General features: G+C 44.5%; 43 protein-coding genes and 1 riboswitch (2 of these 44 cut by a window edge). Of the genes, 35 read left to right on the top strand and 8 right to left on the bottom strand.

Annotated features, from left to right (window positions below; genetic code table 11):
• Nucleotides 1-208 carry the 5' portion of a PH domain-containing protein gene (locus C8268_RS16460; protein ID WP_106768678.1) on the bottom strand. Its footprint begins 1,547 nt before the window's first position, so the window shows 208 of its 1,755 coding nt (coding positions 1-208); it begins with the start codon at nucleotides 206-208; its stop codon lies off the left edge, out of view.
• Nucleotides 201-686, bottom strand: a complete 486-nt coding sequence (locus C8268_RS16455) for a PH domain-containing protein (RefSeq protein ID WP_106768677.1) — start codon at nucleotides 684-686, stop codon at nucleotides 201-203. The genes C8268_RS16460 and C8268_RS16455 overlap by 8 nt, the downstream gene beginning before the upstream one ends.
• A gap of 208 nt (nucleotides 687-894) precedes the next feature.
• Here C8268_RS16455 and C8268_RS16450 point away from each other — a divergent pair, with 208 nt between their 5' ends.
• From C8268_RS16450 to C8268_RS16440, 3 genes are all read left to right on the top strand, one after another.
• Nucleotides 895-1,866: a helix-turn-helix transcriptional regulator gene (locus tag C8268_RS16450; RefSeq protein WP_106768676.1), complete on the top strand. Its 972-nt coding sequence runs from the start codon at nucleotides 895-897 to the stop codon at nucleotides 1,864-1,866.
• 37 nt (nucleotides 1,867-1,903) lie between these two features.
• Nucleotides 1,904-2,389: a GyrI-like domain-containing protein gene (locus C8268_RS16445; protein WP_106768675.1), complete on the top strand. Its 486-nt coding sequence runs from the start codon at nucleotides 1,904-1,906 to the stop codon at nucleotides 2,387-2,389.
• A 116-nt stretch (nucleotides 2,390-2,505) separates the two neighbouring features.
• On the top strand, nucleotides 2,506-2,712 hold the full coding sequence (locus C8268_RS16440) for a hypothetical protein (RefSeq protein ID WP_158702747.1): 207 nt from the start codon (nucleotides 2,506-2,508) through the stop codon (nucleotides 2,710-2,712).
• Between the two features lie 28 nt (nucleotides 2,713-2,740).
• Here C8268_RS16440 and C8268_RS16435 read toward each other — a convergent pair whose 3' ends face one another.
• Entirely contained in the window at nucleotides 2,741-3,640 is a 900-nt protein-coding gene (locus tag C8268_RS16435) for a TIGR01777 family oxidoreductase (RefSeq protein WP_106768673.1), read from the bottom strand.
• 404 nt (nucleotides 3,641-4,044) lie between these two features.
• Between C8268_RS16435 and C8268_RS16430 the strand changes: the two genes are divergently transcribed.
• Nucleotides 4,045-8,436 carry a phosphodiester glycosidase family protein gene (locus C8268_RS16430; RefSeq protein WP_106768672.1) on the top strand — a complete coding sequence of 1,464 codons (4,392 nt, stop codon included), beginning with the start codon at nucleotides 4,045-4,047 and terminating at the stop codon, nucleotides 8,434-8,436.
• A gap of 117 nt (nucleotides 8,437-8,553) precedes the next feature.
• On the opposite strand, the gene C8268_RS16425 is transcribed toward C8268_RS16430, so the two are convergent.
• Both C8268_RS16425 and C8268_RS16420 read right to left on the bottom strand, forming a co-directional pair.
• Nucleotides 8,554-10,608, bottom strand: coding sequence for a hypothetical protein (locus C8268_RS16425; RefSeq protein WP_106768671.1), 2,055 nt, complete (start codon nucleotides 10,606-10,608; stop codon nucleotides 8,554-8,556).
• Between the two features lie 7 nt (nucleotides 10,609-10,615).
• The gene (locus C8268_RS16420; protein WP_106768670.1) at nucleotides 10,616-12,115 is read right to left on the bottom strand and encodes a copper amine oxidase N-terminal domain-containing protein; all 1,500 of its coding nucleotides are present in this window, start codon (nucleotides 12,113-12,115) and stop codon (nucleotides 10,616-10,618) included.
• A 395-nt stretch (nucleotides 12,116-12,510) separates the two neighbouring features.
• Between C8268_RS16420 and erm the strand changes: the two genes are divergently transcribed.
• The 16 genes from erm (at nucleotide 12,511) to C8268_RS16340 (ending at nucleotide 32,344) form a co-directional block, all read left to right on the top strand.
• The gene (erm, locus tag C8268_RS16415) at nucleotides 12,511-13,350 is read left to right on the top strand and encodes a 23S ribosomal RNA methyltransferase Erm (RefSeq protein ID WP_234032848.1); all 840 of its coding nucleotides are present in this window, start codon (nucleotides 12,511-12,513) and stop codon (nucleotides 13,348-13,350) included.
• Between the two features lie 202 nt (nucleotides 13,351-13,552).
• A complete protein-coding gene (locus C8268_RS16410) occupies nucleotides 13,553-14,182 on the top strand; it encodes a TetR/AcrR family transcriptional regulator (protein WP_106768668.1) in 630 nt (209 codons plus the stop codon).
• A gap of 25 nt (nucleotides 14,183-14,207) precedes the next feature.
• Nucleotides 14,208-14,750 (top strand): GNAT family N-acetyltransferase, encoded by a 543-nt coding sequence (locus C8268_RS16405; protein WP_106768667.1) that lies wholly within the window; start codon nucleotides 14,208-14,210, stop codon nucleotides 14,748-14,750.
• Nucleotides 14,751-14,776: 26 nt separating this feature from the next.
• Nucleotides 14,777-15,577 carry a helix-turn-helix domain-containing protein gene (locus tag C8268_RS16400; protein WP_106768666.1) on the top strand — a complete coding sequence of 267 codons (801 nt, stop codon included), beginning with the start codon at nucleotides 14,777-14,779 and terminating at the stop codon, nucleotides 15,575-15,577.
• 21 nt (nucleotides 15,578-15,598) lie between these two features.
• On the top strand, nucleotides 15,599-16,300 hold the full coding sequence (locus C8268_RS16395) for a transglutaminase-like domain-containing protein (RefSeq protein WP_106768665.1): 702 nt from the start codon (nucleotides 15,599-15,601) through the stop codon (nucleotides 16,298-16,300).
• A 232-nt stretch (nucleotides 16,301-16,532) separates the two neighbouring features.
• A riboswitch (FMN riboswitch) is annotated at nucleotides 16,533-16,685 on the top strand.
• 128 nt (nucleotides 16,686-16,813) lie between these two features.
• Nucleotides 16,814-17,788: a DMT family transporter gene (locus tag C8268_RS16390; RefSeq protein WP_106768664.1), complete on the top strand. Its 975-nt coding sequence runs from the start codon at nucleotides 16,814-16,816 to the stop codon at nucleotides 17,786-17,788.
• Between the two features lie 194 nt (nucleotides 17,789-17,982).
• Complete coding sequence (locus tag C8268_RS16385; RefSeq protein ID WP_106768663.1) at nucleotides 17,983-20,217, top strand: helix-turn-helix domain-containing protein; 2,235 nt, start codon at nucleotides 17,983-17,985, stop codon at nucleotides 20,215-20,217.
• 268 nt (nucleotides 20,218-20,485) lie between these two features.
• On the top strand, nucleotides 20,486-21,409 hold the full coding sequence (locus C8268_RS16380) for an ABC transporter permease (RefSeq protein WP_234032987.1): 924 nt from the start codon (nucleotides 20,486-20,488) through the stop codon (nucleotides 21,407-21,409).
• Between the two features lie 12 nt (nucleotides 21,410-21,421).
• Complete coding sequence (locus tag C8268_RS16375; RefSeq protein WP_106768661.1) at nucleotides 21,422-22,315, top strand: carbohydrate ABC transporter permease; 894 nt, start codon at nucleotides 21,422-21,424, stop codon at nucleotides 22,313-22,315.
• 95 nt (nucleotides 22,316-22,410) lie between these two features.
• Nucleotides 22,411-24,039 carry an ABC transporter substrate-binding protein gene (locus tag C8268_RS16370; protein ID WP_106768660.1) on the top strand — a complete coding sequence of 543 codons (1,629 nt, stop codon included), beginning with the start codon at nucleotides 22,411-22,413 and terminating at the stop codon, nucleotides 24,037-24,039.
• A gap of 33 nt (nucleotides 24,040-24,072) precedes the next feature.
• A complete protein-coding gene (locus C8268_RS16365; RefSeq protein ID WP_106768659.1) occupies nucleotides 24,073-25,503 on the top strand; it encodes an alpha-L-fucosidase in 1,431 nt (476 codons plus the stop codon).
• A 249-nt stretch (nucleotides 25,504-25,752) separates the two neighbouring features.
• Nucleotides 25,753-27,111, top strand: coding sequence for an FAD-dependent oxidoreductase (locus tag C8268_RS16360; RefSeq protein ID WP_106768658.1), 1,359 nt, complete (start codon nucleotides 25,753-25,755; stop codon nucleotides 27,109-27,111).
• Between the two features lie 99 nt (nucleotides 27,112-27,210).
• Entirely contained in the window at nucleotides 27,211-28,503 is a 1,293-nt protein-coding gene (locus C8268_RS16355; RefSeq protein WP_234032846.1) for a citrate transporter, read from the top strand.
• Nucleotides 28,504-28,580: 77 nt separating this feature from the next.
• Nucleotides 28,581-30,728 carry a hydantoinase/oxoprolinase family protein gene (locus C8268_RS16350; protein WP_106768657.1) on the top strand — a complete coding sequence of 716 codons (2,148 nt, stop codon included), beginning with the start codon at nucleotides 28,581-28,583 and terminating at the stop codon, nucleotides 30,726-30,728.
• A gap of 18 nt (nucleotides 30,729-30,746) precedes the next feature.
• On the top strand, nucleotides 30,747-31,409 hold the full coding sequence (locus C8268_RS16345) for a hypothetical protein (protein ID WP_106768656.1): 663 nt from the start codon (nucleotides 30,747-30,749) through the stop codon (nucleotides 31,407-31,409).
• A gap of 74 nt (nucleotides 31,410-31,483) precedes the next feature.
• Nucleotides 31,484-32,344: a MurR/RpiR family transcriptional regulator gene (locus C8268_RS16340; RefSeq protein WP_106768655.1), complete on the top strand. Its 861-nt coding sequence runs from the start codon at nucleotides 31,484-31,486 to the stop codon at nucleotides 32,342-32,344.
• Nucleotides 32,345-32,859: 515 nt separating this feature from the next.
• On the opposite strand, the gene C8268_RS16335 is transcribed toward C8268_RS16340, so the two are convergent.
• Nucleotides 32,860-33,156 carry a hypothetical protein gene (locus C8268_RS16335; RefSeq protein WP_106768654.1) on the bottom strand — a complete coding sequence of 99 codons (297 nt, stop codon included), beginning with the start codon at nucleotides 33,154-33,156 and terminating at the stop codon, nucleotides 32,860-32,862.
• A gap of 315 nt (nucleotides 33,157-33,471) precedes the next feature.
• Between C8268_RS16335 and C8268_RS16325 the strand changes: the two genes are divergently transcribed.
• Entirely contained in the window at nucleotides 33,472-34,173 is a 702-nt protein-coding gene (locus tag C8268_RS16325) for an ABC transporter ATP-binding protein (RefSeq protein WP_106768652.1), read from the top strand.
• A gap of 12 nt (nucleotides 34,174-34,185) precedes the next feature.
• Entirely contained in the window at nucleotides 34,186-37,497 is a 3,312-nt protein-coding gene (locus tag C8268_RS16320; RefSeq protein WP_199794863.1) for an ABC transporter permease, read from the top strand.
• A 98-nt stretch (nucleotides 37,498-37,595) separates the two neighbouring features.
• Here C8268_RS16320 and C8268_RS16315 read toward each other — a convergent pair whose 3' ends face one another.
• A complete protein-coding gene (locus C8268_RS16315; RefSeq protein ID WP_106768651.1) occupies nucleotides 37,596-38,645 on the bottom strand; it encodes a hypothetical protein in 1,050 nt (349 codons plus the stop codon).
• A 248-nt stretch (nucleotides 38,646-38,893) separates the two neighbouring features.
• Here C8268_RS16315 and C8268_RS16310 point away from each other — a divergent pair, with 248 nt between their 5' ends.
• The 7 genes from C8268_RS16310 (at nucleotide 38,894) to C8268_RS16280 (ending at nucleotide 47,953) form a co-directional block, all read left to right on the top strand.
• Nucleotides 38,894-40,660: an ABC transporter ATP-binding protein gene (locus C8268_RS16310; RefSeq protein WP_106768650.1), complete on the top strand. Its 1,767-nt coding sequence runs from the start codon at nucleotides 38,894-38,896 to the stop codon at nucleotides 40,658-40,660.
• A complete protein-coding gene (locus C8268_RS16305) occupies nucleotides 40,641-42,497 on the top strand; it encodes an ABC transporter ATP-binding protein (RefSeq protein ID WP_106768649.1) in 1,857 nt (618 codons plus the stop codon). The genes C8268_RS16310 and C8268_RS16305 overlap by 20 nt, the downstream gene beginning before the upstream one ends.
• A 44-nt stretch (nucleotides 42,498-42,541) precedes the next feature.
• Complete coding sequence (locus C8268_RS16300) at nucleotides 42,542-42,871, top strand: thioredoxin family protein (protein WP_106768648.1); 330 nt, start codon at nucleotides 42,542-42,544, stop codon at nucleotides 42,869-42,871.
• 247 nt (nucleotides 42,872-43,118) lie between these two features.
• Nucleotides 43,119-43,895, top strand: a complete 777-nt coding sequence (locus C8268_RS16295; protein ID WP_106768647.1) for an ABC transporter permease — start codon at nucleotides 43,119-43,121, stop codon at nucleotides 43,893-43,895.
• Between the two features lie 11 nt (nucleotides 43,896-43,906).
• The gene (locus C8268_RS16290; protein WP_420094283.1) at nucleotides 43,907-44,692 is read left to right on the top strand and encodes an ABC transporter permease; all 786 of its coding nucleotides are present in this window, start codon (nucleotides 43,907-43,909) and stop codon (nucleotides 44,690-44,692) included.
• Between the two features lie 14 nt (nucleotides 44,693-44,706).
• Nucleotides 44,707-45,732 carry an ABC transporter ATP-binding protein gene (locus tag C8268_RS16285; protein ID WP_106768645.1) on the top strand — a complete coding sequence of 342 codons (1,026 nt, stop codon included), beginning with the start codon at nucleotides 44,707-44,709 and terminating at the stop codon, nucleotides 45,730-45,732.
• 250 nt (nucleotides 45,733-45,982) lie between these two features.
• Entirely contained in the window at nucleotides 45,983-47,953 is a 1,971-nt protein-coding gene (locus tag C8268_RS16280; RefSeq protein WP_106768644.1) for a tetratricopeptide repeat protein, read from the top strand.
• Nucleotides 47,954-48,019: 66 nt separating this feature from the next.
• On the opposite strand, the gene C8268_RS16275 is transcribed toward C8268_RS16280, so the two are convergent.
• Complete coding sequence (locus C8268_RS16275) at nucleotides 48,020-49,267, bottom strand: sensor histidine kinase (protein WP_106768643.1); 1,248 nt, start codon at nucleotides 49,265-49,267, stop codon at nucleotides 48,020-48,022.
• Nucleotides 49,268-49,529: 262 nt separating this feature from the next.
• Between C8268_RS16275 and C8268_RS16270 the strand changes: the two genes are divergently transcribed.
• The 6 genes from C8268_RS16270 to C8268_RS16245 form a co-directional block, all read left to right on the top strand.
• Nucleotides 49,530-50,966 carry a cache domain-containing protein gene (locus C8268_RS16270; RefSeq protein WP_106768642.1) on the top strand — a complete coding sequence of 479 codons (1,437 nt, stop codon included), beginning with the start codon at nucleotides 49,530-49,532 and terminating at the stop codon, nucleotides 50,964-50,966.
• A gap of 216 nt (nucleotides 50,967-51,182) precedes the next feature.
• On the top strand, nucleotides 51,183-53,735 hold the full coding sequence (locus tag C8268_RS16265) for a PAS domain-containing sensor histidine kinase (RefSeq protein WP_106768641.1): 2,553 nt from the start codon (nucleotides 51,183-51,185) through the stop codon (nucleotides 53,733-53,735).
• A complete protein-coding gene (locus C8268_RS16260; protein ID WP_106768640.1) occupies nucleotides 53,710-54,363 on the top strand; it encodes a response regulator in 654 nt (217 codons plus the stop codon). Before C8268_RS16265 ends, C8268_RS16260 begins: the two co-directional genes overlap by 26 nt.
• A gap of 405 nt (nucleotides 54,364-54,768) precedes the next feature.
• Entirely contained in the window at nucleotides 54,769-56,757 is a 1,989-nt protein-coding gene (locus C8268_RS16255) for a methyl-accepting chemotaxis protein (protein WP_106768639.1), read from the top strand.
• Between the two features lie 16 nt (nucleotides 56,758-56,773).
• Nucleotides 56,774-57,202: a chemotaxis protein CheW gene (locus tag C8268_RS16250; RefSeq protein WP_106768638.1), complete on the top strand. Its 429-nt coding sequence runs from the start codon at nucleotides 56,774-56,776 to the stop codon at nucleotides 57,200-57,202.
• A gap of 12 nt (nucleotides 57,203-57,214) precedes the next feature.
• Nucleotides 57,215-57,671, top strand: partial view of a chemotaxis protein CheA gene (locus tag C8268_RS16245; protein WP_106768637.1) — the 5' portion only. 1,574 nt of this gene lie beyond the right edge of the window; only the first 457 of its 2,031 coding nucleotides appear in the window; it begins with the start codon at nucleotides 57,215-57,217; its stop codon lies off the right edge, out of view.

Raw genomic sequence — 57,671 nt, 5'->3', positions numbered from 1 at the left:
TCCATTGGAAAAATCCATAAATGATCAGGAGTAGAATCAGAGCTGTTATTCCAAGCACAACCCAGAATCTTATATGATCCTGTAGAGACTCGCCGTTTATGATCTTGATTCCAAACAAGATGATAACCGGAATCATAGATTTAATACTGCTCACTAGAGGAAACAGGATGTACAGCTTGTGAAGTCGTTTCTCCACCGGTTCATTCATCGTGATCCACCACTTTCGCAAGCTCACCGATCTGTTTTTTTAATTCCTCCGCTTCATTGGATTCAAGCGCCTTAATCACATGTGTTTTTGCAGCTGTTACCACCTTCACTTCAGCCAAGCCAAACCGCCGCAGCAGCGGGCCTCTCTCCAGCTCTACATGCTGAACCCGCGTCATCGGAACAATGGTGTCTGAGAGCCAGAGCCAGCCGGAGCGAAGCTCAAGCTCCTCCTCGGTTACTTTGAAGCCGAACATCCGATAGGATAGTACAGGTTCGATCCATGTGAACCAGATGAGTGCGAGGATGAATAGCCCGAGGCCGATCCATCCCGGGAGCACCGTCCAACCTTTGATAGGCGCAAAAAAGATATACGCGACAGACAGTGCGATGAGTACGGCCCAAAACAAAGAGCCAGCAATGCGCGAAGCTTTGATAGAATCCGGATGACAGCGGCGCATGGATGCAAGCCGATCATTCATTTTTTCGTTCCCCCTTATGTATCTAGCATTGATGCATTGTGTTACTATACGTTTCTAACCTCAATGACGATGCAATTTATTGTATCATAATTAAATAAATACCGATTGAAGAGGACTTTAACATTGGTTTAACACATTTTACAGTTGTTTAGCTTGAATTAAGATATATAATTGAAAAATTGCAGAAAAATGAAAGGCTGATTCATTTATGAAAATAGATCGTTTGCTGGCGACTACTGTGCTGCTGCTTAATCGTGGTCGGGTCAGCGCCAAGGAGCTGGCTGAGCGCTTTGAGGTGTCCAGCAAAACCATTTATCGGGATATGGATGCATTAAGCCAAGCGGGAGTTCCGATTGTTGCTTACCAAGGGGTATCCGGCGGTTTTGAAATCATGGAACAATTTATGATCGACAGGTACTGGCTATCGATCGAGGAGATGAGCTCGCTCGTGACGGCTGTTAAAGGCATACACTGTGCTTTGGAGGATCAAGAAACGGGACTGCTTTTGGAAAAAGTGAAAAATCTTCTGCAAAAAGCACAGCGGGGTTACACTGAGGAGCAGCGTGAAGACAGACTGATCATGGACATGAATCCTTGGGGACATCGGGCTGGGATTAAAGAAACGATGCAGCTGCTAAGACAAGGCGTTGATGAGAAGCGGAAAACCATGATTGAATATATCTCTTCCAGCGGACAAAGTCAGAAACGAGTGATAAAACCGGTCTCATTAATTTTGAAGGGCTCGGTATGGTACGTCCACGCTTATTGCACGTTGCGGAAAGATTTCAGAATCTTCCGGTTAACTAGGATTCAGCATGTGGCATTAAGGGAGGAAAGGTTTGAGACTCTTGAAGCTCCGGAAGTGGAGAAATTTCAGTGGGCTGCATCCTGGTCGGATACCCCCGATGAAACCTTGGTGCTGACGTTTAAGAAAGAAGCAAGGCAGCGGTTGGCCGATGTGTTCCATCCCAATGAGGTATCCCTTCTCCCGGATGGGGACTTTAGGATCGAGGTTGTCTTGAAACCGGATGATTGGTTTTATGGTATGATTCTAAGCTTTGGTGATCAGGTGAAGGTAGAAAGTCCGGACTTTGTGGCAGAAGAGGTTGTACGGCGGGCGGAACAAATTATAGGGCGGTATGTAAACGGAGACAGACAGATGTCCACTTTTCCAGGTTAGAATAAGGTCATATTCTTAGATGAAAAGAGGATGAACCATGAAAGTAGAGCGTATAAGCAAACCGGCAATACGGCTGATCGGAGTAGCTGCAAGAACGTCTAATCAGGTGGAAGCGGGACCTGAAGGAAAAATATCAGGGCTTTGGGGAAGCTTTTTTCAAAGCGGCTTAATGCAGCAGTCTGGAATCAAGCCAGGTCAAATTTATGGATTATACACGGAATACGCCAGTGATGTGAACGGTGAATATACGGTCGTTCTGGGCTGCGAGGCCACGGAAGATGGGGTTAATGCTGATCATTTGAAAAATTTCAGAAAAGCCGATATTCCGGCTTTAGACTATCTGGTGTTTACGAGCAAGCAGGGACCGGTACAGTCCGTGGTGGTGGAAGCATGGCGAGAAATTTGGGTTTATTTTCAAAATAATATAGAAACAAGAACATATAAGGGAGACTTTGAGCTTTATGATTCGGTACAATTCGATCCTTCAAATGCGGTTGTACAGATTTACATCGCTGTATCCTAATGTGAAAAGGGCTATGTGATCCAGTTTATTTTTAACTAAAAAGGTATAAATTGAAGGATTATATTCTGGCGAAGGAGAACTTTACATACATACTTTATGAAATGGAGTGTATTGTAATGGCCAGGAAAATCAGAAATTCCCAAATGCCCTCTAAATATGACCTTCCTCCGGCAGAGAACAGCAAGCTTAGGCACCGGATTTTGGAAAAAGCGATTGAGCTTGTGTTTATCGGGTTTCTTATTTTCTGGCTGATTTCTTTCGTAAGAGCGATTTGGGGAATAACGATGGCAATACTTAAGTTGAATGGGGTTATTGACGAATAAGGGGACCTGTGAGGCCCCTTATTTATTTTTATTTTTTTCTCAGATCGTACAGTGCATCAATTAGCTTGGGATATTGGAACTGGAAGCCATGTTTTTCTGCTTTAACAGGGATAATGCGTTGACCTTCTAACAGAATCATGGACAGCTCACCAAGTATCGTTTTTAGCAGAAAGGATGGAACAGGGAGCCAGTGCGGACGGCGATAAACTTTGGCAACGGTGCGTCCGAATTCCTTGTTCGTTACAGGATGGGGGGCTGCAGCATTAACGGGCCCTTTAATATCGGGGTTTTGCACACAGAAATCAATCAGGCTTACGATATCGCGGATATGAATCCAGGACATCCATTGATGGCCGCTCCCGATTTTGCCGCCAAAGCCAAGCTTGTAAGGGAGAATCATTTTTGGAAAAGCACCGCCATCATTACCTAGCACTACGCTGATGCGCAGCTTTATAAGCCTGTCCACCGGAATCCGGTCTGCTGCTTCCTCCCATTCAGCAACGACGCTTGAAGGAAAGTCCATGACGCGTGAAGGACTGCTCTCGTCAAAGGTTTTATCTTCAGAAGTGCCGTATATGGCCATGGCGGATGCCTGTATAACGACAGGAGGCTTACGGCTCAGATGGCGCATCAGCTCGGCAACTGCAGCTACGGTCTGGTGACGGGAGGAAAGAATGCGCTCTTTCCCGTTGACGCTCCAGCGCTGGCTCAGCGATGAACCTGCGAGGTTGATGAGTGCATCCAGCCCTTCAAACAGCTGTGGTTTCTGTTTCATATCATCCCAGGTTGCGTAAGTGATTTGATCCGCATTTTCCACTTTCTCCGGCTTTGAACGAGTGACGATGATGATATGGTGTCCTTCCTGAACCCAGTGTCTGCATAAGCTTTGACCGATAAATCCGGTTCCCCCGCATATGGCTATTTTCATAAGTAAACCTCCTTAATGAAATTCCATATATTCTCATCATAGTAAAGCGGAAGCGTTTTATCAAATTTGCAAAATAACTGATAAAGCGCAGTTTTCAGACATTTTTCTAACAATGACCAAGTTCCAAAGTCATGTCATCGGTTCGATTGTCCCGGCAATCTTTTGAAAGATATGGTAAATTAGATGCTTTTAATCCATCGGACAAGTTCTTTATAGTATGTAATAAACAATGTAAACGCTTTAATAATGATCGAGATCACATTTTTTTCATTTAACATCGCGTTAACTCAGGGAAAGGCTGGCGTTTACACGGTATCGGTATACTGACTCCAAGGTGGTGACTTGTTGAAAATTAGCTATGAAAAGAATGACAATTTGATCCAAGGGATGGAGGTTATGATGGAATGACAGGGTTCAAGCGAAATCGTATCCTATCTTTATTACTGAGCGGTGCAATGCTGTTGTCTTTATTTATGCCTGTCCATCAGGCTGACGCCAAGGAAAAATCGTCTCCTGATGGAATGGTGCTGGACCAGCGGCAGATGGAGATCGGACCAGAAGCGACATATACGTGGCAGAATATGAAGCTGAATCGGGGCTTGGAACAAATTCATTATGTGGAATTTAATCCGAAGAACTCTGCTCTTAAGCTGCAACCCGGTAAGAGTGGTGGAAAGGTTTACGGGATGCAGGAGGTGTCCGGGATGGCCACGAATGCAGATCGTGAAGGAAATCGGGTCATTGCTGCGATGAACGGGGATTTTTATGATATGTCGAATGGCTTGCCTTTAGGCTTTTTTATGGGAGAAGGTGAGCTTTTAAACAGTCCACCCGATGGATTATTTGCTTTTGGAATGAAAAAGGACGGAACGACAATGTACGGACCAAGCCCCCAATTGACACGGATTTTGAGCATTTCCGGAAAGAGCACAGCGATCACTGCTATGAATCGCCTGCGGGGTTCGAATGCGCTTGTTCTCTATACGCCTTCGTTTCATTCTTCAACGATGACGAATACATCGGGGGATGAGGTCGTACTGGATGTTGTTTCGGGTGAGGTTAAGAGCGGTCAAACGCTGAGCTTGAAAGTATCAGCCATACATAAGGATGAGGGTAATACACCGATAATGGATGGTACCGTGATTTTATCGGCATCGGGACAATATCGTGAAGTTCTGGATGGATTACAGATTGGCGATGAGGTATCTGTCTTCCTGGATCTGGAGCCAGAATGGAAGGATGTCGAGATGGCGATTGGCGGAAATGCTCTGTTAATTGATGATGGCGTGATTCAGCATAGCAGCGATTCCGGCGTACATCCTCGAACCGCTATTGGAACGAAAGCGGACGGAACCGTCATCATGTTCGTTATAGATGGACGGCAGCCCGGATACAGTGAAGGGGTAACGTTAAATGAGCTGGCCCTGATCATGAAGGATATGGGGGCGGTCAACGCTTTGAATCTTGACGGGGGAGGTTCAACTACGCTTGTTGCCCGTTTGCCGGGAGAGCCATTACGCCAAATGGTTAATTCTCCGTCCGACGGCAGCGAAAGAAAGACCGCAAACGGGATTTTGCTCGTGAACACGGCGCCGGAAGAAGCAGCGGACAAGCTGGTGGTGAAGCCGCAGTTGGAGCGGGTGCTCTCAGGCTCCAAAATCAAATTGAAAGCAGCGGCTGTAGATTCTCATCTGCATCCGGTTCGATCAACTGATACGCCAACATGGAGCGTTGAACCGGCTCTGGGGACGATAGATGAAGCTGGTGTATTTACAGCTGGATCTTTGGCTGGAACGGCTGAAATAAAGGCCAGAACCGGAAACTTAAGCGGAACGAGTACCGTGGAAGTTGTGGATGAACTGACCGAGTTGAGTTTTGGCGAAACCGTAAAAAGCTTTGCTCCCGGCAAGACGGAAACGATGAAAGTAACAGCCCTTCGCAATGGTCAGGTCATTCAAGCCGATAACAGCCAGCTGAAGTGGACAACGGAAGGGGATATCGGATCGATCGATAAGAACGGGACGTTTATGGCAACGGGCGAATCCGAGAAGACAGGCAGGATTATCGTAAGCTATAAAGGAGTTGAAGCTTCTGTTGATGTAAATATCGGACTTCCTCCGGTCGTTCTGGAAGATTTCGAAAATGGACTGGACCCTTATCTGGAAAGTGCCGGGGCGCAGTATAAGTTTGTGAAAGCGAGCATTGAGACGAATAAGGAACTAGTTCGGTTCGGTAATGGCTCTTTAAAGCTGGAATATGATTTTACGGGTACAACCGGAACTTCCGGGGCTTATTTGCAAGCCAAGAGCCCGGACCATCATATCGTCATTCCCGGTTATCCGGAAAAAATAGGCATGTGGGTGTATGGCGACGGCAAAAAACATTGGCTCCGTGCTCAATTGCGGGACAGCAAAGGAATCATTGCGCTTGATTTTGTCGATCAGACAGTCGGTGTTGATTTCGAAGGCTGGAAATATGTTGAGGCAGAAGTACCAAAAGGAAGGCTGCTGCCTTTAACGATGGACATGCCGGTACGTTATATGGAAACCTCGGCCGCCAAAAAAGATGCCGGTGTTATTTATGTAGATCAAATCCGTGCGCTTTACGGACCGAATGAGGATGATATAGACCCTCCAATGCTAAAGGATTTTTCGCCTGCGGATGGAGCAACTGTTAAAAAGAATCAGCCGAACATTTCTGTTACTGCTGAGGATGCCGGGTATGACCCTGATAAACATCCGGGCAGCACCCTGATTGACCCGGAGCAAATTCGGTTTTATCTGGACGGGGAATTAGTAAAACACACCTTGTATCCGCCAAAAGGCGAGATTTACTATACACCGGACAAGCCGCTGGCTGACGGTATTCATCAAGTCAAAGTGTCGGTAAAAGATCTTTCCGGCAATCAAAGTGTTAAAGTATGGACCTTTAACGTGGATACCGGAGCTGCCAAGTTGGTTTACAGCACACCGAAGGACATCTATGCTGGCGGCACTTATACTTTGGATTTATCGGCAGTAAACCCGTCAAACATTCGTAATGGTAAGATCGAATTCGCTTACGATCCTGACAAATTGGAAAACGTAAAGCTTGTTGTAGAAGATAAGATGAAATCCAGGGTTAAGGCTGATATCGACAGCGAAGCGGGGCGTATTGTTCTCAAGCTGGCCAAGGTGGATTCGGCTGGATTGACGGAAAAGGATTTGATTGGACAAATTCAGTATGATGTTAAAAAAGATGCTGTGGGTGCCCATACGTTTGATTTCGTATCCGGCTCGGTTTCTTTTGCCAACACCGAGGACGTTATCCACTCATTCTCTGGACTCCCACAAACTGCTGACATTCATACGCATTTAACACTGGAATGGAATGAACACGGGCATGTTGAAGGTGATGAAACGATCTTTCGGGTTAAGGATGAGAGCGGAGCCCCAGTTAAGGGAGCCCGGATTATAGCAGACGGGAATGTCATCGGCACAACGGATGCGGACGGAACGTTGACGAAGAGTACGTTAACTTCTTCAGTTAAGACATACCAGCTGCAGGCCGTTAAGGGAACCTTCTACAGTCCCGTTACAGCGTTTACGGTGTCGAAGTTGGCCGGGAGCAAGACGCCTTACAATATAAACGTAAATATGGGTGAAGATCCGACACGCGCGCGTGGATTCACATGGCATACTCACCCAAGTATAGATCAGACTGTTGTCGAGATTGTAAAAAAGTCGGAGTTTACAGGCTTTGATGCGCCGAATGTAAAGCAGATTAGCGGAGAGAACGAACTGTTTCATACGTTCGATACCGGCACGATTCGGGTGCACAAAGCAGCAGTTCATGATCTGGAGCCTGGAACTGCCTATGTTTATCGGGTTGGAGACGGCAAAGGAAATGATGGACCGCAAGGGACGTTCCGTACGGCAGAGACAGTGGGGGATGATCTGAAATTTTTATTTTTTGCTGATTCCCAAGCTAGCAGTGAGGCCGATTTCAAGCTATGGGGAAATATCGTAAATAAAGCTGTTCAGGAACATCCTGATGCGCAATTTATCGTTCAGGCCGGAGATATGGTTGAGAAAGGCTTTAACGAGAAGGAGTGGAACCTTTGGTTCAAGGAAGCTCAAGACGTTTTCTTGAATACAACATGGGTTGGGGCGATCGGAAATCATGAGGCGATGGGATCAAGGGGAAATGATGATTTTCTTGCGCATTTCAATCAGCCAGGGAACGGTGTGCCGAGTCTAAAGGGAACCAATTTTTCTTTTGATTACAAGGATGCTCATTTCATTGTGCTGAACAGCGAGTACCAATATGAAGAACAACAACGTTGGTTGGAGCAGGATCTGGCGAACACAACAAAGAAATGGAAAATCGCTGTATTCCATCGAGGTCCTTACGGCAGTATATATGACACGGAGGAAATCAGAGAGTTGTGGGCTCCTGTTCTGGAAAAGCATCAGGTTGATCTTGTGCTTAATGGTCATGACCATATTTATGTACGCACCCATCCGATGAAAAACAAAGAAATTTCTACAGATGGTAACGGTACGACTTATGTCATCGCAGGCTCTACCGGACCTAAGTTCTATTCGTTGACCGAAAGAGATTGGCAGAAAGTGACCGATGAAGAAAAAACACAAATGTATGCTTCGGTTGAAATTTCAGGGAATGAACTGACGATGATAACAAAGACCATGGGCGGACGTGTTGTAGATGAATTCACCTTAACCAAAAATACGGAATCTTCGAAAACTTCTTTTGATATAGAGCAGCAGGATTTGAAGCTTGTCGTAGGCGAGTAAGTTTTTTGGTCGTTGATCAGACCGGATATCATGCGTGTACAAGCAAGAAAAAACAGCCTTCATCCGACCGTGGATGAAGGCTGTTTGATGCTGTTGGACTCCTCATTTAGAAGGAGGTCATTTTGAAATCGTTTGTGTAGCGGGATCAGCAGGTTTCAAAACTACAGCATTTGATGGTTTTGATACGGCTACAACCTCAGTAAGTTTATCCGCCTTGTTTACAACACTTAGGATGCGCGCTTTATATTTTTTGCCTGATTGTATTTGTTGTCCGTATACATCCTTGTTTGGCATTTCTACTGTATACTTAACAAGTTTATCCGTTTCAGTATCTGTCTTATCTTTTACATCTTCTTTGACTTGTGTCAGTTCCATCGAAGTTAAGTTATTAGCTGTTTTAGAAGAAGAAGTTTTTTCTAGAGTGAAGCTATCAGCATCACTTTCCAAAATAAACATGACTTGATACGAAACAATGCTGGAATCCTTGGAAGGTATAAAGCTTACTTCCAAGTTATTAGTCTTTTGAATGTATTCTACTTTTACACTTGATGCTGCCAAAGGATTTGGTTCTGTTTCAGTTGTAGGATCTTTAATTTCAACTATTGCATGATTGGAAAGGGCGTCTCCACCAGCACCCTGGCCATTGTTAACAGCCAAAACGTATACCTTGTATTTTGTGTTTGTGACTATGCTATTTCCCTTAGCATCTTTAGAACCTAATTGGATGTTCACTTTTAGTTCAGCAGCATCGGGTCCTACTCTTTTATAATAATTTGCGGGTACATCGCTTGCATCTTTCACTTCAAAAGGATTTGTGTCATCGGAAGGTACTACCATGACGCGATATTCTTTCACATTTTCCGATTTTTTTGGCTTCTCAAAAGTTATATCAAATCCTGTCTTATTCTCATCAATCTTCGCTTCTACAATCGAAGGAGCCGTGATTTCACTACCTTTGAGCGTGATAGGTGCCGCTTCAGATAATGCATTGTTATTTGGATTTCCATCTTTGCTAACCGAGAGAACATATACATCATAATCTATGGAATTTTTGATTTCTTCATTGTCAATATCTGTTGCGTTGTAAGATAAGCTGATACTGATGTCAGTTCCTTTTTTAGGAACATGTGTATAGTTATCTTTTTTATTTGCAAGCTCGAGATCGAAATTCCTTCCCGATTTCACTACGTATATTTGATAATGACTGATGCTATCCTCATCGTCTAATTTATTAAAAGATATAAGCATATCTCTACCGTCATTTCTGTCTCCGTCATCAATTACCTTTAAGCCTGTAACCGATTTGACCGGAGAATTACTTTCCAGCTTTATGATTTTGGATGAAGGGGATAGATCAGAGCTTCCTGCGTAACTGCTTCCGCCAACAGACATCACATACACACGGTAATCAGTACCATTCTTAACTTTGTCTCCATCGATATCCTTAGCATTGGAATCAAGTGTCAGTGAGATTGTGCTGTCAGATTTGCTGCTTACATAGGTATACTTGTCATTTCTTATTGATTTAGCTCTCGATAAATCAAATGTATAAGGATCGTTTGCTTTAACAACGAAAATTCGGTAATGATCAATATTGTAATAATCCGCAGGTCTTCTGAAAGATACCATCAAATCCCTACCGTCATTAAGATCATTTACATCAGTAACCGTCACTTGGGTTACCGGATCAACTTTATGATTATTGCTAAGTGTAATGATGCTAGAAGATGATGACAGTACGTTGTTGCCAGAATAGTTCCCGTAGCCGACCGACATAATAAATACCCGGTAGCTGACACCATCCCTTATAGGGTCCCCATCTGTATCCCGACTGCTGGATGACAAACTCTGGGTAACTGTATTACCCCCTGTTTTATAAATGTCTGTGGAATAGTAGCTGGACAACTTGTTTGCATCGTATATATCAAAGTTATTCGCTTTGTGCGACTTGACCACGAATGCGCGGTAATGGCTGATGTTGTATTCATTCGATGGACGTTTAAATGAGACTTGCAGATCCCGACCATTCCCGTAATCGCCAACGTCCCTTACATAAAGACTGGAGACAGAGCCGACATACGAGTTGTTGTAATTCGTTAGCATAATATCACTTGAAGCGGAAGAGAGAACATCGCCGTAATTACTGCCCACAATAACAGGCATGACGAACACACGGTAATTAACTCCGTTTTCGTATCAATGCTCCGTCCACGTCTCTTGCTCCGGAGGATAAGTTGTAGCTAATATTATTTCCTGTCTTGCTCACTTGTGTGTAATTATAACTGCTTACTGAATTCGCTCGGTTCAAATTAAAATTATGGTAGTCCGATGACTTTACAACAAAAATCCGATAAGATCCGATACGTGATTCATCAGACATTTTGGTGAAATCTACACGCAGATCGCGTCCGTCCCCATAGTCGCTCACATCTCTCACTTGAGTGATGACCGGAGAATTAGCAGATCCTGTTCCAAGTGTGATCGAAGGTGAAGCAGAAGACAGTTTACTTGCTAACATGTTCTCATTGTTGCTGACAGACATCACGAACAGAGTATAAGGAACACCATTTCTTATATATTCCCCGGAAGTATCACGGGAAGATGAGTTCAGTGTAGTAGCTAGCGTCGAATTGCTGCTACTTGTTTTGTATACTGTCGTGTAATTTTGGCTTGGTAATGATTTGGCTGCCGCCAGATCAAATTTGCCTGCATCTTTCGTCTTAACAACCATAACTCTGTAGTTAGAGATCAGATCTTCTCTTTGTGCACGGGTGAAGCTTACTGAAAGGTCTCGCCCGTCGCGGTAATCGTTAATATCGCTCGCCTTCACATTAGTAGCTGGCTCAACAGCGTTGGTGTTTGCCAATGTAATGTTTGGTGAAGGGGAAGATAGCGCGTATACACCGTTTGTTCTTCCAACAGCCAGTACGTAAGCTTTATACGCCTGGTTTTCACGAATATAATCCCCATCTACGTCTCGGGAGCTGGAGTTTAATGTTATGGATGGATCGGTTCCATTTGGAAAGACAACAGAATAATTGGATGGTTGAACCATGCGCGCTGTTGAAGGGTTAAAAGCATATGCTCTCGATGCCTTCACGATCATCACCCGGTATTGTGCTACACTTGGTTCTGTGTATGACTTGGCGAAACTGATCTGAAGATCGCGTCCGTCCCCGTTGTTGGCCACATCTCTTGCGTTAACATAAGAGACAGGGGAGATCCCGTAGCCAGGTACTGTTCCACGGTCCGAAGTGGTTGTAATCGATACTGTTTTTGTTTTGGAATTCCATCCGACCTTTTCACCCAAGGCTTCACTAACAAAGCGTACCGGTACCATTGTTGTGCCTCTTAGGTTTTTGGCTGGAACATCAAGTTTGACGTTCCTGTTGTTAATTTTAGCGGTTTTGGAATTGGTTTTTAGAACGATTTTTGTGTCATCTCTGACTGCGGTGACTGTTTTCGTCTTCTGATTCCATGTCACTTTCGCATCTAACTCTTCAAAAATAGCCCTCATTGGCAGCATGACACGGTTTTGCACCATAATTGGAGCCTGTTTCGTTTTTAATCTTACCCCGTCAATCAAGATGTTAATTTTTACTGCTGCTTGCGCCTGTGATTGGAATATCATAGGAAAAATAAGTAGAGCTGTTAGCATAGCAGCCCAAAATTTCCTCACGCGCCTTACCCCCTTCATTAAAGAATCGATGTTATAATTTTCCTCACTTATTAAGACGCTTTGGGCGAAGGGAAAGTTTCGGCAATTTAGCAGGGATCGGATAAATTTGTGAAAAAACAATGAAAGTATTGCGTAAACGGCTTGAATTCTGCTTCTTGACAGAAATAGTTCCTTTTACATCAATGGTTTGTTATACTGTTTTTTGTAGTTTTCCAAACTAACCTCACCTTATATGGATGGAGGCTTTGAGTGTATGTATTGCATCGCATTTATTCGATTGAGATAGTGTAAGGTACAGAACATTGATATCCGTTCATTTTTTATGATATGAACCGGGTTTATTTGCTCTGTGCCTTTTTCATTCTCTCATATACGAATGAATGAGGTGTTTTTTTGTGTTTAAAAATAAAAAAAATCGTGGAGTAAAGTTTGCGCAATCGCCGAACTTTTCTTCGCAGCATCTGTTAATCCATAAGCCGCTGGTCCAGGAGATGATCCGGCTTGCCCATATAAACTCGAACGATACCGTTATGGATATTGGTGCTGGTACTGGTGCGATCACCTTGCCTTTAGCTGAGAAATCCAAGAAGGTGCTGGCGGTCGAGAACGATCCTGTTTATGCTGAAAAGCTTGCCCGGAAGACAAAAGACATATCGAATGTACAGGTAAGACAATCAGACTTTTTGCAGATCAATCTTCCAAGAGAGCCGTTTGTGATCGTATCGAACATACCGTTTTCCATTACAACGCCGATCCTTGATAAGCTGCTCAGTTATCCGGGCGTTCCTCTAAAGTGCGCTGTTCTCATCGTTGAGAAAGGGGCAGCCAAGAGGTTTACATCGGTATCGGTCAAAGATCCCCGTATTCTGAAATGGAGAATGTGGTTCGACATGAAGATTGTACGGACTGTTTCGCCGGAACATTTTTCACCTCGTCCGAGCGTGGAATCTGCTGTACTGGTCATCCGCAAAAAGAAAAACCCGGTGCTTCCCCCGCGGGAACATGCTAAATTTATGGCACTCGCAGTTCATGCCTTGCGCGATCCTCGGCTGCCAATTTCGGCAGCATTGGGGAATGTATTCTCATCTCCACAGATTACGAAAATGACGAGAGCCTTAAAGCTGGATAGGAACGCAGCTATATGTACGCTGAATGAGCACCAATGGGGAGAAGTTTTTCTTTCCATGATCCAACATGTGGAGTCACATCGATGGCCAAGATTACGAAGGCGATAACATCCCAGTTAGACAGCATGAAAGGCCTTGAGATAAGAGACGTGTAATATAGCGGATTGCTTGTGTCAAACAGGCAGTCCGTTTTTTTATGGCTTTATCTCACTTTAAAGCTCGTTTAACATTGTAAACCGACACTCATGTCGGTTATAATGATTTTCATAAAACGACATTAATGTCTATTTTATAAAAAGGAGAGAAACAGATGTCTCCAAGAGTAAGCGAGCGATATAAACAACAGAAAAAGAAGGAGCTGCTCCAAGCGGCTAAACGGGTGTTTACCGCTAAAGGGTTTCATGGTGCAACAATGCAGGATGTCATGGATGCGGCAGGCGTGTCCAGAGGGGCGTTGTATGCTTATTTCAACAATATTGAGCATGTATATGAGGAAGTGCTTAGGTTGGAGGATGAAGAAGGTGCTTTGGCTTTTCAATCTGAAGATGATGCACGGTCATATTGGGAGCAGCTGACCGGATGGCTTTTATCTCAGAAGGAGGAGCTGATCGCTGGCAAGCCGACCCTTGCCTGGGCCAATGCGGAGTATTTCTTGTCGCTGAATCATCGCAAGGAATCAGGGAGCGAGAGTTACATGATCATGCGATATGAGAGGCTGGTCGAGGTATTGACGTCATTTTTTCAAAAAGGAGTTTCAGAAGGCGAATTCAACCCCCGTGTACCTGTTGAACATATTGCTCATTATCTTATTTCATCCATGGATGGAATCGTGCTGAATACGGTTCGATTAGGGCATGAATTGACAAAGGCAGATGAACAGATGGAAATGCTGATGTTCTCGTTACAGTCCATGCTGTACCGCGGTGGGAAAGAGGATTAGAATAGGACGGAGGGAGAGCAAGAACATGCTGTTTGCATCTGAAAGAATCAAGTTTCGCAAGATGAATGCAAATGATGTATCCATATACAACCGTTGGAGAAATGATCTTGAAGTTATGAGAACGACCAGCCCTTCCTTGGATTTATATACAGAGGAAGAGAGCAATGATTTTGTAAATCATGTGATTCTAGGCTCTGCTGCTTCCAAAAGCTACATCATTCTGGATAAGCAGGACGGCGATCGGCCTATCGGCATCACTTCGCTTATTCAGCTGGACTACAAAAATCGAAATGCAGAATGCATTATTGATATCGGTGAAAAAGACTGCTGGGGCAAGGGATACGGAAGCGAGGCACTCCGGCTGCTACTGGATTACGCATTTTTGGAGCTGAATTTGCACAGGGTTTCGTTAAGAGTGTTTTCGTTCAATCATCGAGCGATCCATTTATATGAGAAAATAGGGTTCAAACATGAAGGCATTTCCCGTCAGGCAATCTTTCGTGACGGTGGATGGAATGATATTATCCAGATGGCGATTCTTCAGCATGAGTATAGGGCAGCTATGTAACGAGCTTCTAAAGAAGGAGGTTATTTATGATCCAATCTACGCATGATCTCCTTTTATTTTTCTGCAAAGATCATATTTCATTTATGACGAATAAAGTGGATACAGATCATCACAGCCATAATTATATTCAGATTACGATCGGCCTTGAGCATGACTTCCTTATGACCATTGAAGAGCAGCTTCTTGCGGTGAAAGGGATCATTCTCGACTCTAATACATGTCATAAGCTTTATGGTCGGCAACGATGGCAATTTTATGTATTGGTTAACCCCGAATCTGTTTTTGGGGAACGGTTGAAACGAACATATTTACAGGAAAGCTGTTATTCGGTGATTGCGGCTGATCAAGGCGCTCGATTGCAACAATTGATTATTCGAACTTTGCCTGCCATCCATTCTTCCAGCGATTACATAAAGTTCATGCTGTCCTTCAAAAAACTTTTAAACCTGAACGATACTGTTCTTGATCATGCTCTGGATGACCGTATTCAGGAGGTATTAACTTATATTGATCAGCAATCTTTACAGCAACTTTCGGTCAAACATCTCAGTCAACAGATTTACTTATCCGAGAGCAGGTTATCCCATTTATTTAAAGAAGAGATGGGCATTTCGCTGGTTAGCTACATTTTGCACCATAAGTTGGAGAACGCTTTTCGTTATATTTTTAAAGGCCTGACGATAACCGAAGCTGCATTGGAAGCAGGCTTTAGCAGCTCTTCGCATTTTACCCGAAGTGTAAGAGACAAACTAGGGATGACTCCGAACTCGATTGTTCAAAATAGCAGATATTTGCAAGTCAAGTCATCTGAAAACCCTTATATTTAATGTAAAAAAGGGTGATCTTGAATGAAGCGATATTTGCAAGCAACGAAATTGCTCGATGTTACCCATCCTTCGATTCAACATTTGATTGAACGTCAACAGTGGAGAGAGTATGGAGAATATGAAACCATCAACCGCATTTATGAATATGTACGAAATGAAGTGAAGTTCGGCTATAACCGAAGCGATGATATACCTGCTTCCGAAGTACTGCAAGACGGATATGGCCAGTGCAACACAAAGAGCATCTTGTTGATGGCTTTGCTGCGTGGAGTAGGCATTCCTTGCCGGATTCATGGTTTTTACATTGATAAAAAGATGCAAAAAGGCGCTCTTACCGGAATCGTTTATTTATTGGCCCCCCGTAAAATCGTTCATGCATGGACCGAGGTTTATTTCAACAATGAGTGGCAGGTGCTGGAGGGAGTAATCATTGACGATACTTATTTTCTTCAGGTGAAAGATAGGCTGTGTAGCTATAACGGAGGGTATATCGGTTTCGGTATATCGATTAAAGACAAGGAGCAAATCAGTCTTTGCTGGCGGGGAGATAGCACATATATTCAAAGCTTTTCGATTACTCATGATCTTGGCTATTATGATAGTCCTGATGAATTCTTTGCCAAATACAACAATACAAAGGGATTTATAAAAAAGAAATTATTTTATTTTTTTAGCAAAATATTGAATAAACGGCTTGAGCGGATTCGTGAAGGGAAAAGGTAAAGAAGAGGAATTAACTAAAATAAACAGTGGAAACTTATCGATATTTACTATATAATTGTTAGTGGTGGAGTTGTGATAAGAAATCGAGCGTGTTTTCTGCAAAATAATTGTATTTTCATGAAAATGTTTCTGTTATAATTTCATTGTGATCTTTGTATCAGCGATTTTGCGTGAATTTTAGTATTCTTATTTCGGCTAGTAACATATGCATACAAAATAAAAATAAATGAATATGGATCTTCGGGGTAAGGTGAAATTCCTGACCGGCGGTAATGGCAAGTGCTTTTGCACATGCATTAGCCCGCGACTCGCATTTCGATTGAAATGCGACTGACTTGGTGAGATTCCAGGGCCGACGGTATAGTCCGGATGGGAGAAGATCAAAGATGAGTTTGTCCACGGCTTTTTTAGCTTGTGGCAGGCTTATTTGGTCAGCCCCCGTATCTTCCGATGTTGTCGAAGACGGGGGTTTTCTGTTGGCAAGACTCCGTATTCAGGTGAGGAGACAGCAAGATGGAAAATGTAGGATCAAGGATTAAAACGCCTTCTTCGTCAAAGGAGAAAAGCCGATTTAAAGGCGGTTTTTGGCTGGTTGTACTCGGTGCGGCTCTTTGGGGTGTAGACCCGCTGTTTCGCATCATTTTATTGAAAAATATGACTTCTTCGCAGATTGTACTGCTTGAGCATATCATCATTTCTTTGATCGCCATTCCGGTTATTTGGAAAAACCGCCATGAGTTTAAGAGCCTCGGATGGCGCCATGTGGGGGCGCTGCTCTTTATTTCGTGGGGAGGCTCGGGTATAGCGACGATCCTGTTTACGCTGGGGCTTACGAACGGTAACTTGAACGCTGTGCTGTTACTTCAAAAGCTGCAGCCGCTGTTCGCCATTATTTTGGCTAGGCTGCTGCTTAAAGAAAAGCTGCCGCGCCACTTTTCGATTCTGTTTATTCTCGCGCTTGGCGGCACGTATTTACTTACCTTCGGGTTTACCATTCCGATCGGACATTGGAGTGAGTTTTTGCAGGTCGGCAGTCTGCTCTCGCTTGGTGCTGCTGCACTGTGGGGCGGATCGACGGTAATGGGACGATTGATGGTAGGACAGATGAAATATGAAACGGTCACGTCTTTGCGATTCGTTCTGGCGCTTCCGCTGCTCACTGTTATTACATGGAGTGAAGGAGCTACGTGGACTTTGCCAGCGGCCGGAACAACGGACTTTACTTTGGTTATGTTGAATCTGATCGGTCAGGCATTGCTGCCGGGTCTGTTAAGTCTTCTCGTGTATTACAAAGGACTGACAACAACCAAAGCATCTGTTGCAACGCTAGCCGAGCTAAGCTTCCCGATGGTAGGTGTGCTCATTAACTGGATCGTATTTCAGGAGGTTGTCACTGCTGCTCAAATTACAGGCTTCCTGTTCATCTGGTTCTCATTATTTATTATTTCCAGGCAGTCGGATTCCTCGGCTCCGGCAGGAGAGAGGTAGCGAATCAGGAGTATCGAAGACCATGATCCTTGGTTTATACCAAAGGTCATGGTCTGTTTAATATGTGAAATGATATAGTATAATGGCTTGTAGCAACCTAAATCCTTGTTTTAATCCGCTTTTTTGAATGCGTTTACATTTGCGGTTTGGGTTGGATTGTCGCGATGATTCTTGAACGATCATAGGGAGGAAGTATGCCGAAAAAATCGTGGTTTTACCGTCAGCTACTATCTTATATGCCAGCATTCTTTATTGTTGTTTCATTTATTTTCTTCGTTTTTTTTCAATTACTGAGCGAGCAGAATCGAAAAGAGGCGACCAAAGCAAATGAGACGTTGTTAATTCAAGCGATGAGCTCCATCGATTCATCGATGAAAACGATCGAGCAGATGCTGCTCAGCGATATGCTGAATAATCCTGACATCTCTACTTTCTTTAATGATGGCAATCAGCATGATTACTATTTAAATATAAAAGTCGTTCAATTTATGAGGGATTTCAAAGTATCCTATCCCTTGGTTGATTCCATCTATTTTGTCAGGATGAATGATCAATTTATCCTTAGCAGCTCGACGAGTTCAAGCATACAAGATTATCCGGATTTTGAACTCATTCAACCGCACTTGAATGCACCGATGTATGAGACAAAATGGACAGGGGTTCGCAAATTTCAGGAATTTACCTTCAAGGAACCGGAGCAGGTTGTTTCATTGGTAATCAAAGCACCTTACATCCTCCGTGGTGAAGGTTTTGTAATTGTTAACATACAGGCGAAATCCCTTAGTACGATAATTCAGAGCATGTACAGCAAGGACGTAAGCTTTATTCATATTATTGATAACGGAGGAAATCACATTCTTCCTGGCGATTACGCAAACTCAGAGCAGCAAAGCATAGTATCTTCAGCAACCTCCCCTTTAACAGGTTGGGTTTATAAGAGTGGTTTTGTCCATGGAGATAAAGTTAATCTTGCCAATCAATTAAATAGCGTCTGGTTTATGATCGGTCTTCTGATGATGGCGGCTGGGGTTGGATGGATCGTTTTTGTTGCGCGGCGAAATTATAAGCCTATTGAACAGATTATTTCTCAAATCCAAAAATTTTCACAGGGGAAAACAAATGTGATCTTACAAGGCAATCGACAGGATGAGTTTACATTTATACAGTCTGCGCTTGGCAGCATGTTGGAGCAGTCGAACACCTATCAAAAAAGGCATCGTGAAGATTTAATTGTGAGAAAAACATATCTGTTTCAACAATTGCTCGAAGGGCAATCTCCATTGAGTTTAGCAGAGTGGGAAGCGCAGCGGGAAACGATACAGATGAATGATTTAAATGAACCTCAAATTGTCTGTGTGATTGAAATTGATAAATATACGGGCTTTATGAGTCAGTACACGGAACAAGATCAGTATTTAATAAAATTTGCGCTGAAAAGTGTCATTCAGGAAATTGCGATGAAATATGAAACCTTGGCCTGGACAGAGTGGATTTCAAACTCAAAGCTGGGAGTGCTGATACAGATCAGCAATGTGCAGAACAACGAACAGCAACTGATGAATGTTCTGGATTATTCACGTGTCTGGATTGAAGAGCATCTGAAATTGACGATAACGGTTGGAGTTGGAGGGATAGCTGAAAGATTGTCATCCATCTCTGAATCCTACACTCAAGCGCTGCAGGCATTGAAATATAAAATGATTTTTGGCGAGAATCAGATTATTTTATATACTTCGATCAAGACAGAAGAACAGGGCAAAATGTTTGATTATTTCGAGCATATTCAGGGCATGGCTCAGTCTTTCCGGTTAGTGAGAAAGGAATGGCGACAACAGTACAAAAGTATACTGCATAATATGGAGCAGGATATGTTAAATCAAGATGATATTTTTAGTTTAGCGGATTATATGATGTACTCATTGGGACAGGAGATCAATAAGATGGCTAAGGAGTTTCAAGAGTTTTGGTTCCTTGTGGGTCAGCCGTCTTTGAGTAAAGCACTTTATCACTCAGACACGTTGGAACAAATGGAAGGTCAAGTTGAGCAGGTACTTGAACAAATTTTCGAGAAACTGGCATTGCTTCAAGAGACAAGAAATCATTCTGAATTCATACGTAAAGTTCGGTGTTATATGGAAAAGGAATCTGCGAATCCGAATTTATCTCTTGATTTTTTAAGCGATCATTTTCAAATGAATTCCAAAACCCTTAGCAAGTTGTTTAAAGAGGAAACGGGTCAGAAATTTATTGATTATTTAATTGAACTGCGAATCAATCATGCACGACGATTGCTTGAATCAACGAGCCAGTCGATTCAGAGCATAGCTGAAGAAGTTGGTTATACGAATGCGATTTCATTTGGCCGAATGTTCAAAAAAGTCGTCAGTCTTTCCCCAGGCGAGTACCGTGAACAAGTAAGCAAAAAATGATCATATTCTGAAAAACGCCTCCAAAATACGCTGGAGGCGTTTTTTGTTGACTGCAACGAATAAAGTTTATCCGAGAAAAAGGTTTATTTGCTTAGTTTGCTAATGTTTTCGCCATCAAGCCCTGGTAAACGGAAAAATGTTGCATGAAAGATTCTTGTATATTGCCGAACGCTAGAGAGCCTGAGTACGATAAATTTATCTCGAAGAAAAGGAGTGTGAGTTGATGGCCAGTATACGTTCTAGCACGGTTTCAAAACAGGAACTGGTGATGTACTCGAAGAAGCCAGGCAGGCATGCAGTCCAAAAAATAATGAGACATTGGCAGTTTTATTTACTCGTAGCGTTACCTCTTCTTTACATTATTATTTTTAAATATCTTCCGATGTTTGGTGTCATGATCGCCTTTAAGGACTATAACCTTGTTGACGGGATATGGAAAAGTCCTTGGGTTGGATTTAAGCACTTCGAGCAATTGTTCGATGCTCCATTTTTCTGGGACTATTTGAAAAACACGTTAACGATCTCTCTTTACGGCCTGCTGGTAGGTTTTCCTGCACCGATCATATTGGCACTTGCTTTAAATGAGATTCGCAACGGTTTTTTCAAGAAGTCAGTTCAGATGGTTACGTATGCTCCCTACTTTATTTCGACCGTTATTATTGTGTCTATTCTGATCGTTAACCTATCGCCCAACGTCGGGCTGCTAAGCAATATTTATAGAGCCTTGGGACTGGAACCGATCGATTTCTTAGGCAGATCTGAGTTTTTTAAATCAATTTATGTATGGTCTGATGTGTGGCAGTTCATGGGATATGGTGCAATTATATATATTGCTGCTTTATCGGGAGTCAATCCGGAATTATACGAGGCGGCTAAAGTGGACGGTGCGACAAGATTTCAAAAAATTAGAAATATTGACCTTCCAAGTATCGTTCCTGTCATCGTTATTATGTTGATCCTGAACATAGGCCAAATCATGAGCGTTGGTTTTGAAAAAATATATTTGATGCAAAATCCGCTAAATCAGCATACATCAGAAGTCATATCTACCTATGTATACAAGGTCGGTTTGCTCGGTGCAAACTTTAGCTTTTCCACGGCAATCGGCTTGTTTAATTCTATTATCAACTTTACGCTGCTTATTATTGTGAACTTTGTAGCCAAGAAAATATCTTCTAATAGCTTATGGTAGGAGGGATGAACTGTGGGGCGTACCCGTATTAAAGAATCTTTTTTTGACCGAATATTTATAACTCTGGTGTATCTGTTTCTGATCGCCATTCTGATCGTGATTCTCTTTCCGCTTTTACACATTGTTAGCGCTTCATTTAGCTCGCCAGCTGCCGTTACTTCCGGGGAAGTTTGGTTGTGGCCCGTTGATTTTACATGGGTTGGATATAAAGCAGTATTTCAAAATTCTGATATTTGGATAGGATTCGGCAATTCACTCTTTTACACCGTGTTCGGCACGTTGTTGAACGTTTCATTCACCGTGATGTTGGCGTACCCGCTAGCAAGAAGAACCTTTTACGGACGAAATATCATTATGCTTATTCTCGTATTTACGATGTTTTTCGATGGCGGGATGATACCGAATTATTTGTTGGTCAAGTCGCTCGGAATTTTGGATACAAGATGGGCTATGATCCTTCCTGGAGCCCTTGCCGTATTTCAGGTCATTATTGCAAGAACCTTCTTTCAATCGCTGCCGGACGAGCTGGCCGAAGCTGCAGAAATTGACGGTTGCAGTGACATCAAGTTTTTTATGCAGGTTGTACTTCCGCTCTCCAAGCCGATCTTGGCGGTTTTGTTTCTTATGTACGCTGTTGGTCATTGGAATGCATACTTTAATGCTTTGATCTACTTAAAGGATAGCAGCATGTTTCCGCTCCAAATATTTTTACGGAATCTCCTTATACTGAATACTGAAAATTCGGATATGTACAGAGATGTTAACAACTTGATGCTTCAACAGGGTTTAAAGGATTTGCTGAAATATTCGTTGATTGTTGTATCCAGCGTACCGGTTCTTATCATTTACCCGTTTGTCCAAAAGCACTTTGTAAAAGGGGTTATGATTGGATCTTTGAAAGGATAGAGATGTTCTCCTGCAGGGAGGTGATGCCTTGTAGTAGAGGCTCGTAAATTGATTGCCTATGGATTCTGATCATTTCATAATTAGGGGGCTATTGTATGAAAAAGCATGTATTGAAACTGATGAGTCTTGTGCTTGTTCTATTGGTACTTTCAGCGTGTTCATCTAAAGATAGTGACAAGAGCACTTCTGCAGATCCTGCTCAGGATTCGAATAAGCCGGTAAAATTATCTGTGTTTGCTCCACAGACGGTTGGAATTGAAAATATGGATGTTAACAAGTTTTCCAAATATTTAGAAGAAAAGCTAAATATAAAATTTGATTGGAGTACGACACCGAGCGCCGCTTTTAATGATAAAAAATTACTGCTGTTAGCTAGCGGAGATTATCCGGCAGTTATTCTGGGTGCAGAATTGTCAAAGGCAGATCAGGTCAAATATGGTCAGCAAGGTGCATTTCTTCCGCTAAATGATTTAATCGATCAATATGCACCTAATATAAAACAAGCTATGACGGATTTACCATATTTAAAAGAAGGCATGGTTGCACCTGATGGGAATATATATGCACTCCCGAAAATTAACGAATGTCTGCATTGTACGTATTATCAAAGAATGTGGATGAATACAGAGTGGCTTGAAAAATTAGATTTGGAAATGCCAACGACAACGGATGAATTTTATGAAGTGCTGAAGGCTTTTAAAGAGAAGGACCCGAATGGTAATGGTATCGCAGATGAAATCCCATTTACTACTGCTTATGATGACTGGGGCGGGGGTGTAGATACTTTTTTGATGAACGCTTTTATTTATAATGATGGCACTGGATTAATGGTTAAAGACGGTCAGGTCATCTATGCTCCAATCCAGCCTGAATGGAAAGAGGGATTGAAGTACTTACGTAAGCTGTTCCAGGAAGGGCTGATCGATAAAGCTGTATTTACACAAAATATTGACGCTGTGAAACAACTGGTAAATAAGCCCGATGTTGCTGTAGGCAGTTTAGGTGCTGCGAATATCGGAAACGCATTTCAAGTCAATGATGAGAACAACACCCGGCATAAAGCTTATGATGTCGTTCCACCGCTCAAGGGACCTAGCGGGGTACAATTGGCAGGATACATGGTAGGTGTAGGCAATGGACAATTTGTGATTACGAATAAAGCAACCGAAGAACAACAAATTTCTGCGATCCGCTTGGCAGATTATCTATTCTCCGAAGAAGGTACCGTCATGACCACTTGGGGATTTGAAGGGGAAGGCTGGAAGAAAGCAGACAGCGGTGAATTGGACTATAATGGGGAACCTGCAAAATATGACATTATCCAAAAGGAACAATCGGCAGAGGGACAATCATCATTGGACAATACGTGGTGGCAATTAGGTACTATGCAAATGTTGAACTCGATTCGCGAATCATTTGTAGCACCTGAAGATCCGATGGGAAAGGGTGCAATCGATTATCGACTTTGGTTGGCAGCGAAAAAATATGAGCCGTATGCTAAACCGGAAGTTGTGTATCCAACCGACGTTTTTATCGATCCAGCAGATACTTTACTGGTGACACAAATGACAAAGACATTGCAGGATTATGTAGATTCTAACTTGGCGCAGTTCGTAACGGGCAATAAAGATATCGATAAGGATTGGGATAACTATGTAGCTGGATTCAAAGGCATGCAATTGGATGCTTATCTCGCAGCCTATCAGAAAGCACTGGATCAATAGAAGAATAGTTCAAAATGGCAGAGGAGGAATCACATGAACGATCTCATTCAATATGCTGCACAGGTAAAGCCTAGCGATAGGCAATTGGCGTTACAGGAAATGGAGTTTTACGCCTTCATTCATTTTACGGTAAATACGTATACGGACGAAGAGTGGGGGCATGGCCATGAAGATCCGGTTATATTTAATCCTGTACAGTTTGATGCTGATCAGTGGGTAGATTCATGTCGTGAGGCTGGAATGACAGGACTTATCCTAACATGTAAGCACCATGACGGTTTCTGTCTATGGCCAAGTCAATATACCGAACATTCTGTGAAGAACAGCCCTTGGAAAAATGGTCAGGGTGATATCGTCAAGGAAGTTGCTGATGCCTGTCGAAGAGGCGGTATTAAATTTGGAATATATTTATCGCCATGGGATCGTCATGAACCGACTTACGGGAATTCTCCTTTGTATAACGCATATTTCATGAGTCAATTACGCGAGCTGCTAACGAATTATGGGAATATATTCTGTGTTTGGTTCGATGGTGCTTGCGGTGAGGGACCGAATGGGAAGCGCCAGGAGTATGATTGGGATGCATACTATTCTCTTATTCGAGAGCTGCAGCCTAATGCAGTCATCTCTGTGTGCGGGCCTGACATTCGCTGGTGTGGGAATGAAGCGGGGTACTGTCGGGAATCTGAATGGAGTGTTGTCCCGGCTTCTCTGCGCGCGAATGAGAAGATCCAAGAGAAATCTCAGCAAGCAGATGATCGCGAGTTCGCGCGTCGTTACAATTCAGAGGACCAGGATTTAGGAAGCAGGGAGATTATTAGTCAGGAACGTGAACTGGTCTGGTATCCAGCTGAAGTGAATACATCGATTCGCCCTGGCTGGTTTTATCATGCTTCCGAAGATGATAAGGTCAAGTCATTGGAAGAGCTTCTTCATATTTATTACGGTTCGGTAGGTGGCAATGCGTCATTTTTATTAAATATCCCACCGGATCAACGAGGACTCATTCATGAGAATGATCGGGCTCGTCTCAAGGAGCTTGGGGAAACCATTTCGAATACGTTCAGAACAAATCTGGCAGATCAGGCGACTGCTAAAGCTTCCGAAACGATGAGTGGTCATGATGTGATGAACATTTTGGATGGGGATAAAGATACATACTGGGCCCCTGAAGCAGGAACCGAACAAGCAATGATTGAAGTAGATTTGCAGGATGAGAAGGAATTCAATCACATTGTACTGCAAGAATACCGATATAGTCAGCGGATTGAGCGGTTTGAACTGGAATATGAGCAGGATGGTGTGTGGAAGTCGTTATGGAGCGGCACTGTCATTGGATATAAGCGAATATGTCATTTTGATGCGGTTAGATCCAGATATATCCGTCTAAAGATAACGGAATCGAGATGGTGTCCAACGATCTCTGCATTTAAGGTTTATAAGGGAAGGCAACCGAATATGTAGGAAATTTAAACAGGTGTGTTCGCACGCCTGTTTTTTTCTTGGAAAAGCTGTTCGTGTTGCCTCTTTTTTTGCGTCTGTAACCTGTTTACTAGCTCACAACCCTCACTCTTATTCCTCCGTAAATAACTTTCTTAATTTCCGTAAATAAAGAAAAATATTTTCCTAAAAGCGTTTACATCGATAAATTTGTCTGATAACCTAAAGTTAAGAAATCATCATACCTCATGATCAGAAGGAGTGAAGGAGTAAATGAACAGGATACAAAAGTATGACGTTGTCGTGATGGGTGGAGGCATTTCAGGTGCAATGGCCGCGGTTGCGGCATCCAGCTTGGGAGCAAAGACATTGATTGTAGAGTCTCACGGATTTTTGGGAGGAACACTGACCGCTAATGGTGTTGGTCCCATGATGACCTTTCATGCTGGAGAGAAACTTGCGATTCAGGGATTTACCAATCAGCTGATCGAGCGATTGAAGAAGCTGGGCAAATCACCGGGACATATTTTTGATACCGTCGGTTTTACGTATTCGGTCACTCCCTTTGATGCGGAGGCGATGAAGCATGAGCTTGAACTGATGGTAACTGAGAGTGGCGGAGAGATTTTGTACCATACGATGCTTGCAGGAGTAAAGACAGACAGTGGAAGAATCATAAGCATTACGGTGTGCAACAAATCGGGACTAAGCGAAATTGAAGGCTCTGTTTTTATCGACGGGACGGGTGATGGTGACTTGTCTGTTGGAGCAGGTGCTGAATTTACGAAGGGCAGAGATACCGATGGAGCGATGCAGCCGATGACTTTGAAGATGAAAATGTACAACGTGGACATTCCAAAGGTGAAGGAATACATCCATAATCACCCGGAGGACTTCCCGCTATATAACGGCGATACATCGATTATTGAGAAAGCGCCGCGATTGTCGGTTGGCGGATTTGACAGCCTGTTTAAGGAAGCCAAGGCGAAGGGTGAAATTTCGATACCTCGGGAAAATATTCTGTTTTTCGAGACGAACAATCCGGGAGAGGTCATTCTGAACACGACCCGTATTCTCGGACATGACGGGACGGATGCGATGAGCCTTAGCCGGGCGGAGATGGAAGGGCGCAAACAATGCCGTGAGCTTGAACAGTTTGTTCGCAAATACATTCCAGGCTTTGAAAACGCTGTTGTAGAATCGACCGGGCCGAATATCGGTGTTCGCGGCTCCCGTCAGATTAAGGGAGTGTACACACTGACCGTTGAAGATCTGATGGAGCAGCGGCTGTTCGAAGACACGATCGCCCATTCGGGATACCCTGTGGATATTCATAGTCCAGATGGCGAAGGGACGAAGCATCAGAAGCTGGAATGGGGCGGAATGTACAGTATTCCTTACGCTTGTATGATCACTGAATCGATCAAGAACCTGATCGTGATCGGGCGCTGCATCTCTGCAACATTTGAAGCACAGTCAGCGATGAGAACGACACCGACAACAGGAGCGATCGGCCATGCCGGCGGTGTAGCGGCTGCATTGGCTGCCGAAGGCGGAGTGGATGTACAGAAAGTGAATATTAAGGAAGTGCAGCAAAAGCTAAAAGAGCAGGGAGCGTATCTGGAAGTCTAGTGATCATTCTGGAGCTGACCGTGCGGAGACCTGTCAATTACCGTGCATCGAAAGAGGTTATAACGGTCAGCAGTAACCATATCGAGAGGGGAAATTAAAGTGACAACTTTAATGTGGTTTCAAGCGATCGGCATTTTACTTGTCTTTCTGGTCTTTGTAGGATTGATGATGACTCGAAAGCTTCCGACGATTCTGGCTCTGCCCTTGATGGCTGTATTGTTTGCACTCATCGCGGGTGTACCCTTCATGTCTGATGATCCAGAAACGGCTACTATAGCCAAAACGATACTGGCCGACGGTTCGATGAGATTGTCCGGGGCAATTGCTGGTCTGGTGTTCGGTGCCTGGTTCGGACAGGTTTTGAATAAGGTCGGCATTACAAAATCGATTATTCGAAAAGCAGCCGAGCTTGCCGGTGACAAGCCGGTTTTGATCGCTGTCTTGTTTTTTGCAACCGGGTCAATTATTTTCTCTGCAGCAAGCGGACTTGGGATGGTGATTCTGGTCGGTACGATCGTTATTCCGATCATGCTGACCGCAGGGATCTCCCAGTTTGTCGCTTCGATTGTCGTTCTTTCGTCGGTCGGGGTTGGGGTGCTGTTTAACGTCTCCAATTGGGCGGTATATGTGGACGTCCTTGGTCTTTCGGTTGCCGCGATTGCCGATTATACACTTGTGGCGGCCTTGCCACTCATATTTATTTCGCTGGCTATGATTGTGTTTTACATTAAGAAAGACGGCAAAGGCCGCAGAGCCTGGGCGATGCCAAAAGCCACCGGCGGTGAAGGCAAAAAAGTTCCAACGATTGCGCTCATCAGCCCGATAGTGCCCGTTGTTCTCGTATTTGCCTTTAAGATTGACATCGTACCGGCCGTTGTTATCGGTGCACTGGTAACCATTCTGCTTACGCTGCCCAAGCGTCCGATTCACGTTTTATCCAGCGCACTGGTGGAAGGAATTCAGGACGTTGCAGGGGCGATGGCCCTGATGATCGGTATCGGTATTCTTCTGAATTCGGTTATGGCGCCGCAGGTTTCGTCACTGATTTCGCCGCTGATTGAAGCTGTGCTGCCGACTAGCCCGATTATGTATATTCTCTTCTTTACTCTATTATCACCATTGGCCATTTATCGCGGTCCGCTGAACGTTTGGGGTCTCGGAAGCGGAATCGCCGCCTTGTTCGTATCGGCAGGCATGACACCGATTGCAGCCATGTTGGCGCTGCGTGTTGTAAGTAACGTACAGGCGGTTTCTGACCCGACGAATTCACATAACGTATGGGTTGCGGATTTTACAAAGAGCGATATTAACGAAATATTGAAAAAGACGCTTCCTTGGATGATGGTTGCCGTGCTCGTTTCGATGGTGATTGGCGCATTTATGGTCTTTTAAATCCGGTACATGAATTCGGGCGGGGTGCATGGCATGGATGCGAACTACCTCGCCTGTTACTTTCAGGAGGGAGAACGATGGAGAGAAGAAAGGTTAGGGTAGGCATTGATGTCGGGGGCACGTTTACGGACGCGGCTGTGATTGATCATGAAACGTATGAAGTTATAGAGAAAATGAAAATCCCGACCACTCACCATGATGAAGATGGTGTAGCGAAGGGAATCGTACAGATTTTGAATAAAATCTTATCAAGCCGCGGAATTCAGCCGGAGGATGTAACATTTATCGCACATGGAACAACCCAGGCTACGAACGCATTGCTGGAGGGCGATGTTGCCAAAGTTGGCATCATCGGGATGGGTTCCGGTCTTGATGGCCTAAGTGCACGTTCAGAGTCCAACCCGGGCGATATCGAGCTTGCTCCCGGAAAATACTTGAAGACATTTCATATGTATCTGGACTCCAAAGAATTGAAGGATGAGCAGATTGAAGCTGCCATCGATCAGCTGGTAAAGCAGGGAGCGGAAGTGATCGTCGCTTCTGAAGCATACAGCGTCGATGATCCTGCGAACGAGCTGCGTGTTGTAGAAATCGCCAACCGCAAAGGGATATATGCGACCGGCGGCCATGAAATTTCTCAGCTGTACGGGCTCAAAACCCGGACAAGAACAGCGGTTGTCAACGCTTCGCTTATACCCAAAATGATGGAGACGGCCAACATGACGGAGAAATCTGTCAAGAACGCTAATATCCAATCACAGCTTATGATCATGCGCTGTGATGGCGGAGTAATGAGCATTGATGAGGTGCGCAAACGCCCGATTTTGACGATGTTATCCGGCTTGGCGGCCGGGGTAGCCGGTGCACTGATGTACGAGAAAATTTCGGATGGGATCTTCTTTGAAGTCGGTGGTACGAGCGTTGATATCTCTGTAATTAAGAACGGTAAAGTAATGATCCAAAACGCTCAGGTCGGCGGTCACCGCACTTATCTGCAGTCGCTTGATGTACGTACACTTGGTATTGCGGGCGGCAGCATGATCAAGGTGGCTCAGGGCAAGATCATCGATGTCGGTCCGAGAAGCGCGCATATTGCGGGCAAGGCGTATGAAGCGTTTGCGAATACGGAAGATATCGTTGATCCCAGGGTCAAATTTGTTAGTCCCCGGGAGGGTGACCCGGCAGAATACGTTATTCTTGAAAGTGAAAATGGCAAGGAGTATTCGTATACGTTGGCTGGTGCGGCTAATATTCTGGGTTATATTCCGGAAGGTGACTACGCACAGGGGAATAAAGAAGCGGCGATAAGGGCATGGGAAGCGCTCGCAAGTCACGTTGGAGTAAGTGTGGAGGAAGCGGCCCGACAGGTCATGAACATCGCGATCGACAAAACGATGAAGACGGTCAATGAAATGATAGAAGATTATGAGCTGGATCGTTCGTTTGTTACGCTCGTCGGCGGCGGGGGCAGCGGTGCGGTACTCGTTCCTGCCATGGCGGAGCGCGAAAATATGAAAAGCAAGATCGCGAACAATGCTCCATACGTGTCTACCATCGGCGTAGCGCTGGCGATGGTGAAAGAGCAGCTCGAACGGACGGTGGTCAATCCGACGGAAGAGGACATCAAGCGGATTCGGGCCGATATTGTAGAGCGTATCGTGAAATCGGGAGCGAGTGAGCCTACTGTTGAGGTTACTATTGAAATTGATAGCCAGAAAAACATACTTCGTGCGATCGCGACCGGATCAACCGAACTCCGTTCCAAGGATTTGGGCAAAGAAACGATGTCGGATCGCGAGATGGCCGTGATCGCTGCCCAATCGGTGGACTACCCGCTCGAATCAACGAAACTTGCGGCTAGAAGCGGACGCTGGAGTCTTTTTGAAAGCGAAAATGTGAAAAAGTCGTTCTTTGGCTTAATCAAGAAGAGGTCCAATGCAGTCAGTGTTTTGGATCGGGAAGGCGTTGTCCGGTTCAAGAAGGCGAACGTCCAGTTTACGAAGCTGACCAAGGCCCAGTTTCAGACTTCGCTCAGTGAGTTTTTGGACGATAATACGATATATTCAGATGCAAACGCAACGATCCCAAAGGTGTTTGTATTCTATAAGGAAAAAATGTTGGATTTGACCGGGATGCAGACCAAGGAGCAGCTCCTGTCGATTTTGGAGATTGAGACAGAACTGTTGCACGAAGAAGATGAAATGATCGTTGTGGCTTATCAGTAAGAAAGGGGGCGAAAAAAGATGACGGTTCGGGATTTACGATCAACTTTTTCGGACGAGGTGATGGCATGTGCGGAGCTTGAGCAGGACCCTCTTTTTCATAAGATACCAAAATCCAAAATTCCGTACTATGTATCAGCTTCGCTAGCCAAAGGCAGAGAGGCGGCAGCACCGTATATGGGAAAGAATATTCGGGAGCTGTGCCAGGCTGAAGGCGTACGTTATGAAATCACGAACCGTTCTGGTACGTTCCACAATGTGTCGTTCCGTGCACAGATTGATTTTACCAAAAATCCGCCGGAAATCATCATCTTCTCTGCATCATTGGCTGGGATGGGGCCAGCTTACCGAGAGGTAACCGGTGCGGAAGAGGAGGGTACAGAGCTGGATCGACTCATCGATATCCATCTGGCTCATGAGTTTTATCACTATCTGGAATATAAATCGGGGAAATTTACGAATGAAGAGCTGGAGCCTATTGAGGTGTTCAGACTGGGGACATTTTTTGTAAAACGATCAACGGTTGTAAAGACTAGTGAAATAGCGGCGCACGCTTTTTGCAAGGAAATACTGGGGCTTCCCTGTTTACCAAACGTGCTGGACTATGTTTATCTGATTCGGAGCAATCAGCTGTCCCAAAAGCAATTCGAGCAGCAGGTCATCTCCTGGAAGTCCTGGATGTAGCTTTATCAATACCGTACTCGGTGTGATATAATGGAGTGTGCTAGTTTTCCATTGGCAGATCAGGAGGAGGTACCATGTCTTCACAGGTTCCGGCAGTCATAGCAAAGATTGTATCACAAACACAGAAGCTAACTTTCGGGGAAAATCAGATTGCCAACTTTGTCATCCACAATCCCGAATTTATTACACGTAACACCATTACTGCAATCGCAAATGAGATTGGTGTATCGGAGACCAGCATCAACCGCTTTTGTAAAAAGGTAGGCTTCAAAGGGTTTAATGATTTCAAGATTGCTTTTGCCCAGGATGCGTTCTACCGGGATATGCAGGCGAAGCGAAAAGAGAGACGGGAGATCAATGCGATTGATGCCCTGGCTTTAGATTATAATGAATTGATTGTTAATACCTCGGCGCTCATTACAGAAGAAAAGCTTGCTCAAGTCGTTGAGCTGCTGAAAGGGGCAAGAAGGATATTTTTGATCGGTTTGTTCGATTCTTTTCTGGCGGCGATTGCTTTAAAGAACCGACTGGCGATCATCGGCATGATGTCGGAGGCGATCAATGACAGCAGAGCGATGAAGATTGCCGCGTCTCAATGCAGCTCGGAAGATGTGATGATTGCGTTCTCACGTTCCGGATCAACGAAGGAAATTGTCGATGCCGTATCCATTGCCCAGGTGAATCAGGCCAAGACGGTTGCCATTACGTGTTATGATTCATCGCCGATTACAGAAAATGCAGTCGTTGATATGATTGTGCCGGATAAAATTTCGGTCAATAACAGTGCGCTGATGTCCAACCACATTACATTCCTGTTCGTTGTGGACCTGATCATGAACGTGATTATTTCCTCGGACAAGAAATATTTGAAGAAAAAGCTGGATAGTGAAGCGATTTTGGCAAGCGACCAATCGATCACAAATTACTTTTTATAGCTTGTATTAGGGGCTTTGAAGGGTCTATTGACGCGAAAGAGCTCCTTTTTTTTATTGTATATATGTTGAACTAATGATCCTAGCTTGAGCATCACTACGAATTCGGATTATTCTTCCGATCGCTCTTGCCCCCAGATTTCTCTGAAGGATATACAATCGTTGAAATCCGGGGACAGCTTACGCTTTCGAAGCGAGCTTTCCTGCGGAAAGCTTTTAGGCGAACACTGACATTTCTCCAGAATAATTCCGACTTCTTTCGTTGAAGTAGTACCTTTCTTTAGTTCAATCTATATACTTTAAACGATTTAATTCTATATCGTAGTTTAGCTCAGGTACTGATCAATTCTAATGATCTCTGCAATGACATCATCGATCTTTAGAGAAGTGTTGTATGATCCGAAAGTCCGCGTTAGAGGCAGTATCATGAATTACAACTTCTTCTTGTTGTTCTTTTGAACAAGCTCCTAAAATAAAAATTGTCATTAACATCAATACTAATGAATTTTTTTTCATGTTCATGAAATTATACTGCGAATCCACAAAGCATCCGCTGGTTCAGCTAACATCTCCATCCCGAAACCGGCAATTACAATCAGAACAGCCAGTGCTACATGTATGGTTTTGTTACTGAGTCGGGTTTTTTCAGCTAGATATATGAGCAAGATGACGAGCAGCGGGTAAAATAATTGCTGTAAATTATCATTCTTTGTCATTACACTCAGCAGTTTTGAAGCGTAAATGGAGAAGCCCAGTGAAAATAGAAAAAACGGGATTCTAACCTTTATATGAAATCGTTCTTTTTTCAAATTCATTGATCTACATCCCTCCTGTATACATTTTTATTAAATTCGATTAATCGACACGCCATCTCATTCGGTTTAATGAGCATTCCGAACTGGGCTGACGTAGTTTTTCTAAATATAAGCTCCTTTAACAATGATAAGAGTCTACTTATATAACGTTTATATTTACAAAATGTTGCTTTAAAATATTTTTTTAAAACACCTGGATCTACAGAAGTGACCTGCATTTTTATTCACTCCTTTTTTTTGATACACTTGATTACAAACTAAGTGATGAGAATGCCCGGGGAGCGGTTTATAAAACATAGAGGGGAGTGGACAAAAGTGGCATTTGTTTCTATTAAAAATGAGTATAAACGCTATAAAATGGGTGAGACCACAATCGTAGCGAATGATGGAATTAATTTTGATATTGAAAAAGGCGAGTTCGCCATCATAGTAGGTCCCAGCGGAGCAGGGAAATCAACGGTACTGAACATATTGGGAGGTATGGATACGGCGGATGAAGGACAGGTTCTTGTTGATGGAACGGATATAGCAAAGTTTAACAGCAAACAGCTTACCGGATACCGCCGTACGGATGTCGGTTTTGTTTTTCAGTTTTACAATTTGGTGCCGAATCTGACAACGATAGAAAATGTGGAACTGGCTTCCCAAATTTCTTCACGTGCTTTAGATGCAGAGCAGGTGCTGAAAGATGTCGGACTCGGTGATCGGCTGAACAATTTTCCGGCACAGTTATCCGGCGGAGAACAGCAGCGTGTGGCGATCGCAAGAGCGCTTGCCAAGCAGCCGAAGCTGCTCCTGTGTGATGAACCGACCGGGGCGCTCGACTATAACACAGGCAAGCAGGTGCTGAAGCTGTTACAGGATACTTGCCGCAATACTGGAACAACCGTTATCGTCATTACACACAACTCGGCAATCGCGCCTATGGCTGACCGTGTCATTGAGATCAACAACGCAAAGGTCCGGAAGGTCGTACTGAATCCGAATCCGGTACCTGTAGAACAAATCGAGTGGTAAGGAGTTAAATCTTTGAAAAAGAAAGCATTATGGACCGATATTTTCCGGGAAATATGGAGAACCAAGGCGCGGTTTCTATCCATTTTTTTAATTATCATGTTGGGTGTCGGGTTTTTCGCGGGAATCAAAGCTACCGGACCCGATATGCTCAATACCGCTGAACATTATTATAAAGAGTTTCGCTTAATGGATTTAAAAGTTCAATCCACTTATGGATTGCGTGAGAAGGATATTGAGACTCTGGAAAAGGTTCCTGACGTTTTGAAAGTCCAGCCCGGCTACAGTGCGGATGTTTTTTTGGGTGACAGTGGACTGATTGCAAAGGTATTCTCCTACCAGGAGGATCATACACTTAACCAGTATAAAGTCACGTCAGGCCGATTGCCTGAGACTTCCGGTGAAATTGCCATTGATGATACCGGAGAATTGGCAAGCCTTTATAAGCTGGGAGATACGATTACATTTACGAATCCAGACCCAGATGCTGACCTGAAGGATACGTTCCATAAGGTGAGCTATAAGGTCGTTGGAACGGTAAAAAGCCCGATGTTTATCGATTCGATGGGGCGTGGAAGCAGCAGTATTGGAAAGGGAACGGCCGATGCATTCGTCGTTATTCCCCAAGAAGATTTCAATATGTCGGTATATACCGAAGCTTATATGGATTTTAAAGATACAGCTGATCTTGCACCGTATACGCCGGAATACGATGATCGGGTGGAGGAGCATAAAAAGCAGGTAGAGCAGGCGTTTGAGGGACAGCCTGAGGAACGTTTGAAGGAAATAAGGGAGGAAGGACAGAAGGAGCTTGATGAGGCTGAAGCTAAAATCGACGATGCCAAGAAACAGCTGGCTGAGGCCAAGCAGGAGCTGGATGATGCTAAAGCGAAGTTGGATGATGGACGCCGGAGCTATCAGGAAGGTGTAGACAAGCTCGAATCAGAACTGGCAAGCGGCCAAGCGAAGCTGGATGCAGCGGCAAGGGAAATTGAAAAAGGGAAGGCGGATTTGGAGCGTAACCGCGAGCGAATGGCTGATGGACAAGCACAGATCAAGTCCGCTCAAGCTCAATTAGACGCCCAAAAGAAAAAGCTTGAGCCCCAGCTTGCCCAGGGACAAGAGTTGGTCAAATCTTTAAAGCAGATTGCAAAGCTGCCGCCTGAATCGATACCTGCCGAGCAGAAACAGCAGCTGATTGCTGCTTCAAAAGCAGCAAACGCCCAATTGGGACAGGCTGTTGCCGGATATGTAAACGGTGCGGTCGATGCCTCGGCATTAAATGCAGCAATTGCTTCATTTGAGCAGGGATTGAATCAGGGAGCCAAGCAGCTGCAAGCTGCACAGCAGGAGCTGGACGCTCGCAAGAAACAGCTCGAAGAAGGAGAAGCGCAGCTTCGTGCCGGAGAACGTGAGCTGGCGAAGGGTGAGGCTGAGCTTCGACAGGGGCAGTCTGACTTGGCAAATGCAAGGCAGCAGGGAGAAGAGAAGCTGGCTTCTGCCAAAGCGGAGCTGGATGAAGGACAGGCTGAGTACGAGAAAGGGCTTGCGACTTATAAGGAAGAGAAAGAGAAGGCGGATCGGGAAATTGCCGACGGGGAGAAGGAACTGGCTGAAGGGCAGCAGGAGCTGGAGGAGCTGGAGCCGCCGAAAACCTATGTGCTGGACCGAAGTGTCAATCCGGGGTATACCGAATATAGTGATAATGCGGACCGTCTGGCATCGATCGCGACCATATTTCCGATATTCTTTTTTCTGATTGCGGCCTTGGTCAGCTTGACGACGATGACGCGCATGGTGGAAGAGCAAAGACTTCAGATTGGAACATTGAAGGCGCTTGGCTACAGCAACGGTGATATTATGAAAAAGTTTCTGGTGTATGCCACTTTGGCCAGTGTCACCGCAACCGCTGCAGGACTAGCGATAGGCTATACTCTTCTTCCGAATATTATCTTTGATGCATATGGCACTTTATATAACCTGCCGGGCATACGGACAAGCTTTTACATGAGTTACAGCATTATATCGATTGTTGTAGCGCTTCTATGTACGACGATGACGGCGTTCATCGCGGCCAGAGTGGAACTTCGGAGCACTGCTTCGGTGCTCATGCGGCCAAGAGCGCCGAAGAGTGGACAACGTATACTGCTGGAACGGGTAGGTTTTATATGGAAGCGTCTTGGATTTATAGAGAAAGTCACTGCACGCAATCTGTTTCGTTATAAACAGCGTATGTTTATGACCGTATGCGGCGTTGCAGGCTGTACTGCGCTTATATTGACAGGCTTTGGCCTAAAGGATTCGATCAGTGACATTGCGCCGCTGCAGTTCGGCAAGATTATGAAATATAATGCGATGGTGGCGTTTCAGGATGACAGCAGTGAGAAGTTGAAGCAAGAGTATAACGAGCTGATTGACAGTACACCTGAACTGACAGATGTGTTGAATGTAACGCAAGAAACGATGAAGGTATCGGCCAAGGGTGTCAACAATCAAGAGGTGACATTGTTTGTTCCGGAGTCACCGGATAAGCTGAATAATTTTGTGACGCTGAAGGAAAGAAAATCGGATCAAAGTGTGCCGCTGACGGATGAAGGGGCTGTGGTGACGGAAAAGCTGGCCAAACTTTATGATATAAAGGCCGGAGACACGGTGACGATCCAAAACAATGATAACGACTCCTTCGAGGTTCACATAACAGGTGTAACGGAGAACTACGCTATGCACTACCTGTATATGACGCCTGCTTATTATGAGAAGGTTTTTGGTGTAGGACCTGAAGTAAACACACAGCTGTTGAACTACAATAATACCGATCCGAAATGGGAAGATGCTTTCGGTGAAAAGCTAACCGAGAATCAACGCGTCGGTATGGTAAGCTTTACGAGCGGGGCTAGCAGTGCTCTTGAAGATACGCTGGAAAGCATGAATGTCGTTGTCGTTGTGCTTATTATATCTGCGGCAGCTTTGGCTTTTGTTGTATTGTACAATCTGACCAACATCAACGTCTCGGAACGAATTCGTGAGCTATCCACCATTAAAGTGCTCGGTTTTTACGATAAAGAGGTGACGATGTATATTTACCGGGAAAACATCATTTTAACTTTCCTTGGCATTATCACCGGCATGTTCTTGGGAATTTGGCTGCATGGGTTTGTGATGCAAACGGCTGAGATGGATAGCATGATGTTCAGCCGGAACATTGAATGGCTGAGCTTCGGTTATGCCGCTGTGCTGACATTAGTGTTTTCAGGAATCGTGATGATCTCTATGCATTTCAAGCTAAAACATGTTGATATGATTGAAGCACTGAAGTCGGTAGAGTAGAATCTGATAAATCGGATAGTAGACAGCATTGGAATTTGAAAAATTGAGGTAAACTAATAACAACGGGCCTTGCAAGTAATTGCGAAGCCCGTTGTTTATTATTGAATCAACTGACGGAACGCCCGGTTCAAAATATGGGTCATTTGCATCATTTCTTTTTTACTGTTATACATGCCGTTCAGCAGCATTTCTCGTTCGGTTTTATGCTTGAACTCCAGAAACATATCCTGCGCTTTAAGCAAGATGTCCATCGTCGCGGTCTGATCACGGTTGTCATCAGATTTCAGGTAATGAATCAGATTGATTATTTTGACGATGCTCAAGGCAACGGCTTCTTGCGGAATTTGGCTCAGCATACTGCCGATCGCATCATCGTTGAGCGCACCGAGCAGACTGCTCCCGCCAACAAGCACGGTCATACCGCCGGCCACTTCAGGGCCGCCTGCAGCGATCGATCCCCCTCCAAGCATCGTGAGCCCGGCTGTAGTAGCGGTAGTACCGGAAACTCCAAGCATTCTGCTAATAGCAGGGGCGATTACAGGCAGAGCGAGTACGGCTGCAATCGATCCGACGCCTGTAAGGCCGGTTGAACCCCATTTGAACATTTTTCCGCCTTCATCTTTAATGTCTTTAAAGAACTTTTCTGTATTTTTATGAACTTCAACTCCCCATGGTCCGAATTCGCACATATGAGAAATTTTATCAATATGAGCTTCAAAGTCGCTCTCTTCACCTGCGTGTTTGAAATGGTCCATATCGTAATAGATCGGGGTATGAATGACTTCCTGCATGATGAGAAACAGCTGTACCCGCCCTTCGATGCTTGCGCTGAATTCATGAATAAACGGCTCAATCTCGGCGTCTCTAAGAAATTCCGGCAGAGGGAGCAGATTTTTGGCTTCCCAATAGGTCTTCCATTCTTCTTTTTTGCGGATTCTTTCAAGTGCCTTGGAGGCAGCATGGTTTTTATGTGCCTTGTTCAGGGAGTGAAGAATACCGCTTTTTTGCGAAATATTCCGCTGCTTCTCTTCAATCACTCTGAGTTCATGATATTCATACGCCAAGTCTTCGACCATCCGAAACTGGACCAACTTCTGGATGAGGGTGTAACCCTCTTCATTTAAGGTGAATGCTTGCGGCAGGTTCATTCCATTCATCATCCTTCCGAGTTGCTAACTATTATATCGAATGAAAAGAGGTTAAAATTTAGTAGCTGGATAAGAAGGTGTAAAGCTGGCTCTCTCGGGAAACGTCAAAATCAAAGATATTTACTTTTGAATCATTGTGTTTCAAACCGATTAGGCCGGAAAATACGTTATAATACAAGGTATGTTACTAGCAAGGCCCATTATTTCGGAGGCTTTTCGTTTCAGGGCCATCAGTCGGAGGAATGCTTATGGGAATCGTTTTTTCCTTTTTGAAAAAATATCGGGTTGCCGCAATAGCGGCTTTAATGATGATGTTGATTGAGCTTGTTTTGGAATTGGCTCAGCCGATCATCATCTCTAAAATCATTGACAATGGCATACAGCAGGAGGACCTTTCAGTCGTATGGCTGTGGGGAGGGATTTTGACATTTAGTGCGTTGATTGCATTCGGGGCGGGGATTGCTAGTTCTTTCTTTGCTGCACATACGAGTCAAGGGCTTGGTTACGATATGCGGGAGAGATTGTACGACAAAGTGCAGTCATTTTCGTACTCCGTGTTTAACCGTTTTGCGACTTCGTCCCTGATTACAAGGCTGACCGGAGACGTTACACAAGTTCAGGATACGGTATTTATGGGACTGCGGTTCATGACCCGGGTACCGCTCGTGGTGACCGGTAGCATCATTATGGCGGTTATCGTGAACGTGCGTTTAGGTCTCTGGCTTGTATTGACGGTGCCTGTACTGTTTCTTTTTATCTCCTGGATTATGAAAAAAGCAGCTGCTTCTTTTCGCAAGGTGCAGCAGCGGCTGGACGCAGTTAACGGCGTTATTCAGGAAAATCTGACAGGAATCCGCCTCATTCGCGTATTTGTCCGGATGGAACATGAAATTAAACGCTTTGCTGATTCATCGAAACGTCTTATGAAAGGGACCGTTTCGACGCTGCGAATGACGGAACGAACGATGCCTTTCATCCTGATCGTTATGAACGCGGCGATTATGGCGGTCTTGTGGTTTGGACGAAAAGATATCGTTGCTGGAAGCACCTCTATTGGTGAGGTTGTCGCTGTATTGAATTATACTTTACGCTGCATAGGTGCTATGTCGGCATTGTCCGGTTTGGTGATGGTGCTTTCACGGGCACGTGCGTCAGCACTGCGCATACGGGAGGTTCTGGATACCGAAGGTGATATGGATGAGGTCGGGAAGATCGGACGAGGGACCGAAACCGCTGAAAAAACCGGAAGAAAAATGGAACTTCAAGGTGCAGTAAAGTTTGAAAACGTCGGCTTCAGTTACCCGGGCAGCGATATCGCTGTGCTGACGGACATATCTTTCCAGGCGCGTCCCGGTGAGCGGATCGCTATTATGGGAGCAACTGGCTCCGGAAAGTCTTCGCTCGTTCAGTTGATTCCAAGATTATATGAAGAAGATTCAGGTGCAGTTTATATAGACGGGGTGAAGGCTGACAAGCTGGATCTGAACCAGCTGCGCCGAAGCGTCGGTTATGTCCCCCAGGAAGTGTTGCTGTTCTCGGGAACGATAAGGGAGAATATCGCCTGGGGTCAGGAAGATGCCAGCATGGAGGATATTGTAGAAGCCGCCAAAAGAGCGCAAATACACGAGACGATTGATCGTTTACCCAAAGGATATGAAACGATGCTGGGTCAGCGCGGCGTGAATTTGTCCGGCGGTCAGAAACAGCGTCTGTCCATTGCACGAGCGCTTGTCCGCAAGCCTGCGATTTTAATTCTTGATGATAGCACAAGCGCTTTGGATGTGCGAACGGAAGGACTACTTCTGGATGCATTAAAGGATCTATCATGCACAACGTTTCTGATCACCCAGAAGATCAGTTCGACCACATCGGCTGATTTGATCTTGCTGCTGGATGACGGTCGTTTGATCGCTCAAGGAAATCATGCAGCGCTGTTGACAGCTTCCTCCTTATATCGCCGCATTTATGAGTCTCAATACGGGAAGGAGGAGTCGTATGTTCAAAACATTCACTGAACCGTTCCGTCATCCGAGACCGAAATTTGAGCTGGGGGAAGGAAAAGGTATATTCAGCCGCAAGACAAATGCCAAGGCAAAAAACTGGTCAGCTGCGCTGGGACGGATATGGTCATATTTAGCGCATCGCAAGGGCAAGCTGACGCTTGTTCTGCTGATGGTTATGCTCAGCTCGGGGCTGGGACTGCTGGGACCATATTTGCTCGGTGTTGCGGTGGATAATTTTTTGGCGAATGCGGGGAAAGCCGGAAACTCTGATGGGCCGCTATGGATTTATTTTTTGATAGGACTTGCAGTTGTGTATGTGCTTCAGGCGCTCACCACCTGGCTTCATAATATTTGGATGATTGGAATTGCCCAAGAGACAGTGTACCGGATGAGAACGGATCTGTTTACACATTTGCACCGGCTTCCGATTCCGTTCTATGGAAAAAGACAGCAGGGCGAAATTATGAGCCGCCTGACCAATGATATCGAAAATGTAAGCTCCACGCTGAACAGCTCGGCAATTCAGATCTTCTCCAGTGTTCTGACACTCATCGGGACGCTGTCGGTTATGCTGTGGCTTAGTCCACTGCTGACCCTGCTTACGTTTCTGGTGGTTCCCCTTATGGCGCTCGGCATGCGCTGGATTACGCGCCGCACTGGACCGCTCTTCAAGGAGCGGCAGGAAAACTTGGGCGAGCTGAACGGCTATATTGAAGAGACGCTTTCAGGCCAGCGCATCATTAAAGCGTTCTCGCAGGAGGAGCGGGTTATCCGCGAATTTGGGGAGCGCAACGCCAAGATCCGGATGTCCGGCTTCTGGGCGCAGACGATTTCAGGCTTTATTCCGAAGCTCATGAATGGGCTGAACAACCTCAGCTTTGCGATCGTTGCCGGGATCGGCGGTATTATGGCAATCAAGGGGTATATTACGATCGGAGTTATCGTTATTTTTGAAAGCTATGCAAGGCAGTTCACACGACCGCTGAATGATTTGGCGAACCAGTGGAATACGCTGTTGTCCGCAATCGCAGGGGCAGAGCGGGTATTTGAAGTGCTCGATGAAGAGGTCGAGTCCAAGGATGAAGGTGCTGCCGTAAAGCTCACCCATGTGAGAGGGGCCGTTTCCTTCAAAGATGTTTCTTTTTCATATGAGAAAGACGGAGATACGCTGCAAAACGTCACTTTTGAGGCAAAGCCGGGAGAGATGATTGCTTTAGTCGGACCGACCGGGGCGGGCAAGACCACATTAATCCAGCTATTGTCCAGGTTTTATGATCCGGATAGCGGAATCATTACGCTGGATGGACGTGATTTGGCTTCCATTCAACGGGAGAGTTTGCGATCGCATATGGCATTTGTTTTGCAGGACACATTTTTGTTTGAAGGTACGATTCGGGACAATATCCGATTCGGGCGGCTGGATGCGACCGATGAGGAAGTCGAAGAGGCGGCGAAGCTTGCGAATGCGCATTCCTTTATCATGCGTTTGAATGACGGATACGATAAGATGCTCAAGCAGGGTGGAAGCGGCATTAGCCAAGGGCAGAGACAGCTGCTTGCTATTGCCCGGGCTATTCTCGCCAATCCGTCTATGCTAGTACTGGATGAGGCGACCAGCAGCATCGATACAGTAACCGAGATCAAAATTCAAGAAGGATTGCAGCGTCTCATGAAAGGGCGGACAAGCTTTGTGATCGCTCACCGATTGAACACGATTCGGCAAGCGGACCGAATATTGGTGCTCAAAGAGGGGCGGCTGCTGGAACAAGGATCACATGATGAGCTGTTGAAACAGGAAGGATTTTATAGCGAGTTGTACCACAGCCAATTGAAAAGGGCTATATTGTGAACTTGTGCTTTCATCAATTTTCGTATGAATGGAGGTCGCTTATTTTGAGGCAATTGACATCATTGAGTGAGATCAACCAGGAGATAGAAAGCAAGCCGCTTGTGCTGTTTATTGTGAAAACAGGGCAATGCGGTGTATGTGAATCGGTGCAAGCCAAGGTTTCCAACATGTTGGAATCCCGGCCTGATGTTACGGGGATATATGCTTATATGGAGGATGCGCCTGACATGGCTTCAGCGTATTTGGCGTTTTCCGCACCGACGGTTTTACTGTTTTTCGAGGGGAAGGAAGTATATCGTATCGCTCGCTTCGTTCGCCTGGACGAGCTTGATCATGTACTTTCACAGTACGAGGAATTGCTTAAAGAGCAATAGAAGTCATAACATAGAACGCCGGATGAGCAGGTTTGATTCCTGCTTCCGGCGTTTTTTTGTTCACATTTAAGAAAGTATAAGTTCGGCATGATCCTTTAATCTTAGGCCGTTTACGCTAGTTTTTATACATCTGCAAAAAAACATCTTGCCTATTGTGGAATGATTTGGTATGCTATTGTCCTTCTTTCATTCTCGCCTTGTCTGAAGTTGGCGGTTCCGCCATCAAACAACTTATCGGAGGTGTTATATGCTTTATTTCACACTGGCTTCAAAAGCCTATGCCCGAAACTTGCAGTATCGGGGTGCGCACATGGTTCATAACATAGCCAGCGCATTGTTTGGTTTCATGTACGCCTGCATATGGATCGGTCTCGGAGCTGACAATGAACTTGGAGAGTACGGAACGCAAGGGATGGTTAGCTACATCGCTTTTACGCAATCTGCACTATGGGTCTCCAGCTTCATCACGAAGGGGCTTGGCATTCCTGAATCTGTCAGGACAGGTCACATCTCGCTGGATCTCATGCGTCCTGTACATCTGTTCAGTCATTTGATGGCCAGGGAGTGGGGTCAGATTGCTTATCAGTTCATGTACAAGTCCGTTCCAATCTACCTGGTGTACTACTTCGCTTTTTCACTTTCTCTTCCGGAACAACCGATTTCTCTTCTTTACGCTGCTATTGCTTTGGCTGGAGCCTCTTATCTGTCGATCTGCATGAATTATCTGATCGGTGCGTCTGCATTGTGGACGACGGAATCGGCGTGGCTGTATTGGGGCAATCATGCGATGATCACCCTGCTCGCCGGATTTTTTATACCGATTGAATGGCTGCCGGACTGGCTGGAACGCATCGCTTGGCTGTCGCCGTATCCTTATCTGCTGTATGTTCCAACACGATTTTATCTCGGTTTAGGAAACGTCTCCGCTCTATGGGGAACGTTGTTTTGGTGTCTGCTGCTGACGCTAGCATGTTTGCTGGCAACCGGGTTTTTACGCCGGAAGGTGGAGGTGCAAGGGGGTTGAACATAAAATCGATGATGTCCTTATACGGTCTATTGATCCGCATGAGCATAAAAAGCCGTATGCAGTATAAGTTCAATTTTATTTTTGCTTCGTTTTTAGCTGCGCTCATTCAAATATCCGAATTTTTGATGGTAGCGATTGTACTGCATAAGTTTGGGGCTATTCAAGGCTGGTCCATGTATGAAATCGCTTATTTGTTTGCGGTGATGACCCTGTCCAAAACGGTGTATCGGACCTTTGCAGACGAAGTCCATCATCTTGAAAAATATCTCGTAACCGGAGAGCTTGATCAGCTGCTGACCCGTCCGATGCCGGTGCTATTGGCATTGATGCCGCAAAATTTCCGCATTTTGCTCGGTGAAGTGCTTCAAGGTGGGTTTCTGCTCGTATGGTCCCTTGGGGGCATGATCGCCAGCGGGCAGGCAGGCTGGATCGCGGTTCCGCAAACCCTTTTTATTATTAGCACCGGTGCTGTCATACTGTTCTCCATCGGACTTGCGACTGCCACATGCGGCTTTTGGACGACCCGCATCACTGAACTGCAGACGATCACAGAGGATGCCGCGGGTACGGCGATCCGTTATCCACTTAGTCTGTACCCGAAGTGGATGTCAACCATTTTGCTCGTCATCATCCCGGTTGGGTTCGTGAATTATGTTCCGTCCCTTTACATACTGCGAGGGGATCTCGGTCCGTGGGTGTTTATCGTAACGGCTGCCGCTGCGGGTATCTGTTTGGTTTTAAGTTTAAGGTTTTGGAAATTCGGCATGACCAAATATCAAAGTGCAGGAAGCTAAAGGGGGAGCAAACGGTGATTGAGGTTCGAAACATACGCAAGGAATTTAAAACGCCTGTCGTCAAGGAGGGACGTTTCTCCGGTGTGAGGACCCTCTTTTCAAGGGAATACAAGACAAAAGAAGCGGTACGCGGCATCAGCTTTCAGGTGGAGAAAGGGGAGTTTCTCGGATACATCGGACCGAACGGGGCCGGGAAATCGACAACGATCAAAATGCTCTCAGGCATCCTGCATCCAACCACGGGTGAAGTGCTCATCGGCGGTTTGAATCCCCACAAGGAACGCAGGCAGGTTGTGAAAAATCTCGGAGTTGTGTTCGGGCAGCGAAGCCAGCTGTGGTGGGACCTGCCGGTGAAAGATTCCTATGATATATTGGCCAAAATGTACGAAGTGGACGAAGCGGACAAGAAGCGAAGAATCCATCAGTTTTCAGAGCTTCTGGAGCTGCAGAAGTTCTGGGAAACGCCTGTGCGAAAGCTGTCCCTTGGGCAGCGCATGCGTGCCGATCTTGCTGCAGCGATGCTGCATGATCCGGAGCTTCTGTTTCTGGATGAGCCGACGATTGGTCTCGATGTGAACGCCAAACGAAGTATCCGTGAATTTTTGACACTGCTGAACAAAGATTTTGGTAAGACGGTCCTGCTCACAACCCATGATATGGACGATATCGAGCAGCTGTGCAGCCGCGTCATGGTTATCAATAACGGAGAACTGACGTATGATGGGACGATTCCATCGCTTCGAGATACAATCGGTCTGCCAACGCTGTTTACCGTCACCTTTCGAGGACGGTTTCAAGTGCCGGATCGATACGGACCGGAAAGCCGGGTCGAATGTAAATCAGGTTCTGGCGGGGCAGTGACTGCCGAGCAGACCGCAATCCGTATCGTTCACGTTGCAGGAAATACGGTTACTGTGGAAGCCAACCGCCGGGAAATCAATACGCTGGAAGTGATGAAGGAACTCGGCAGTTGGGGAGAGCTGGACGATATTGAGATGAAAGATCCGGATTTTGAGGACATTATTCATAAGGTGTACTGATTTTAAATTCATAATTAAAATCGAGCTTAATTTTGTCAATATTACCCATGCGATGAATGGTGGCAAATTTGAAACAGCTGGAATTATCCGGATTAATCTCTGGACAATTCTTCTTCTTATCGTCAAAATAATAGGTACAACTAAAGGGGAACCGGTAGGGTCCCCTTTTTCATGAAAATATGAATAAGAAGGCGAATAAAGTAGTATGGTTAACGCCGCTCTATACATATAAATTTAAAGGGTGAGTACGATGAGTTTAATGGACAGGATCTGGCTTGGAATTGGAAACTATTATCGCAGACGTCAGAATACGGAGAAGGCTCTTAAATATATCAGGAAGGGCCAAGGGGCCATACAATCTTTGGATGATCAGGTTGCTTATGCCGAGCTACTGCATATTACCGGGCATTCGAATGAAGCCATAGAATATTTAGGACAGGTCATTGAATGGAAGGGGGCCGCAAGAGCCTACGAACGGCGTGCGCATATTTTGCGTGAGATGAACCGGGAAGAAGAAGCGATAACCGATCTGGATGAGGCAATTCGCTTGAATAGCGACAATTATTTAACCTGGTATACAAGAGGTATAGCTTATAAAGATTTGGGGAAATACGACGAGGCGATCCGGGATTTTAAGGAAGCGATTAAACGAGAGGATCAAAGCACCGTTGTATCTACTTATTATGAGTTAGGGATGACCTATTTTGAGAGTGGTAACCCTGCAGAGGCTGTGTCCTGTTTTAAGGAAAGCATCAGTCAACCGGATCGGGCGATTCCGATGTATTACTTCATGCTGGCCAGATGTCTCGATTTGATCGATTCGGTGGAAGAAGCATTAACCGTATTGAAACAAGGGATGCAGTTGGCAGACCGCTATGAAGCCGCAGCCGATCAAGGGTACTCGTTATTTGATGAAAGCACGAATTACAGCCATGGCGCTTTTAAGACATTTCAGCGTCAAGTAAGGGAAAATTATTCCTTCCGCTGGCTCCTTGCAGACTTATATATGCAGCTTGGTCAATACGAAAAGGCAGTCGAGGCGGCGTCGGAAGGACTGCAAAAATATACGGGTGCTGTTGAGCTTTATTTGAAGCGGGCGCAAATTTATAAAGCGTGGGGAAAGAACCACTTGGCTCAAGAAGATTTGGAGCTTGCCATGCATCAGGACCAAAGCGATTTTCGGCCCTATTTCGAGCTCGCCAGATTATATAGGGAGGAAGAGGCAGAGGAAAAAGCGGCAGAGATCATTACAAAGCTATACCGCTTGCATCCGGAATCTCCACTTGCATGCTACTGGATGGCCGATAGTTACTATCGTTTGGATCAAAATGACAAGGCTCTCCAGTTAAATGATAAATTGCTGGAGATGGAAAATGATGACCCGGCAAACTATACCCAGCGTGCTGATATTTGCATTGAGATGGGTGACTTGCCTGCTGCCGAACAGGCATTGATAAAAGCGCTAAAGCTCAGCGACCATCCTGAAATACATAACAAACAAAGTTATGTTATGTATTTGCAGGGCAAGAATGAGGAAGCTTTGATTGAGCTTCAAAAGGCGGTTTCGTTAGATCCGGATTTTGCGGAACATCCAACCTACTTAACAGCTACAGGTCATATCTATAAGGAGATGGGTTTGTGGGATTTAGCCATTGACGCATATACAAAAGTTATCCATATTCATCCCGGCAATCCGAGATTGTATGAATTTCGTGCAGTCTGCTTTTTGGAGACAGATCAGCTTGATAGAGGGCTCTCTGATTGCACCCAAGGGCTAGAACTGGACCCGGCTTACGCGGGACTTTACAGTCTTCGCAGCGGCATTTATTTGTCCATGATGGATTATACAAGAGCTAGAATGGATATTATGAGTTTTTTGGAGCTTCAGCCCGGCCATCCAGGAGCATACTATCGTTTGGGTCAAATTTATTACAGGGATAATGATCCAGAAGCTGCTTTGGAAGCATTTGATCAGGTGTTGAACGTTATTCCAGAACATGCGGACAGTTATTTGTACAAGGCTCATCTATATTTTCAGCAGTTGGAGCCAGAGGACACGGTTCAGAACATAGTGAACTGGGGACTGCATTTAAACGATGCAACTTCTCCGGTCGAGAAGATCCAAGCGATTGAAGCTTTGGAAGGATTTGATGAGGATATTCTGGAGCGGGCCATTGAGAAACTGACGGAAATGTATGGCCATCAGTTATATTTATCGTGATGCTTGCCCATGAGAGCAGAAAGAGAACTTCTCTACTGCTTTCATGGGTTTTTTTGAATGTCATACTTACGCAAGGGGCAGCGATATCGTAAACACCGTTCCTGAATAAGGTTCGCTTTTTACCGAAATCGTACCGTTCATAGAACGTATGGCTTGATAGGAAAATGTTAATCCCAGGCCGGTTCCTGTACTTTTGGTTGAGTAGTAAATCGAACCAAGCCGGCTCAACTGTTCTTCATCCATTCCCACACCGTTATCCTGGATTTCAAGCTGAACCCGCTGGAGATGCTGTAAAAATTGAATGCTGACCCGGGCTTTGGGCATTTCGGCGCTGGCTTCAACTGCATTTTTTATAAAGTTCACAAGCAGCTGTTTCATCTCTGTTGGGTTAGCAATGATATATACCGGGGTACTTGGATATGATGCTTCAAGTGAAACGTTATTCATGTTCGCGTATGGTGTCATCAGCTCAACTACCGTTTTGATCTGTGTAACAAGATCGATATGCTGCTGAAAAGTACCCAGAGGTTTGCTGATCGATAAGTATTCTGACAAAATTTGCTCTGTACGATGAATCTCTTCAATGCTGATATCGATGAAACGTTCTGTTTTTTCCCAGTTTAGCGTATTGGCGCGAATTAATTTCAGGAAACCAAGGACGGTGGTCAAAGGGTTGCGTACTTCATGAGCAAGCGATGCGGCCACTTGATTAATAGCCTCAACTTTTTCATTTTGTATAAATGTAAGATAAAGCTCTTTATCCGTAACGGATTTATTGAACAAAGTGATAAGCAGCCAGATCCCAAGGCTGTTGTGAATCGGCATAACAAGAAGATTGAATGTAAGATGGGTCAGTATATAATCCGGTTTGGTGATGTAAAGAACGATGATCGGTATGAGGGAAAAGCTGATTCCGGCGATCAAAGTTATCCAATACTTTTTTCTGGCATGATGATACAGAGAACTTAGAAGAAGGGATAAAGGAAAGGTGATGGCCAAAATAATCATGGCGTCTATCGTGCCTGAACCTCCAAGGTAAAGCCGATATATAATAAATTCTACCAGTAATAGAAACCCGGTCTTCAACCCGCCAAATAAAATACCAAAAAATATAATGACATATCTAACGTCAAAAATAATTCCACTTTGTAAACTGGGCGCGAAAGTCATGGATAAAAGCAAGGCAACTGTGCAAGTGATCATAATAAATTTTCGGGAGTAGTTGACCTCAAGATTACGGTAGTAAACGTTATACAATACAAAAGGTGTAAGTGCAAATAAAAGCTGGAGGAGCACATCTTTGATACCGGCCAAATGGATCACCCCCTGAAACTGAAAATATTAGCATGATCGTAATTTTATTGATCTAAATCTTTCGACACAGGTGAAGAAAATCCTTGGGTTTTTTCGTGGAAAAAAGAAAAAAATTTAATTTTTTTGGCTTGACTGCTGTCTTTTCTCCGTTTTCATAACGACATATTTCAAGAAACTTGTTACAATTGGATAATAATCCTGTTCTTTACCTAGACAACCGGGGCAAGGCAGGGTTCATTATGCGGATGAAGGAAGGCTCGTCGTGGAAAAGCGCAAAGGATTTAGGCTACATACTATTCTCGGCATACTAGTTATTAGCTCCGTTGTGTTAACCGCTTTTGTTGGAGGGTATTTAGCGGTAAGCGCTAATATAAAGTCTTTAACCAGCAATTATTTGGAGAGCAATTATCAATACGCCCGTAAGCTGGCTTCGAATACAACTCAAATTTTGGACTTGATGCAGAGCAATATGGATCATGTTGCTCAATTGGCAGGAGATCCTGACTTTAGTCAAAGTGACTTGGATGTTTGGTTCGAGGTAAGTGAGCAGTATTTTAACTCTATCTTCATTGCTGATGCCAATCGCCAGATCAAAGCTGTTACCCCGGATCAGGAATTTAGTTTGATCGGGAGCCAGCTTACTTCGAAAGCTTCTTTTCGAGCTGTTGATATGAAGACTCCACTTATTTCAGAACCTTACATAGCAACGACCGGACGTTTAATTTTAATGATCTCCTCCCCGATTTATGATGCTGAGGGATATTACAAGGGCTTTGCCGGAGGAACCATTTATCTGGAAGAAAACAACGTGCTAAGTAGTTTGCTTAGAGAACATTTCTACGGAAACGGTTCTTACGTGTACGTGGTGGATGATAAGGCTCATCTCATTTTTCATCCAAGCTACCGAAGGATTAATCAGCCCATTACAGGGAATGAAGTTGTTAGACAAGTCAATAGCGGGCAAAGCGGCTCGGCCAAAGTAACAAATACCGAGGGAAAGATGTTTTTTGCAGGCTATGCTTATGAGCCGAAGAGCGGTTGGGGAATTGTGTCACAAACTCCAGTTTCGGTTCTTTACGAACCGATAAAGAAGCTTATATGGCGCATAATTCTCATATTTTTGCCAATTTGCATCTTAATATTGCTTGCAGCCTGGGCTATTGTTCGTTATATTTCAACCCCTCTTTACAAGTTAGCCAAGCATTCAGAAGATGTGGTTACGGGATCCAGTGTGCTGCCATCGCTGCCACAATTATCTTCTCGCATTTACGAACTGAGACAGCTGGATCACAGTATACGTAATTATTTAAGTCCTTTTGATCATAAAACGGACATATATAGTCTGTCAGGACCGGTAAAGTGCAATAAACTAGGTATCATGATCAAGGAATGCCTTGATTCAGGTCAGCCGATGGCTCTGATTCTGGTTGATATGGATTCAGGTAATATGCATAATAATGCAATTGGAGACGAGTTGATGAAATATATCGTTCGGGGAACGGATTTGTTTGCAGAGTGTAAGGATATCTATTTTCGCTACAGCGAAGAAAGATTTTGTATTGTTATGGAGAATGCCGATCCTCAAAAGGCTGCAGATTTTGCTGATGCTCTTCGTCAAAAAATAGATGAACAGCTCAATCTAAGCGGCATGATAAAACGAATCACGATAATTACATCCACTGAGAAGTTTGCAAAATGATCATATACAAGAAACCTTCCTCTTGATATCCGGTAGTAAAGCCGACGTTGTCAATGGTGAGGTTTCTTTCTGTTCTTGGCAAAAATATATAAAGTTTGGGTGGAATATTCGCAAATGCGCAATATATGCCGATAAAAAACAATGATGCCTCTTAAAAGAAATCAGGGGGAAATATTCCTTAACGACTAAAGAAAGTTAAAAAGGAGACTCGGCAGCTTGGGCCTGAAATACATCATACTTTCATTACTTCAACAGTTTTTCAATGTCATTATTGTATGTATGCTTTGTCACTGCTGCAGCAGCAACATTCCGGGATATTGCCGGCACTGGGGAACAAGTCGCAAATATAGCTTATTCATAAACAGGCGTTATTTCAGGTGCAGAAGAAAAAGAAAACGCTCACCCGAGCGCTGTCAAAAGAAGCATAGAGCAACGTCCTATTATGAAAAAAAGTATAAAGAGTGTCTCAAACGCTATGGGCGATGGATTGAACATTACCCGCAGCCGATGATTGTACAGAATAACGAAAAAGTAATTTTTATTAACTCTGCAGGAGTGAAATATTTCGGATTAGGCTCTCCGACTGAGCTTGTCGGAAAGCCTATTTATGACATTTTAAAGTCTGATGAAATTCATAGAGTTCGGAAGCAAATAGATTATAGAATGACTCATAAGTACAAGGAAACGATTGACTATAAAGTCATGACACGCAAAGGGCCATTCATAAAGGCAGAAGTAACAGAAATCTATGATGAGCATACTGGTTCAACCATTTATTTTTTCTATGATGTTACCGAACGTAAAAAAATTGAGGAAGCGTTAAGAGAGAGCCGGGAGCGTTACCGAAAACTGGTAGAGCTTTCACCGATCGCGATTGCGGTGGCGAAAGATGGACAGCTGATATATTCGAATCCTCGGGGAATACAGATTCTTGGTGCATCCGGGCTTTCGGATATAGTCGGAACCAGTCCTTGGAGCTGGGTGGTGAATAAAGACGACGAATGGGCAGAGACTGTTCAGAAAGAGCTTTGGAAAAATGGAAATGTATCTCTCGAGGAAGTGAAGGTTCGGCGTATTAATGGTGATGTTATAGATATTTTGGCGAGTGCTATATTGGATTATCAATCGGGTACAATCGAGATCGTCATAGAAGATATAACAGAGAGCAAGCAGGTTGCACAGGCTTTGATGGACAGTGAGCAATTCAATCGGCAGCTGATTGAAATTTCGCCCGTAGCGATGCTTCTGCATAAAAACTATATATGCACTTATGTTAACCCGAAAGCCCTGTCCTTGCTGGGGGCATCAGATTCAAAGGATGTTATCGGCCGCTCGGTTCTCGACTTGGTTCATATGGATTCGAAAGCGTTGGTGATAGATTATTTAGACGAAATTTATAAGGGAAGGGGGGCGATCCAGTTAGGAGAACACCGCATTTTGCGGTTAGATGGAGAAGTGATTGACGCGGAGGCCGTTTCGGCTTCCGTTCCGTTTAAAGGAGGCGATACGTTTTTAACCATCATTAGAGATATTACAGAGCAAAAAAGAGTTGAGAAAGAACGGAAAAATGCTGAAGACAGAATACGTAAAAGCGAAGAACGCTATTTTCAGCTTCAAATGAGTCTGGACAAGTTCTCTTCGGACTTGTTCGGCATGGTGAAAGTGATGGATTTGAATAAACGATTTGTAGAGGAAGTTTGCCGGGTTCTTTTGACTGACCGGGTTAGCTTTATTGAAATGGACGATGACTCTAATGTTACGATAACCCACGGGTATGACCGCATTTCACACCACATGATGGAGACGCTTCAGAAGTGCTCGGTGAAGAACTTGCCGCCGTGTGAGATGGTCAGCACATGTGATGGTTATTTCGTAAAGATTGGTGAAGTCCAGGGCAAGAGCTGTATTTTATGCATAGGTGAAGACTCTCCGTTTCCGCTTGTCCAGGCAAAGAAAGTATGGCTGGAAACCATTTCACGTTATGTTAGCGTGCTGTATGATAACTTCCGAGTTATCGAAGATTTGACCAAGGAGCTTGAGAAGCTCTCTTGGCAGCAATCTCCTCCCGTGTGGTTGCTGCGCTTTATGTTCCAGCTGTCTGAGAATGAAAGAAAACATCTGGCGCAGGATCTGCACGATTCAGCCTTGCAGGAACAGATCATTTGGTATCGCAGGCTGGATCAGTTGCTGTCGGAAAAAGGGATTCCAGAACATTTACATCAGGAGCTGGAGTGTATTAAGCAGGGATTGCTGGATGTCATTTATCAAATACGCATTACATGCAATGAACTGCGACCGCCACTTCTTCAAGAGGTGGGGCTTGAAGGATCGCTGCATGCGCTGTTTGAATTTACACAGCTTCGTTCTGACTTTGCGATACAGTTCGATTGCAGCAATGTAAGTCATATTGTTGATGATGATCTGATGATCGGGCTATACCGAATCGTTCAAGAAATGCTGGCTAATGCATCGAAACATTCAAAGGCAACACAAGTGATTATAAAGCTATATAGTGATAATGATCTAATTCATCTCTACTATGAAGATAATGGGATTGGCATGAATGTGAAAGATACAATATCCAATCTGGGGAGTATGGGGGTATATGGTGTAAAGGAACGCGTTCGGAGTATGGACGGGGAGATAGAGTTCATTTCATTTCCGGATCAAGGATTGTCAATCGTTATAACTGTTCCCAATGGCTCTAGTACTGTAGAGGAAAAGAGAATGGAGGAGAGGAAAGATGTATCAGATTTTATTGGTCGATGACCATCCTCCCGTTATGGCAGGAACTAAAATGATGCTTGAGCAGGAAGGTGATCTGGCCGTTACATTGGCATATACAGCGGCTGAGGCATTAGAAATGGCTAAAGAGAATCACTTTGATATCATGCTTATTGATTTGCATATGCCAGATGTCAGCGGAATCGATCTTGCCAAAGACATACTAATATCAGTACCGGAAGCGATTATTTTAGCTTATACCGGATATGATTTTATGCATCATTTTAATCTGATGCTTGAAACGGGAATTGCAGGATTAATACATAAAACGGCGAATAAAGAACAGCTGGTGACAGCGGTTCGCTGTGCCCTTCGGGGTGAGGTTGTGCTGCCGCTCACTCTGGTCAGGCAGATGAGAAGAATTACAGATCACGGTTTTAAGGATGAAAGACAGATGGAAACAAGCTCCATCACGAGCAAGGAATATAAAATCTTAAAACAGATTGCCGGAGGCAAGAGCAACAAGGAAATAGCGGAGCAGGTCATTATGAGCCAAAGATCTTTGGAATATTGCCTGACTCATTTGTTTCAAAAGCTGAATGTCAAGTCACGTATTGAAGCGGTCATGAAGGCCAGAAAACTTGGGCTTTTGTCAGATTCCGATTTTGGTTAAGATTGTTGAAAGTAAAATAAAGATGAAGGACCCTTTTCCTTAATGGATTCGGGTCCTTTTTTGCGTGTTCGTTTGCGTGGTTCGACAAAAAACTTGCAAAAGCCCGCAAAAAAAATGCGTGACAGCGCAATTATTTTTCGGTTACCTTCTTTAGTCCTGGGTGTATTATTGCTTTTATACAGATAAATAGGTCTATTTTCATAAAAAAGGATGGATGTAGTTCAAATGGATGAGAGAGGTTTACAGTTATTGATTAGTTCTATCGAATCGATAGAGCGGATATTCATGCAACTTTAGATGCTTCATCGCCTATTTCGGGATGAACAAGAATGGGAAACCTGTGATATAGGGGTGCCGATTTAAAGTTTTATCAAAAAATATGATGACAAAAGTAAGGGGATATCGATGAAACGTTTTAAAGCTATCTTTGCTATGAAGCTTCGTACTCGAATGTTGGTTTTTATTTTAGGTTCTGTCGTTATTTTATTAGGTACAATGCTGACGGCAATAACCTTGATTACAAATAATCTGTCTATGAAATCAGCGATAACTTTGACAGAGGAATCGGGGGAGAAGGTTGCTGAAACTGTTCGAAATAATCTTGACAGAGCGATGGGTGTGTCCCGTTCATTAGCTCATAGTTTCGAGGCATTAAAGAGTTCTGGAAACACAGACCGCGAAGCGATTAATATGGTGATTCAAAATGTGATGGAAAATAATGAAGCGTTCAAGGCGGTTTGGACGATCTGGGAGCCGAATGCATTCGACGGAAAAGATGGGAAATACAAAAATACACTGGGGACCGACCATACCGGAAGACTAATACCTTACTGGAAAAGAACAGAGTCGGGATTGGAGCTTAGTGCACTTGAAGCCTATGATATGGAAGGTGTAGGTGATTATTACCTTAAAGTAAAAAATAGCGGGAATGAAGCGATCATAGAGCCGTACAAGGAAATGTTCGGAGACGAAGAAGTAGTAATGACCTCGCTTGTTGCACCGATTAAAGAAAATAATGTGGTGATCGGTGCAGTAGGTGTAGATATCGATCTAGAGTTGCTGCAGCAAATGATGGACCAATTCAAGCTGTATGATACCGGATATGCGCATATATACTCGAACAACGGAACTGTCGTAACACTCCCGGATCAAAGCCAGATCGGTAAAAATGTGAAGGATGTTTTTCCTGGTGAACGGTTGCCTGAAATTCTTGCTGCAATCAGCGAAGGCAACACGCTAACTTACAAAGAGAATGGGAATTACTTAAAATATACACCTATTCAAGTCGGAAAAACGGCTACACCATGGTCTGTATCGATCGTCATTCCGGTGAAAGAAATTATGGCTGATTCGCAGGAACTGATGTATTCCATTATCGGGGCGGGAATTATTACTATTCTATTGCTTGGCGTTCTGATCGTTCTGCTGACCAATACCATTGTCAAACCAATAACGTCTGCGGTTGTTGTTGGAGAAAGTATGGCCCGTGGAGACTTTACGCAGGAACTGCCAGAGAAATATCAGCTTCGTCACGATGAAATTGGAGTATTCGCCCGAGTATTTCATGACATTAGCGAAAGCATGACCAACATGATCGGTCAGGTCAATATGAATGCTTCACAGGTTGCAGCTGCATCCGAGCAGATTTCTGCCAGTGCTGAAGAGCTGGCTGTTGGCAGCACTCAGCAGGCTGACTCCGTTCAGACGATCAATGAATTGTTTAAGGAGCTGTCATTTGCAATCAACTCGGTGGCCGGCAGTGCAACCGCAGCAGCTGAGCTGGTGAATAAGACAGCGGACATTGCTTCTCAGGGAGGAAACGTGGTCCAACAGTCGATAGAAGGCATGAACCGAGTGAACCGGCAGGTGCTTAAACTGGAGGAGGATTCGACTCGTATCGGAGAAATCATTGAAGTGATTGATGATATTGCTGAGCAGACCAATTTACTTGCGCTTAACGCTGCGATCGAAGCAGCCCGTGCCGGGGAACAGGGGCGTGGATTTGCTGTCGTTGCCGATGAAGTGCGAAAACTTGCTGAACGAAGCGGGGAAGCGACGAAGCAGATCGCCGGTATTATTAAGGGAATGCAGAATAACACGGTGGAAAGTGTCAAGGCTGTACAAGCTGGTGTGATTTCGACCGAAAAAACAGGCGAATCTTTTGAATATATAATTTCCATGGTGAATGATTCATCCAACACTGTAATGGAAATAGCGGCGGCAAGCGAGGAACAGGCGGCACAAGCAGCCGAAGTTGTTACAGCCATTGAAAGTATTTCTGCTTCAGCTGAAGAAACCGCCGCAAGCAGTGAAGAAGCAGCATCTACAGCGCAATCGCTGGCCAAGCTGGCAGAAGAGCTTAACCATATGGTATCTGTTTTTAAAATCAAGTAGTGCGAGGAGTTTTATCATGCAGGTAACCGGGAAAGAGCAGTATGTGGAGTTTGGTATTGAAAATGAACAGTATGCGATCCGGATACAAGAAATACATGAAATTATAAGAATGCAGGAGATCACTCCTATTCCGAATATGAGGGAATTTGTTAAAGGCGTCATTAATCTGAGGGGGACGATTGTTCCGGTGATCAGTCTTCGCTGTCTATTTGACATGGCAGAGGCAGAGGCGACAAAATCAAGCCGGATCGTTGTTGTTCATCATCAAGAAGAAGCAGTTGGAATCATTGTGGACTATGTCAATAAAGTAACTACATTTTCCGATATCCAGGTTCCCCCGGACCGCTTTGACGGCGTGAATGGCGGCTATTTTACAGGCATTGGCGTATCCGATAAAGGACTTGTCGGCATTTTGCAATTAAGTGAAGTTTTGCTGCATGAATAAGGAGGGGAGGGTATGCTGTCCGAATACAAAGAAATTTTTATGGAAGAGCTTGATGAGCAGCTTCAGCTGATGGATGATGAAATATTAAAGCTGGAGAAAGAAGGAAGTCATGGTGATGCAGTGCAAAGCTTGTTCCGTGCAGCCCATACGTTAAAGGGATCTTCTGCCGCAATGGGCCTTGATACGATGAAAGAGCTGACCCATGAGATGGAGCATCTGCTCGATCAGGTTAGAAGTCATAAAATATCGGTTTCAGCCCCGTTAATTGATCTGTTGTTTCAGGCTCTGGACAATTTAAAGCTTTTGAAGCTGGAGATTACGGAAGGTGAAGACATTCTGACAGACATATCCGGATGTGTACACGACCTCAAGCACTTTGCATACGCTCAGGAAGAGGGGAAGACGGAAACTGCGTGGAAACCACAGCCTTTTGCGAAACCGCAGATTCGTATGGACATCAGGTTAAGGA

It is taken from the genome of Paenibacillus faecalis, from assembly GCF_900289175.1.
Taxonomy (GTDB): domain Bacteria; phylum Bacillota; class Bacilli; order Paenibacillales; family Paenibacillaceae; genus Paenibacillus_AQ; species Paenibacillus_AQ faecalis.
This window is presented reverse-complemented; position numbering and strand designations above follow the sequence as displayed.

Bases quoted from the DNA above. Each gene is read 5' to 3' on its own strand.
- C8268_RS16455 (WP_106768677.1), bottom strand. From the start codon at position 686: ATGAATGATCGGCTTGCATCCATGCGCCGCTGTCATCCGGATTCTATC.
- C8268_RS16450 (WP_106768676.1), top strand. From the start codon at position 895: ATGAAAATAGATCGTTTGCTGGCGACTACTGTGCTGCTGCTTAATCGT.
- C8268_RS16445 (WP_106768675.1), top strand. From the start codon at position 1,904: ATGAAAGTAGAGCGTATAAGCAAACCGGCAATACGGCTGATCGGAGTA.
- C8268_RS16440 (WP_158702747.1), top strand. From the start codon at position 2,506: ATGGCCAGGAAAATCAGAAATTCCCAAATGCCCTCTAAATATGACCTT.
- C8268_RS16435 (WP_106768673.1), bottom strand. From the start codon at position 3,640: ATGAAAATAGCCATATGCGGGGGAACCGGATTTATCGGTCAAAGCTTA.
- C8268_RS16430 (WP_106768672.1), top strand. From the start codon at position 4,045: ATGACAGGGTTCAAGCGAAATCGTATCCTATCTTTATTACTGAGCGGT.
- C8268_RS16410 (WP_106768668.1), top strand. From the start codon at position 13,553: ATGTCTCCAAGAGTAAGCGAGCGATATAAACAACAGAAAAAGAAGGAG.
- C8268_RS16405 (WP_106768667.1), top strand. From the start codon at position 14,208: ATGCTGTTTGCATCTGAAAGAATCAAGTTTCGCAAGATGAATGCAAAT.
- C8268_RS16400 (WP_106768666.1), top strand. From the start codon at position 14,777: ATGATCCAATCTACGCATGATCTCCTTTTATTTTTCTGCAAAGATCAT.
- C8268_RS16395 (WP_106768665.1), top strand. From the start codon at position 15,599: ATGAAGCGATATTTGCAAGCAACGAAATTGCTCGATGTTACCCATCCT.
- C8268_RS16390 (WP_106768664.1), top strand. From the start codon at position 16,814: ATGGAAAATGTAGGATCAAGGATTAAAACGCCTTCTTCGTCAAAGGAG.
- C8268_RS16385 (WP_106768663.1), top strand. From the start codon at position 17,983: ATGCCGAAAAAATCGTGGTTTTACCGTCAGCTACTATCTTATATGCCA.
- C8268_RS16380 (WP_234032987.1), top strand. From the start codon at position 20,486: ATGTACTCGAAGAAGCCAGGCAGGCATGCAGTCCAAAAAATAATGAGA.
- C8268_RS16370 (WP_106768660.1), top strand. From the start codon at position 22,411: ATGAAAAAGCATGTATTGAAACTGATGAGTCTTGTGCTTGTTCTATTG.
- C8268_RS16365 (WP_106768659.1), top strand. From the start codon at position 24,073: ATGAACGATCTCATTCAATATGCTGCACAGGTAAAGCCTAGCGATAGG.
- C8268_RS16360 (WP_106768658.1), top strand. From the start codon at position 25,753: ATGAACAGGATACAAAAGTATGACGTTGTCGTGATGGGTGGAGGCATT.
- C8268_RS16350 (WP_106768657.1), top strand. From the start codon at position 28,581: ATGGAGAGAAGAAAGGTTAGGGTAGGCATTGATGTCGGGGGCACGTTT.
- C8268_RS16345 (WP_106768656.1), top strand. From the start codon at position 30,747: ATGACGGTTCGGGATTTACGATCAACTTTTTCGGACGAGGTGATGGCA.
- C8268_RS16340 (WP_106768655.1), top strand. From the start codon at position 31,484: ATGTCTTCACAGGTTCCGGCAGTCATAGCAAAGATTGTATCACAAACA.
- C8268_RS16335 (WP_106768654.1), bottom strand. From the start codon at position 33,156: ATGAATTTGAAAAAAGAACGATTTCATATAAAGGTTAGAATCCCGTTT.
- C8268_RS16315 (WP_106768651.1), bottom strand. From the start codon at position 38,645: ATGAACCTGCCGCAAGCATTCACCTTAAATGAAGAGGGTTACACCCTC.
- C8268_RS16310 (WP_106768650.1), top strand. From the start codon at position 38,894: ATGGGAATCGTTTTTTCCTTTTTGAAAAAATATCGGGTTGCCGCAATA.
- C8268_RS16305 (WP_106768649.1), top strand. From the start codon at position 40,641: ATGTTCAAAACATTCACTGAACCGTTCCGTCATCCGAGACCGAAATTT.
- C8268_RS16295 (WP_106768647.1), top strand. From the start codon at position 43,119: ATGCTTTATTTCACACTGGCTTCAAAAGCCTATGCCCGAAACTTGCAG.
- C8268_RS16290 (WP_420094283.1), top strand. From the start codon at position 43,907: ATGATGTCCTTATACGGTCTATTGATCCGCATGAGCATAAAAAGCCGT.
- C8268_RS16280 (WP_106768644.1), top strand. From the start codon at position 45,983: ATGAGTTTAATGGACAGGATCTGGCTTGGAATTGGAAACTATTATCGC.
- C8268_RS16260 (WP_106768640.1), top strand. From the start codon at position 53,710: ATGTATCAGATTTTATTGGTCGATGACCATCCTCCCGTTATGGCAGGA.
- C8268_RS16255 (WP_106768639.1), top strand. From the start codon at position 54,769: ATGAAACGTTTTAAAGCTATCTTTGCTATGAAGCTTCGTACTCGAATG.
- C8268_RS16250 (WP_106768638.1), top strand. From the start codon at position 56,774: ATGCAGGTAACCGGGAAAGAGCAGTATGTGGAGTTTGGTATTGAAAAT.